At 56.6% G+C, this 57,671-nt stretch carries 42 protein-coding genes (1 of these 42 running past the window's edge); 18 read left to right on the top strand and 24 right to left on the bottom strand.

Features of this window, described 5'->3' with window-relative positions:
• A protein-coding gene (locus HS103_07835; protein ID MBE7512711.1) for a hypothetical protein crosses the window boundary here: on the bottom strand, positions 1-946 show its 5' portion. 833 nt of this gene lie to the left of the window's left edge; the window shows 946 of its 1,779 coding nt (coding positions 1-946); its start codon is at positions 944-946; its stop codon lies off the left edge, out of view.
• A gap of 220 nt (positions 947-1,166) precedes the next feature.
• Between HS103_07835 and HS103_07830 the strand changes: the two genes are divergently transcribed.
• Positions 1,167-2,135, top strand: coding sequence for a YceI family protein (locus HS103_07830; GenBank protein ID MBE7512710.1), 969 nt, complete (start codon positions 1,167-1,169; stop codon positions 2,133-2,135).
• 301 nt (positions 2,136-2,436) lie between these two features.
• On the opposite strand, the gene HS103_07825 is transcribed toward HS103_07830, so the two are convergent.
• The 6 genes from HS103_07825 to HS103_07800 all read right to left on the bottom strand — a co-directional run bounded on the left by HS103_07825 (position 2,437) and on the right by HS103_07800 (position 12,288).
• Positions 2,437-2,994: a GNAT family N-acetyltransferase gene (locus HS103_07825; protein MBE7512709.1), complete on the bottom strand. Its 558-nt coding sequence runs from the start codon at positions 2,992-2,994 to the stop codon at positions 2,437-2,439.
• 10 nt (positions 2,995-3,004) lie between these two features.
• Complete coding sequence (mutS, locus tag HS103_07820; GenBank protein ID MBE7512708.1) at positions 3,005-5,653, bottom strand: DNA mismatch repair protein MutS; 2,649 nt, start codon at positions 5,651-5,653, stop codon at positions 3,005-3,007.
• Entirely contained in the window at positions 5,650-6,342 is a 693-nt protein-coding gene (locus tag HS103_07815; protein ID MBE7512707.1) for a phospholipase, read from the bottom strand. Before HS103_07815 ends, mutS begins: the two co-directional genes overlap by 4 nt.
• Positions 6,343-6,351: 9 nt before the next feature.
• Positions 6,352-7,587, bottom strand: a complete 1,236-nt coding sequence (locus HS103_07810; GenBank protein MBE7512706.1) for an aminopeptidase P family protein — start codon at positions 7,585-7,587, stop codon at positions 6,352-6,354.
• Positions 7,588-7,763: 176 nt separating this feature from the next.
• Positions 7,764-11,135: an MFS transporter gene (locus HS103_07805; protein ID MBE7512705.1), complete on the bottom strand. Its 3,372-nt coding sequence runs from the start codon at positions 11,133-11,135 to the stop codon at positions 7,764-7,766.
• Positions 11,136-11,421: 286 nt separating this feature from the next.
• Positions 11,422-12,288, bottom strand: a complete 867-nt coding sequence (locus HS103_07800) for a UbiA family prenyltransferase (protein MBE7512704.1) — start codon at positions 12,286-12,288, stop codon at positions 11,422-11,424.
• Between the two features lie 92 nt (positions 12,289-12,380).
• On the opposite strand from HS103_07800, the gene HS103_07795 reads away from it, so the two are divergent.
• The gene (locus HS103_07795; GenBank protein ID MBE7512703.1) at positions 12,381-13,529 is read left to right on the top strand and encodes a trypsin-like peptidase domain-containing protein; all 1,149 of its coding nucleotides are present in this window, start codon (positions 12,381-12,383) and stop codon (positions 13,527-13,529) included.
• 166 nt (positions 13,530-13,695) lie between these two features.
• Here the strand turns inward: HS103_07795 and HS103_07790 are convergent, their stop codons facing one another.
• The 3 genes from HS103_07790 to HS103_07780 all read right to left on the bottom strand — a co-directional run bounded on the left by HS103_07790 (position 13,696) and on the right by HS103_07780 (position 19,436).
• Positions 13,696-15,663 (bottom strand): ATP-dependent metallopeptidase FtsH/Yme1/Tma family protein, encoded by a 1,968-nt coding sequence (locus HS103_07790; protein MBE7512702.1) that lies wholly within the window; start codon positions 15,661-15,663, stop codon positions 13,696-13,698.
• Between the two features lie 51 nt (positions 15,664-15,714).
• Positions 15,715-17,031, bottom strand: coding sequence for an anaerobic glycerol-3-phosphate dehydrogenase subunit C (locus HS103_07785; protein MBE7512701.1), 1,317 nt, complete (start codon positions 17,029-17,031; stop codon positions 15,715-15,717).
• Between the two features lie 227 nt (positions 17,032-17,258).
• Complete coding sequence (locus HS103_07780) at positions 17,259-19,436, bottom strand: DUF1926 domain-containing protein (protein MBE7512700.1); 2,178 nt, start codon at positions 19,434-19,436, stop codon at positions 17,259-17,261.
• Between the two features lie 98 nt (positions 19,437-19,534).
• Here HS103_07780 and HS103_07775 point away from each other — a divergent pair, with 98 nt between their 5' ends.
• The 6 genes from HS103_07775 to HS103_07750 all read left to right on the top strand — a co-directional run bounded on the left by HS103_07775 (position 19,535) and on the right by HS103_07750 (position 26,026).
• Positions 19,535-20,437, top strand: a complete 903-nt coding sequence (locus tag HS103_07775; protein ID MBE7512699.1) for a metallophosphoesterase — start codon at positions 19,535-19,537, stop codon at positions 20,435-20,437.
• Positions 20,438-20,630: 193 nt separating this feature from the next.
• Complete coding sequence (locus HS103_07770; GenBank protein MBE7512698.1) at positions 20,631-21,299, top strand: FHA domain-containing protein; 669 nt, start codon at positions 20,631-20,633, stop codon at positions 21,297-21,299.
• A gap of 46 nt (positions 21,300-21,345) precedes the next feature.
• The gene (locus tag HS103_07765) at positions 21,346-23,850 is read left to right on the top strand and encodes a glycosyltransferase family 39 protein (GenBank protein MBE7512697.1); all 2,505 of its coding nucleotides are present in this window, start codon (positions 21,346-21,348) and stop codon (positions 23,848-23,850) included.
• Complete coding sequence (locus tag HS103_07760; protein MBE7512696.1) at positions 23,847-24,701, top strand: alpha/beta hydrolase; 855 nt, start codon at positions 23,847-23,849, stop codon at positions 24,699-24,701. The genes HS103_07765 and HS103_07760 overlap by 4 nt, the downstream gene beginning before the upstream one ends.
• Positions 24,702-24,751: 50 nt before the next feature.
• Entirely contained in the window at positions 24,752-25,516 is a 765-nt protein-coding gene (gene trmD, locus HS103_07755) for a tRNA (guanosine(37)-N1)-methyltransferase TrmD (protein MBE7512695.1), read from the top strand.
• 9 nt (positions 25,517-25,525) lie between these two features.
• On the top strand, positions 25,526-26,026 hold the full coding sequence (locus HS103_07750; protein MBE7512694.1) for a hypothetical protein: 501 nt from the start codon (positions 25,526-25,528) through the stop codon (positions 26,024-26,026).
• A 42-nt stretch (positions 26,027-26,068) separates the two neighbouring features.
• On the opposite strand, the gene cadA is transcribed toward HS103_07750, so the two are convergent.
• The 9 genes from cadA to pruA form a co-directional block, all read right to left on the bottom strand.
• Complete coding sequence (gene cadA / locus HS103_07745) at positions 26,069-28,054, bottom strand: cadmium-translocating P-type ATPase (GenBank protein ID MBE7512693.1); 1,986 nt, start codon at positions 28,052-28,054, stop codon at positions 26,069-26,071.
• Positions 28,055-28,557: 503 nt separating this feature from the next.
• Entirely contained in the window at positions 28,558-30,765 is a 2,208-nt protein-coding gene (locus HS103_07740; GenBank protein ID MBE7512692.1) for a UvrD-helicase domain-containing protein, read from the bottom strand.
• A gap of 148 nt (positions 30,766-30,913) precedes the next feature.
• Entirely contained in the window at positions 30,914-31,225 is a 312-nt protein-coding gene (locus HS103_07735; GenBank protein MBE7512691.1) for an alpha-glucosidase C-terminal domain-containing protein, read from the bottom strand.
• Positions 31,226-31,290: 65 nt separating this feature from the next.
• Positions 31,291-31,752 carry a 2TM domain-containing protein gene (locus HS103_07730; GenBank protein ID MBE7512690.1) on the bottom strand — a complete coding sequence of 154 codons (462 nt, stop codon included), beginning with the start codon at positions 31,750-31,752 and terminating at the stop codon, positions 31,291-31,293.
• 26 nt (positions 31,753-31,778) lie between these two features.
• Positions 31,779-33,257, bottom strand: a complete 1,479-nt coding sequence (locus tag HS103_07725; protein ID MBE7512689.1) for a glycosyltransferase — start codon at positions 33,255-33,257, stop codon at positions 31,779-31,781.
• Between the two features lie 229 nt (positions 33,258-33,486).
• Complete coding sequence (locus HS103_07720) at positions 33,487-33,972, bottom strand: DinB family protein (GenBank protein MBE7512688.1); 486 nt, start codon at positions 33,970-33,972, stop codon at positions 33,487-33,489.
• A 40-nt stretch (positions 33,973-34,012) separates the two neighbouring features.
• The gene (locus HS103_07715) at positions 34,013-35,431 is read right to left on the bottom strand and encodes an FAD-dependent monooxygenase (GenBank protein MBE7512687.1); all 1,419 of its coding nucleotides are present in this window, start codon (positions 35,429-35,431) and stop codon (positions 34,013-34,015) included.
• A 13-nt stretch (positions 35,432-35,444) separates the two neighbouring features.
• Positions 35,445-35,915: a hypothetical protein gene (locus HS103_07710; GenBank protein MBE7512686.1), complete on the bottom strand. Its 471-nt coding sequence runs from the start codon at positions 35,913-35,915 to the stop codon at positions 35,445-35,447.
• A gap of 135 nt (positions 35,916-36,050) precedes the next feature.
• Positions 36,051-37,619, bottom strand: a complete 1,569-nt coding sequence (pruA, locus tag HS103_07705) for an L-glutamate gamma-semialdehyde dehydrogenase (GenBank protein MBE7512685.1) — start codon at positions 37,617-37,619, stop codon at positions 36,051-36,053.
• Between the two features lie 218 nt (positions 37,620-37,837).
• Between pruA and HS103_07700 the strand changes: the two genes are divergently transcribed.
• On the top strand, positions 37,838-39,121 hold the full coding sequence (locus HS103_07700) for a DUF4397 domain-containing protein (protein ID MBE7512684.1): 1,284 nt from the start codon (positions 37,838-37,840) through the stop codon (positions 39,119-39,121).
• A 375-nt stretch (positions 39,122-39,496) separates the two neighbouring features.
• On the opposite strand, the gene HS103_07695 is transcribed toward HS103_07700, so the two are convergent.
• Entirely contained in the window at positions 39,497-40,048 is a 552-nt protein-coding gene (locus tag HS103_07695; GenBank protein MBE7512683.1) for a YceI family protein, read from the bottom strand.
• A gap of 231 nt (positions 40,049-40,279) precedes the next feature.
• Between HS103_07695 and HS103_07690 the strand changes: the two genes are divergently transcribed.
• The 8 genes from HS103_07690 to HS103_07655 all read left to right on the top strand — a co-directional run bounded on the left by HS103_07690 (position 40,280) and on the right by HS103_07655 (position 47,494).
• The gene (locus HS103_07690; GenBank protein MBE7512682.1) at positions 40,280-41,326 is read left to right on the top strand and encodes an undecaprenyl/decaprenyl-phosphate alpha-N-acetylglucosaminyl 1-phosphate transferase; all 1,047 of its coding nucleotides are present in this window, start codon (positions 40,280-40,282) and stop codon (positions 41,324-41,326) included.
• Positions 41,323-42,279: an SDR family oxidoreductase gene (locus HS103_07685; GenBank protein MBE7512681.1), complete on the top strand. Its 957-nt coding sequence runs from the start codon at positions 41,323-41,325 to the stop codon at positions 42,277-42,279. The genes HS103_07690 and HS103_07685 overlap by 4 nt, the downstream gene beginning before the upstream one ends.
• Entirely contained in the window at positions 42,249-43,382 is a 1,134-nt protein-coding gene (locus tag HS103_07680) for a glycosyltransferase (GenBank protein ID MBE7512680.1), read from the top strand. The genes HS103_07685 and HS103_07680 overlap by 31 nt, the downstream gene beginning before the upstream one ends.
• Positions 43,379-44,527, top strand: coding sequence for a glycosyltransferase (locus HS103_07675; protein ID MBE7512679.1), 1,149 nt, complete (start codon positions 43,379-43,381; stop codon positions 44,525-44,527). The genes HS103_07680 and HS103_07675 overlap by 4 nt, the downstream gene beginning before the upstream one ends.
• Positions 44,457-45,653 carry an N-acetylmuramoyl-L-alanine amidase gene (locus tag HS103_07670; protein MBE7512678.1) on the top strand — a complete coding sequence of 399 codons (1,197 nt, stop codon included), beginning with the start codon at positions 44,457-44,459 and terminating at the stop codon, positions 45,651-45,653. Before HS103_07675 ends, HS103_07670 begins: the two co-directional genes overlap by 71 nt.
• Before the next feature lie 274 nt (positions 45,654-45,927).
• Entirely contained in the window at positions 45,928-46,263 is a 336-nt protein-coding gene (locus tag HS103_07665; protein ID MBE7512677.1) for a glutaredoxin family protein, read from the top strand.
• 41 nt (positions 46,264-46,304) lie between these two features.
• Positions 46,305-46,961, top strand: a complete 657-nt coding sequence (locus tag HS103_07660) for a site-2 protease family protein (protein ID MBE7512676.1) — start codon at positions 46,305-46,307, stop codon at positions 46,959-46,961.
• On the top strand, positions 46,961-47,494 hold the full coding sequence (locus HS103_07655; GenBank protein MBE7512675.1) for an HDIG domain-containing protein: 534 nt from the start codon (positions 46,961-46,963) through the stop codon (positions 47,492-47,494). Before HS103_07660 ends, HS103_07655 begins: the two co-directional genes overlap by 1 nt.
• 94 nt (positions 47,495-47,588) lie before the next feature.
• On the opposite strand, the gene HS103_07650 is transcribed toward HS103_07655, so the two are convergent.
• The 3 genes from HS103_07650 to HS103_07640 are packed head-to-tail and all read right to left on the bottom strand — an operon-like array spanning position 47,589 to position 52,693.
• Positions 47,589-48,806, bottom strand: a complete 1,218-nt coding sequence (locus HS103_07650; GenBank protein MBE7512674.1) for a DUF4340 domain-containing protein — start codon at positions 48,804-48,806, stop codon at positions 47,589-47,591.
• Between the two features lie 2 nt (positions 48,807-48,808).
• The gene (locus HS103_07645) at positions 48,809-51,745 is read right to left on the bottom strand and encodes a Gldg family protein (GenBank protein ID MBE7512673.1); all 2,937 of its coding nucleotides are present in this window, start codon (positions 51,743-51,745) and stop codon (positions 48,809-48,811) included.
• A gap of 36 nt (positions 51,746-51,781) precedes the next feature.
• Positions 51,782-52,693 carry an ATP-binding cassette domain-containing protein gene (locus tag HS103_07640; protein ID MBE7512672.1) on the bottom strand — a complete coding sequence of 304 codons (912 nt, stop codon included), beginning with the start codon at positions 52,691-52,693 and terminating at the stop codon, positions 51,782-51,784.
• A 199-nt stretch (positions 52,694-52,892) separates the two neighbouring features.
• Between HS103_07640 and HS103_07635 the strand changes: the two genes are divergently transcribed.
• The gene (locus HS103_07635; protein ID MBE7512671.1) at positions 52,893-55,649 is read left to right on the top strand and encodes an ABC transporter permease; all 2,757 of its coding nucleotides are present in this window, start codon (positions 52,893-52,895) and stop codon (positions 55,647-55,649) included.
• 46 nt (positions 55,650-55,695) lie between these two features.
• Here the strand turns inward: HS103_07635 and HS103_07630 are convergent, their stop codons facing one another.
• Positions 55,696-57,660, bottom strand: coding sequence for an ATP-dependent zinc metalloprotease FtsH (locus HS103_07630; GenBank protein ID MBE7512670.1), 1,965 nt, complete (start codon positions 57,658-57,660; stop codon positions 55,696-55,698).
• Between the last annotated feature and the right edge of the window lie 11 nt (positions 57,661-57,671).

The raw sequence follows: 57,671 nt of genomic DNA, 5'->3' as shown, positions 1-57,671 counted from the left end.
CGAGGCTCATCGTGCTTTGCACCTCTGGGAAAAGTGCTGGCAGGCGGAAGATAGCCCGTTCCTCGCCGCTGAGTGGGGCGGGTTGTGCTGCGCTGATGCGCACAGGGACATTGAAGGTACGCGCCCAAAGGTCTGCTTTTTTCATCGATTGTTCGGCGTTTTCGGCGGCGTTAAGCCCCTCTAACTCAATGGTGACCTCATCAGCGGTGACGGCGATCTCGCTGATCGTGACCGTTTGGGTCATGGAGTGATCGAAGCCATCGCCCACGCGCAAAATCGCCGCCAAGCCAAGGGCATCCCGTCGCAGATCGGGGGGGAGTTCCACGTAGACAGGTTCTGCCTCTGGGCGCACCTTTTTGCGGTGGAAGGAGGTTGTGCAGGCAAGGATACGCCGCTCATCATCGCTAAAGCCCTGAATGGGCTGCGCCATCAGAATATCCCGCCCGCGCAGGTGGTGGTTGGGCTGGTCAATCTCATAAGCAATGTTGTGGACAATAGCCGCTGCCTCTAGGAGAGGACGCAGGCTTCCCGGCAGGCGGTGAATGTTTGCCGTCGCATCAAAAATCTGAAGGGCGCAGGCGGCAACATGGCGGGCATGTGCCATGTCAATGCGGTAGGGGGCGCAGAGCGCCTCAAGGGTGATCGCGGTGTCAGCGATCTCTGGAACAGACGGCGGTTCGGGGTCGGTGGTGGGGGATTGCCCTTCGACGGGTTCATCCTCGGTCAGAAATAAATCGAGTCCCTTGCGTTTGTATTGGCGCAGCACATAATTGATTTGATTCACACTGAGGCGGGAACGTCGTGCGGCATCACCACTGGTTTGCCCATCGTTAAGGGCAAGCAACGCCTGAGCGCGTTGGCGAAGTGTCCCCGTCTCTGTCTCAGCGATCTGCTGCAAGCGTCGTTCGTCGTCAGGAGGCAGCAGCCCGCGATTACCTTTTGCCATGAGTCTCTCCGAAAAAACGGAAAATGAACCGTAAATGAACGAGCGTTTAGGATAGATGAGTATAGCACGCTCCAAGCGGCGGCGGAATATGAGATGAAAAGGCGAGAGATGAAAAAACTCTCACCAAAATTAAGACACTCATCCGCTTCTCTGCTGCTATGATCGTCTCCGAATCCATTTCGGATCAAACCGATGAAATCACGGTGAGGAAATACTCTGTATGAAGAATAAGAATCGCTCGCGCTTGGTGTTGATAGGGGCATTTGCCCTTGCCGCCGCCGCCCTCATTGGCTACCTTATCTTTGATCGGCTCTTTCCGAATAACTATGCCCCTTCAGTGACGGGCGTTCCCACGGAAGCCATCAATTCGATTGACGCCCGCCGCACCGCCCAAGCCCAAACAAAGACGGCTGCTCCCCCTGGGAATAGTTATGCCCCTGTCGGGGAAAACCCTGAAGGGATCGCCCTCATCGCCTATCAAGCGCCCATTTCCCGCTTTGGCAAGCCGCAGCAAGACGCGCCGCTTTATGTCTCTTGCACAGAAGATCGCCTTCGGGCGCGGGAGCGCCCCGCCACCGTTGAGCCGACGGCAGAGGCAACGGCTGCCGCTACGGTAGAGGCTGCTGGAACGCCCGCCGCCCCAGATTTGATTCGGCTGGCGATTGTTGGGTCGGAATCGGAGGCGTGCTACCAAGTGGGAGAGGTCTTCGCCGGAGTGGGTGAGTTCCGCGTGGCGGTGGGCATTACCCGTTCCATTGGTGGGGAGATCGAGATTGATCGCGGCAATGTGGCGAACAGCTTGGTTGGCGACATCGTGATCAACATCAGCGAATTCCGCTCCGACGAAGGGCGGCGCGATGCGGCAATCCAAAGCCGCTGGTTAGAGACAAACCGCTACCCAATCGCCACCTTTGCCAATATTGAGGCTGAAGGCTTGCCAACACGCCCCTATATCGATGGGGAGACGCTGAGCTTCACCCTCACCGGGGAGTTGACCATCCGCGAGGTGGCTGTGCCAACCACCTTTGAGGCGACAGCCGCTCTAACGGGCGATGTACTGGTGGTGCGGGCGGTGAGTGATGTGAAAATGAGCGATTGGAAGTTTGATGCGCCGAACATGGCGGGGTTTGTCACGGTGGATGACGACATGCGAATCGTTTTGAACCTTGTTGCCCGCGTCATCAACTAGGTTCTGTTGACATTGTAACTCACCTTACGCACAGACCCTCACCCCCTCACCCCCTCTTCCGCGTGGCGGGAGAGGGGGAAGGCACTTTTTGAGGGGGAAGCCCCCTCAAACTGCCCCTTTCGACGAATACGGGGTGAACAACCCCAACTGCGTAAGGTGAGTGACTAATTTGTTAAAGAGCTTTAGCACGGGGCTGAAAACAGAGGAAGACGCATTTTTCCCTTCTGGCGCACCCACATGTACATGTGTGCCCCCCGCCCGCACCTCAGGGAGCATCTGCCTGCTGGTTTTTCGTTTGTATTTACCCTTCTGTCCGGCGCTTTGTCACCCACTCCCGATACAAAATACCCATAATGTGAATATCGTAACGCTCTCCATCACGGAAAGCGCTCTCCCGTAAGGTTGCCTCTTGGGTGAACCCAACCTTCTCGTATGCCCTTCGCGCCCGAACATTGTGATCAAACACATACAGCCCCACGCGGTTCAAGTTCAACTCTCGAAAGGCATACCCAACCAGCAGATCAACCGCCTCTGAGCCGAAGCCTTGCCCCCAATAGCCGCGCTCCCCGATCCCCACCCCCATAAAGCAAGAGCGGTTTTTCCACTCAATGAGGAATAGCGAGCAGAACCCAATCAGTCGATCTTCCTCAATCGTGCGGATGCTGAAGAAGGCACTGTTTTGCTCATCCTCCACTCTGGGCAACTGGAAATAATCAGGGTTGCGTGGGCGCATTGGCTCATCATCAAGCAAGCGCATGTACTCTACGTCGTTGCTCCAACGGGCAAAATGCTCCCGATCTTCGGGACGCATTGCCGCCAGCCTGACCAATGTGCCGTGAAATAAATCATCAAAACGCATTTGTTTGCTCCTATCCGCCGCGTGCCATGCGTTGCAACTCGTACAATTTCGTCATTGCCTCCAGCGGACTCATCTCCTCTACACGCAGCGCTTTGACCATTGCCACAAGGGGATGGTCTGTTTCGGGGATGAGCGCCATTTGATTAGGCGAGATGCCCTTTGGTCGCGGCGGCGGCGAAGGGTGAAGGGTGGGCAAGGCGAAATCGCTCCCCCCAGATTCCAAGTCCTTTAAAATCTCACGCGCCCGCGAAACCACTGCTTTGGGCATCCCGGCAAGCTGTGCAACGTGAATCCCGTAGCTGCGATCCGCCCCGCCGGGGACGAGCTTGTGCAAGAATACCACATGATCACCTTCTTCTAGCACGGCAACGTTGTAATTGCGCACACGGGGGAGGATTGCCTCTAACTCCGTGAGTTCATGGTAGTGTGTGGCAAAGAGTGTTTTAGCATTCAGCCGAGGATGGTTGTGGATGAACTCAATGACGGCGCGGGCGATTGCCAGCCCATCATAGGTGCTTGTGCCGCGCCCAATTTCGTCCAAAATGAGCAAGCTGCGGGATGTAGCAGCGGCAAGCAGCGCCGCTGTCTCCGTCATTTCAACCATGAAGGTAGAGCGCCCAGCGTGGATTTCATCTTGCGCCCCGATTCGGGTGAAAATGCGATCCACAATGCCGATCCGCGCCACCCGTGCCGGCACATAACTGCCCACCTGTGCCATAAGGGTGATCACAGCCACCTGCCGAATAGCGGTAGATTTTCCGGCCATGTTCGGACCCGTGATCAGGTGGACGCGCTGTTCGGGGTCAAAATGATGATCGTTGGGGATGTAGGGCGCACCTTCTAAGAGTTTTTCAACGACGGGATGACGCCCATCCTGTATGATTAGCACATCGTCCGTTGTGATCTCTGGGCGAGAGTAGCCTTCTCGAACGGCAACCTCGGCAAGGGCGGCAAAGGCGTCAAGGTGCGCCACCGCCCGCGCTGTCATCAGTAGGGCGGGGGCGGCGCGGGCGATCTCTGCACAAAGGGCGTGAAAAAGTTCCGCCTCCAGCGCGATCATACGTTCTTCGGCGTTCAAGACAAGGGTTTCGTAGTCCTTCAGGTCGGGGGTGATATACCGTTCGGCATTCGTCAGGGTTTGCTTGCGGATATAATCCGCCGGCACGCGCTCGGCGTTGGCGTGGCTGACCTCAATGTAGTAGCCCGTGACCTTGTTGAATCCTACTTTCAGCGATTTAATCCCCGTCCGCTGGCGTTCCTGCCCTTCCAAATCGGCAATCCAATCGCGGGCATGGCGGGTGTTCGCCGTGATTTGATCGAGTTCTGGGCTGTAACCCGGGCGGATTACCCCCACCCGCTCATTCAGAACGTTCGGCGGATTCTCACTGATCGCCGCCTCAATGAGTGCGGCGACGTGCGGCACATGGTCAAGGCGATCCCGGAGGTTATAGAGCGCTGGCGCATCGAAAATAGCTTGCTTTAAGTCTGGAACACATCCCAAACTTCCCTGTAACGCCAAGAGATCGCGGGGGGTGGCGATTTTGCTCAGGATGCGGCTGGTCAGCCGTTCGATATCCGCGATGGGCTTCAATGCCTCGATCACCTCGGCGCGACGGCGACCTTCCTCAAACAAACACGTCACAGCGTCCAAACGGGCATTCAGCCGTCCCACATCCAAGAGAGGCTGAGCAATCCATGTCCGCAGCAAACGCCCGCCCATAGGGGTAGCCGTGCGATCCAAAATCCCTAAGAGCGATCCGCGCACTTTCCCGGTGCGCATCGTTTCGGTCAGTTCAAGGTTGCGGCGTGTGTTGGCATCTAAAACCATGTAACCAGAGGTATCGTAGGCACGCAGCGCCGTGATCGTGGGGAGGCTTGCCTTCATCGTCTCGCCAATGTAGGCAAGGATCGCGCCCGCCGCCCCTACCGCGAGGGGTTTATCGCCCAAGCCAAAGCCGTCCAGCGTGCGGGCGGCAAAGTGGGTGAGAATCGTCTTTTGGGCAAAGGGGAGAAGAAACCGCTGATCGGGTTGTGCGGTGAGGAATGCGCCGGCGGGGAGCGAAACGCCCGCCTCTACCCACACTTTGGGGAGCAGCACTTCGCGAGGCGCTAGACGGGCAAGTTCCTCAAGGACACTAACCGTTGCTTCTTGCCCGCCCCCCGTTTTAGGATCACGTCCGCCGATCTGGGTGGCGGCGAATTCGCCCGTTGTAATGTCACAGTAGGCAATGCCCACCCGCGTCCATGTTTTCCCCTCGGTATCTGCCTCTGGGTAGAGGGCAAGCAGGTAGTTGTTCCGCCGCTGCTCCAACATCTCTGGAGCAACCACCGTACCGGGGGTGATCACGCGAGTCACCTCGCGGCGCACCAGTTTTTTGCCGGGCGGCTCCATTTGGTCGGCAACAACAACATGAAATCCTTTTTCCACCAAGCGGGCAATGTACCCATCTACGGCGTGATGGGGGACACCCGCCATAGGGATTTTGCCGTTCTTGTTCGGGCGGGCGGTGAGCGTCAGATCAAGTTCGCGGGCGATGATCTCGGCATCGCCATCGAATGCCTCATAAAAGTCGCCCAAGCGAAAGAGGAGCAGTTTATCGGGGTACTGCCCCTTAATATCGAGATACTGCTGGCGCATCGGCGTGAGATCGTCACTCATGGTGGTGTGGGGGTATCCTTCCCCTGTGCAGAGGGCAGGGCAAGCCCACCCAAAAGCTGATTCACCATGCTGATTTCATCGTCATTGATCGTATGCCCCATGCGGGGATAGATGCGTTCTGTGACCGCCCCGCCAAGCGCCTTGAACGCCGCCGTACTCTCTTGGACGCGCCATAGGGGGATGTGTGGGTCACTATCGCTGCAACCAAGAAACACAGGAGTTTCCGCCAGCGCCCCAGGGTAACTGAACACCGTCCCCGGTGCGCCAATCAGCCCGCCACTGAGGACGAACAATCCGGCATAACGGTGCGGGTTACGGGCGACGAACTCGGCGGCGAGGCACGCCCCCTGTGAAAAACCGAGAAATCCAATCCGTTCTGCGGGAATCCCCTTTTTCTGAACGCTGGCAACGATATTCCCCACCGTCCGCAAGGCAGAGGTGAGGTGTGGTTCGTTCGTTTCGATGGGCATGATGAAGCGATTCGGATACCATTCCCGCCCTGCCGCAAAGGGGGCAAGGTAAACCAAGAGGGGGGCGGTGATATAGTCTGCCAAACCCAAGATATCCATCGGGTCTGATCCCCGCCCGTGCAGCAAGATCAACGCCCCTTGCGCTGTCTCCCACACAGCATCCCCTTCGGGAAAGGTCATCACGGGTTGATTCTCGTGAATGAGGTCGGATGGTGTCATATATCCCCTTTACCCCTTCAGGGGCAGCACCAAATCATAGCGAAAGGGCGTCAAGTTGTGGATCATACCTGCCTCATCAATATAGACGGTATCTTCGACACGGATACCCCATCCTTTCTCAGGATAGTACAGTCCGGGTTCAATGGTCAGGATATTCCCTGCCTCAACAATGTTCTTTGAGCCTTCCCGCAGCGAGGGCGACTCATGGACATTTAAGCCAATGCCATGCCCTAGACTATGGACGTACCCTTCCATGGTGCCCGGGTGTGACCGTGCTGTTTTGTGTCCCCGCGCCTCGAAAAAATCACAGGTCATCACTTGGTAGGTAGACATGGGTGTTCCCAACTTTAGGGCGGCGGTGCTTTCCCGTAAAATGTGCATCACCTCATCGTAGGCGGTGGTCACTTCCTCTGTTGCCATACCAATGCACCACGTGCGAGTCATGTCATGAAAATAGCCATTTTCTGCCCCGCGAGGGAAGTAATCATAGACAATCGTCCGTCCAACACGGAGAACCTCCGCGTCCTCGCCATGGCTGTGCGGAATGGCGGCATCGCGCCCCTGTGCAAAGATCGCCCCATCGGGATTTTCCAACCCAAGCGCAATCTCTTGCGCTTTCATGAATGCCTTGACCGCCCCAATGGTCAGGGGTTCACCCGCAGCATTTGTCAGCGGCGCATCGTAAACCATCTCCGCCTTGTGTCCGGCGATGAACTCCCACACACGCCGCACAACCTCGTTGGCTAAACTCGCCGTCTCTCGTAGGGCGGCAACCTCCTGTTCGTCCTTCGTCTCGTAGAGTTTGCCAAAAAGCGCCCCGGCATCCCCTCCGGCGACGACCTCAATCCCTAAATCGCTATCGATCAGGTTGAGGATGATTTCGGTGACTGTGTTCACCTCCCCAACGCCGTAAAAGCCAACCCGCCCACTAATGCCCGCCATGCGCAAGAGAGTCTCCCACGATTCGCGGCGATAGGCGCTCATATCACCGAGATGTTTCCGATAAATCTGGGGAAAATTGAAATCGTTGAACGTTTTTACCGTCAGCCCGCTCTTTGCCGCCTCGTCAATCTCCATGGGGTTAACGATGTAAAGCGGCGCTTCACCCCGTTTTTTGATGACCATCCCACCCGCTTTGGCGCGGTTTGTCAGGTATTCGCGCATTGTGTTAGGCGATTCGTCGCCATAAACGATGATTGCATCGAGGGCATATTCGCCCATCCAACGGTCTATATCTGCTTTCATGAACAACCTCCTGATTTTCGTTTGATTAATCACTCACCTTAGGCACAGACCCTCACCCCCTAACCCCCCCTCCCGCGTGGCGGGAGAGGGGGAATGCACTTTTTTGAGGGGGAAGCCCCCTCAAACTGCCCCTTTCGACGAATACGGGGTGAACAAACCCAACTGCGTAAGGTGAGTTAATCAGTTACCAATACAGCGTCAATACGCACCGTGCGCCCGCGTATTGAGCCGCCGAACAAAAGTGGGGCAGGGGCTGCGCTGGAAGGCGGCGTAATAAAGCCATACAACCCACGTGTCAACGCCTCACCAAAGGCTTGTTTGACACGCCCAACCCCCAACGTGCCTGGGATGATGCGCACCGCTGCCGGAGTGCCCCCCAACCTGACAACTAAGAGATTATCTACCGTCAACGTGTAATGAAGCGTCACGGGCAGTAACGCCCCGCTGAGCGTCACGACAGTTCCACCCTCAGGCAGGGGTGTCTCGCTGATTGTTACGGGTATGCCCGCCACACTCGCCACCTGCGCGGTCAGTTGGAGCATCGGCAGCAGACGGCGCACCGCCACCGCTGCGCTTTCCTCGGCGGTATCAAGCAGCGGTGCGATCAGGGTTGCCCCATCGGGCTGAACGGAAAGAATCGTCGTCCCTTCGGCATGGACAAAGACACCCTGCATCGTCCGCACAAAGTTCAGGATTGGGGTGCGAATCAAGGGGTTGCTCAATGCCCCTTGCAAGGTAGCATCGCCGCTTTCGCGGGCGATCATCTCTAAGAACGCGCCAATATCAGCGTCTTTGACCATCTGAGCAAGATTGAGGTGGAAGGCAATCCACGCCCGCGCATCGTCCGAGACAAGGTTTAGCCGCCCAAGTGGGACGGCTGATTTCTGAATCCATGTTAGGTCAAAGGGAAAGTGTGCCGAGGTTGTCAGCATCAGGCGCGTTTCGTTCACCCGCAAAGCAACCCCCACCCGTATTGGATCGGACGCATTGACGGCGAAGATGGGCGGTGAAAGCTGTGTCAGAAGGCGGATCAACGCCGCCACGCGCTCTGAGGGGAGCGCAGTGAACAACACCGGACGCATACTGGCAAGGATCGACTCTGCACGATAAAAGAGCGTGGCGAACCCGTCTGTGGGCAACTCGCCAATCACCTCTTTGTATTGCGACTGTTCGGCAAGCGTTGGCTGTGTCCGTTCGAGCGTCCGCTGAATTGCCCCCGGTGTACCAATCAGGACATAAGCATCGGTCACCGCCACAGATCGCGCTTGCGCCCTCCCCACATTGATCGCCAGCAGGTGAACGTTGGGGCGAAGTTCCACTGGCGGCGATTCACGGAGCGCTTCCGCCAATGCCGCGATGAACTTCACCGCATTGTTGCGATTTGTGGCTTGGAAGGCGAAAAGATAGTCACGGTTGGCGGCGCCGATGGTGTCCGCGCCGCCCGTTTCGCTAGGGGTAGGAAATAAGGCGAACGCCGCTTGCGGTCCAATCCAGCTTAACAGGCTGTTGTTGAAACACCATTGGTAATCGCCCTCTGGAATTCCGGGTGGGCAGAATGGCGCATAATCTCCCTGCTGCCAGCGGCGCGGTTGGAACAGGAATTTCACAATAATATCGGTTGGGGTGTCAGGTGGTTGGTCAGGGAGGGGGGGAGTATCTTGCCCGCCCTCAACGCCAGTAGGGGTTTCTCCATCGGGAGATGACTTTTCGGGAGGGGCGGCGCTGGCGGGGGCGGGGTTTGCCGAGGCAATGATCCCCTCCAGTGTGTTCACCACAGCATCCAGCGGGCGTTTGCTGTTCAACAAAAAGACTTGCTGGATATTCACCCCAATGTAAAGTTCAACATCAGCCGGAAGTTGGCGGGCAACGGGATTCGGCACAACGGCTGGCGCGGCAAGGGTACTTACCGCCGCAATGACCACGACCAGGGCAACCATTCCCACCACTGGGAGCATCCCCGTCAGCAAGACGCCCACCCCATGCACCAAGATATTCCATAATGCCTGAAGTAGGTAGAACAATACCAAGCCAACGGTGCAAACAAGCGCCCCGATCAAGAGGACTTGCATAAGCGCTTCCACCGCCATAGGCGGGACGAGCATTGAACGGGCAACAGGCTGAAAAATGGGGTTGAGAATGGCTGCCCGTTCCCACGCCCATGTTCCCGCATGGCTCAGGGTCAGGGTGGCTGCAAGCGGCGTCCCGATGGTCATCCCCAACAAGCGCATGACGAGGACGATAGAGGACGCCAAGCCTCGCTCAGATTCTTTTGCCTTGTCAATGACGATCAAACTGAGCGGACCCATCGTCAGCCCTAACCCCGCTCCGGCAATCGCCAGAGGGATGGCAATGAGGATTGTCGGGGCGGTGTATGTCCAAAATGTGGTCAGGCAAAACCCGATGATCGTCAAGAGTAAGCCGAGGGCGATAGGGATTGCCGCTCCAACACGATGATAGCGCCGTTCCCCAACGATAACGCCGGCAACCAGGGGAATCGTCAGGGCGGAGAGCATCAATCCGGCTTGCAGCGCCCCACTCAGCAGCCCTTCCCCCTTAAGGAACACAACGCGCAGATTGATCATCAGCGGGACGCCCGCCACAAAGAGGATCAACGACAAGCCGATGATCAGATTCACCACCAGCGCAGCACGCACCCGCCGCCCAAAGATGAATCGCAAGTCGATCAGAGCGCTTTTCAAACGGGCTTGCAACAGGAAAAAAATCACGAACAAAATCGCACTGCTGAGGAGAAAGGGGAGCGACGCCGCTTTTCCAATCGATTCTGCGCCAAGCGTGAGCGTGATCAGGGCGGCGGCAAAAAAGAACGCCCCGCCCCAATCGAAATGGCGCACCCCCCGCAGCGGGATGCTGCTGGTTGTCGATGGGAGGGGCTGTTCGGGGTAACCACGCAAGGCGATCACGGTCAGAATGAGGGCGATCAGTGCGATGCCAGCGTTAATGAGGAACAACCAGCGCCACGAGGGAAGGATTTGCAGCAGCAGCCCGGCGTAGAGATTGCCAATCACCCAGCCCATCGAATCAACAGCGCCGATCAAACTAATCGGGCGGGCGCGGCGCTCTGGGGGAAACAGATCGCCAACCAGCGCCATGCCCACCGAAACACTCGCCCCCGCGCCGATGGCTTGAATGACCCGCCCGATGATCAAGGAAATGAGCGGGAGCATGTCTCGATCTGGGAAAAAGGGGAGTGTGCTGATCACCTGTAGGGGAAAACCGGTCGCTGTTCCCGCCCACAGCGCCCCAATAATGAAGATCACGATGCAAGCGAGGAACACACGACGGCGGGGGAGGACATCGCTCAGGCGTCCCATCACGGCAAGGCTAATCGTATAGGCAAGAAGGTAGGCGGTCACCGTCCAGAGCGCAGCATCTGCCCGTTCTAACCCACGCGGACCCAAAATATCGAGCGTTGCCTGCGGCAAGACGACGACAATCGCCGTCAGATCGATTGACCCGATCAGAATCGGTGTGCAGATCAAAACAAAGGTGAGCCAGAGATTAGGCGGTTTCGCTGTTGGGCGTGGCATACTGATCCTTTAGTGCGATCCTTTGCTGGTTCTGCTTGGAAAATACCCCCAACAATGCCCCTTATATGAGGGAATCATCCCTACAGCATTTTTCAAGGAGATTGCCCCCTTCGTGGTTGACAGCCCCGCTTATCACGATATACTTACTGATGGGCTAGGCGATGGTGATCTAAAGGGTAAACGAACGACGCCCGCCCTTCTTGTAAGAAGGCTGGTTGCAGCCCAACCAGTGAGGGTACTGCAATAATTACTAGAGTATAGCGAAGTTTAGCCCATATGCCGTCCCTCACATGCGGCTTAAGACAACCCATACGCCCGCTGCGTAAAGAAGGGCGATGCCCACCGCCACACGGACGCCCCCTTCGGAGCGCGGTGTTTCCAACGAGCGTGTGAAGCGATGAAGCAAAAGGGGCAATCCAGCAAGGGCAAAGGGGGCAAGGTAAGCCGGAAACATCCCCTGCGAGGCGTGCCAAAGGGCTATCAGCCCGATCCCTACCGTTGCCGCATAGAGGACGCGCCGCGCCCGCGCCCGCCCCACCCAAATGGTGAAGTTTCCCTCGGTGCGCCGATCCACTTCATAATCACGAAGCTGCTGCTCTATTTGCGCTCCTAAAGAGTTTAAGACCAACACCCCAATCATGGCGATGTCCGCGCCAATCACGCCCCGCCCGCAGAGGAGGAGGGTTGCCACATAAGGGAGGGTTTGAACACCCAGGGCATGTGTCAAAAGATCAAGCCCGGGACGCCGCTTGAGGCGAATTGGGGGGGCGGAATATGCCCACCCAATCAGAAGCGCCCCGGCAAAGATAGCCATCCCCTGCTGCCCATAACGAGCGAAAAGCAATCCAATGCCCATGCCAACGACGCCCATCCCGCCCCGCACCCACCACGCCGAAGCCCGCCCGATAAAGGCATTGCGCTGGCGTTTTGCCTCGTCGGCAGCATCAGAGGGGGCATCGAACAAATCGTTAAGGGCAAAGGTGAACCAGGCGGTGGCGGCGATGTTCCCCGCCAAGAGAAGCCCCCCAAGCGAAAACCCCCCACCCAACCAGATACAGACGCTGGATAGGATGAAGGTCACCCCCCATGCATCGGCATGGTTTGTAAAAAGAACAATCAATGGCGCCGGTTGGCGGATAATTATTACGCTCATGGGGAACTTATGCACAATTCATAGCTTTTGAATAGACTCTCTCTATAACCTACAGCATAGGTATTTTCTAGCCTAGAGTAAGGAACACTCTCATGCGACTTTTGAAGCGAACGCTTTTTCCCACTGCTCTGATCATCACCTTGATCACAGGGGTCTTTCTTGGCAGCAGTATTGCCCCACTACGGGTGCAAGGTGAGGACTTCACCGACCAGCAGTCCGATCTTTTGGAACGCCTTTACGATATGGTCAACCCCGGTGTGGTGGCGATTGATGTCAGCGTGCCGGCAGACTTGGCGGGCGATCTCTTGCCCTTTGACCAAGACCCACAAGCCATTCCGCCTGGTCAGTTAATCACCGCACAAGGGGCTGGCTTCGTCTATGATAGCGCCGGGCATCTTGTGACGAACGCGCATGTCGTGGAAAACGCCAAACAGATTTTCGTCACCTTTGCTGACGGTATGACCTTTGCCGCGACGATTGTCGGGATGTCTACGGACGCCGACCTTGCGGTGATCAAGGTTGATGATCCCCGCGCCAAGTTCTTCCCCCTCAGTATAGGAGACTCAGATTTGCTGAAGGTTGGACAGCGGGCGGTGGCAATGGGCAACCCCTTTGGTTTGGCAAATACGATGACGGAGGGAATCATCAGCGCCCTGAATCGTTCCCTGCCGCAGTCACAATTTCGCATCCCCTATATCATCCAGACCGATGCCGCGATCAACCCAGGCAACAGCGGCGGACCGCTTTTGAACATCAAAGGGGAAGTGATCGGCGTGAACACCGCCATTCGTTCCCAAGTACGCCAATCCGCCGGTTTAGGTTTCGCTGTGCCAGCACGCATTGTCAAACAGATCGCTGACGCCCTCATCCAAAATGGCAAGATCGCCATTTCCTATTTGGGGATCACCGGCAGCACCCTGACCACAGACCTCAACGAACTGATCGGGCTGGACATCAACTTTCGGGGGGTTTTGGTCAGCAGCATTATGCGCGGCGGTCCGGCGGATCAGGCAGGGTTGCGGGGCAGTACACGGACAACAGTGGTTGATGGGCAAGACGTTCCGATTGGTGGGGACATTATTACCAAAGTGAATGAGCAAGAGATTCGCGTTTTCGAGGATTTGCTTGGCTATTTGTTCACCCGCACCAAGCCCGGGGATAAGGTAACGCTGACCATCCACCGCAACGGCGAAACAATCCAACTTGAGGCGACGCTCTCAGCCCGTCCGAACCAACCTTAAGCCAAAGGGAAGTGACTAGTACCCCACGATAAAGAGAGGTCGTGGGGTTGTCCCACCCCCCTATCCCTCTGTAAACAGAAAGGGGGAAGAAATTCGTCCCCTTTCTCCGCGTGCGGGGAAAGGGGGTAGGGGGACAGGGTTTTTCTAGAAATACTGGGACAACGTACTACGGATTCGACATGGGCGATGCCTCGTTCAAGGGCATACCACAAATTTCATAGACCCTCGCCTGATCAATCACCTCAACGTCTAACAGTTCCTTCGCCAGCGCATCCAACTTGTCCCGATTATCACGCAGGACATGGCGGGCGTGCTGGTGCGCTTGCTCCACAAGGCGCTTTGTCTCTTTGTCAATGAGCGCAGCGGTGGCATCGCTATACTGCCGAGTCTGAGCAAGGCTGTAGCCTAAGAAGGGCTGGCGATCATTGTCCCCGTAATTGACAGGACCAACTTCCTCATTCATGCCCCATTGAGACACCATGCTGCGGGCAAGATTTGTCGCCTGGCGCAGGTCATTCTCTGCGCCAGTGGTGATCTGATTAAAGACGGTTTCCTCCGCGCTGCGCCCACCCATAATGTAGTAGAGCATCGCCATGAGGTAATCCTTCGAGTAGTTCCGGCGATCATCAGCAGGCATGTATTGGGTGACGCCCAACGCCCGTCCGCGTGGGACAATGGTTACCTTCACCACCGGGTCTGCTTCCGGCGTCATAATCGCCACCAATGCGTGACCCGCCTCGTGATAGGCAACAACCTTTCGCTCATGCTCGTTGGAGAGCGGTGGGCGTGTCGAGCCAAGCATGATCCGATCCAACGCCAGTTGGAAATCGCGCATGGTCACTTTGTCGCGGCGGTTGCGTGCCGCTGAGAGCGCTGCTTCATTGGCAAGGTTTTCCAGATCTGCGCCAGAAAAGCCGATTGTCCCGCCCGCCAACATCGCCAAGTCAACATCCCGTGAGAGCGGAATATCCCGTGTGTGAACCTTCAGGATATCCTCACGCCCTTTGCGATCCGGCAAATCAACCGTTACTTGGCGGTCAAAGCGCCCCGGACGGAGAAGGGCTGGATCAAGCACATCGGGACGGTTCGTCGCCGCCATGACAATGACCGTCTCGCGCTGATCAAAACCATCCATCTCCACAAGAAGCTGGTTCAACGTCTGCTCGCGCTCGTCGTTGCCGCCGCCCAAGCCCGCCCCACGCTGCCGCCCAACGGCGTCAATCTCGTCAATAAAGACGATGCTCGGCGCGGCTGCCTTCGCACGGGTGAACAAATCGCGCACGCGAGACGCCCCCACGCCAACAAACATCTCGACAAATTCCGAGGCAGAAAGGGAGAAAAAGGGCACTTTCGCCTCGCCAGCCACCGCACGGGCAAGGAGTGTCTTTCCCGTTCCGGGGGGACCAACCAACAGCACCCCACGCGGGATACGCGCCCCTAAGCGGATGTATTTATCGGGGTCTTTGAGGAAGTCCACCATCTCGGTGAGTTCTTCCTTCGCCGCATCTTCACCCGCGACATCGACAAAGGTCACTTGGGGGTGTTCCTCGTTGTATTGCCGCGCACGGCTTTGCCCAAAACCAAAAATCCCGTTTTGCTGTGTTCGGGCGCGGCTGAACGTCCAAAAGATGAGCAGCCCAATGAGGATCACTGGCAGCCATTGGACAATAATGTACAGCAGCGTCGAAGGCGATGAATCGTTGGCAATGACCGTGACGCCCTGCTTGTTTAGATCAGGCAAAAGGGCGCTGTCTTGCAAGGGCGGGAGCGTGACGCTGAAGGTAGAAGTCATCACCGAGGTCGTCCCCAAGGCTTCTGGGGAGTTCGGCTCTGGGTAGCGCACCGCCGTTTTGAATTCGCCGCGCACCGTTGTACCGGTAATCGCCACGATTTTGACATTTCCTGTATCCACTTGGTTGCGGAAGAAGGAGTACGCCACTTCCACCGTGTTCCCTCCGAAGGGATCGTTTGGTGAGAGCGCCCGCATCAGCAAGAGAAAGAGCAGCCCACCACCAAAAATGACAATCATCCACATGGGGATGGGCAAACGCGGCGGGGTGGGTTTGTTGTTGTTAGGATTACCGCCCCCATTCGGGTCGCTGCCGTTTTGGGGAGGCTTTTGCATGTTCGACATAGACTTTCCAACTCCGATGATTTGGTCGGGAGAGGCTGCACAACGAGGCGCTCAGTCGGCGCTGATCCCGTATGCCTCAGCGAGAATTTCGATTGGATGGACAACTTTTACCCCGCTTAACTGGGCAATGTGCCAGCGGCAGGTTTCCGTATCGCATATGGCAAGTGGTGCGCCTAATTCCTTGATCCGGTTAAAGAGGGGCGCTCCCACATCCTCTGCAATCTGACGCTTTTCCACTTTGTAAGCATAGGTGCCGGCAACGCCACAACATTCAGCGTCCATCTCAAGGGTATTCATGCCGGGAATCAGATCAAGCAGATCAAGGGCAGGACGTCCCATACCGTGTGCTTTTAACTGACATGGGGCGTGGTAGGGGACGCGCCGTTCGGCTGCCATCGCCCGTAGGTCAGGGGAAAAGTCTCCCACCGGACGAAACGCCGTGTTCAGTTTTCCCTCCCCATGAAGGCGATACAGGAATTCCGACATATCGTAAATGCCACCTGCCAGCGTGCGCGTGTCCTCATCATCCATGCCGAGAACATGCTGGTAATCCCCTTTCAGCGCCATAATGCAACTTGCCGATGTGCCAACAATGGGAATCCCCTGCCGCACATAGCCTGCCAACGCCTCTGTATTCTTTGCAGCGAAGCGCCGCGCTGCGGGAAAATCCCCGTTCGATTGCATCGGCAGCCCGCAGCACGCTTGCTCTGGAACGATCACGCGGAAACCATTTTTCTCCAAAATTTGGACGGCAAGTTTTCCGATGTGCGGCTCGTAGGTGTTTGTGCTGCAACCATGATAATAAACGACGGTAGGCGCGGTGATCGGGGTACTTTTTGCCGCCCGTTCACGCCGCCGCCACCACCCCCGAAAGGTGTACCCCGCCCACTTTGGAAACGCTGCCCGCTGCGAGACGCCTATTGTTTTTTCCAACGCCCAGCGAAAGGGTTTGAAGGTAAACAGCCAGTTCAAAAGCGCGGCAAAGGGCGTCCCTAAAAGCCCCCACCATGCATTACGCCCCAAAATCCAGTTGCGGAACTTCTTCACACCAAAAGGCTGTGCCTCGGCAAGGTGCGCCTTCGCCTGTGTGTTGATCTCCATGACGCGCACCCCATGCGGGCAGACAAGGGTGCAAATGCCGCAGCTTGAACAGTAATCAAGCGAATTATCCACCGAAGGCAGATCGCCATTACGGAAACGCTGTGCTTGGGGACCCACCGTTTTTGGACCCGGAAACAATGGCGTCACAGCAGCAACGGGACACGCTTGTGTGCAGATGTTGCATTTCAGGCAGTGGTCGGCACTGAAGGGCGTTTCCTCTAGATACGGCAGATGGGGCGTATAAGGTTGTTCATGTAATTCGAGCATGGCATCCTCACCGAACAACTATACAGCAAGCGCTGTGAGATGGCTATAAGAACGGTGTTGGAATGCCTGAGAGAATGGGGAGAAAGACAATAAAGAAAAGATGCACCTAGTCCCCTCGCTGGAAACGGCGAGGGGGCATATTTGTCCCCCCTCGCTGCTGATGATGGGTTGCAGAGGGTAAGATTTCTTCACCGCCTGACCTTCCTCGCCCGTAAGGGGTGCAGCTATTACACCCCTGGGCGCGTCGCCGTCTGCTGCACCGTTTGTGTAACATTGACCTCCCAACGTTCGCCCGGGTTCAGGTGAATATGCCACAGGTGCAGAAAGACCGTCCCTTGATAGGTGCTTTCAAATCCTGATTCCGAACACGTGATGGTCTCTAAGGGGAAAGACCATAAAAATGCTGGACGGCTCAATTCTGTGCGCACGGTGAGGTTTTTCAGGTTTGAATCGGTTGTATGGGCGTTCACCCCCTCAAATTCAGAGGGCAAGGCTAAAGAGCGCCGTTCGCCATCCTCGTTGACATGGAGCGCACAGTAGCGAAGATCATGCCCATCGTCAAAGCCAATGACAGTTTCCATGCCAAACCGAAGGAAAATGGGCGATTCACTGCCCTGCGTAATCGTGTATTTCACATAGAGCGTCGGATCGTTGAACTGAATCACAAACGATTTACGAATACGCACCGGGCGGTGTATCTCCCCGATCCAAACATGCCCGTCCCGCTCTAAGGCAACGTACACGGAGGTATCATCGCGCTGGACTTCGGCAAGTTTGTAGGGTTGGTTGACAAAATCCCCTTGTTCGGCATAAGTGGCGCGGGCAAATTCTGAAAATGTGGTTGTTGCGCCGAGGAAATGATCTATGTACCCTGTCCGCCGGTGCCAATCATAGACAAGGCGTTTCTCCAAGCCCGGCTCTTTGGAGCGCACCGCATCCGGTGGCAGCGTGTCTTGATAGTTGGGGGAGTCGGGGGTGATTACTTTGCCCTCAGCGGCGGCTTGCTCCAACACCGAGTGATAGCCTTCTTTGCGGCGCGTCATGACATTGTACAGGTTGTAATGCGCCGGGCGGTAATCAAGCTCAAGGATCGCCCCTCCTTGCGCCGGAGCGCAGATGGCATTCAACCCCTGACTGGTGATGATCAATTCCTCGTGTCCATCCGTATCAAAATCGCGCTGGTCAAGGGCGATCATCAACTCTTCACTCTCTGCCGCTTCTTCTGCGGCAATGATATTGGTGTAGTTCGCCACCCGAATATTGAACAGATAAGCGCCACCATACAGCCCATGCCAATAGGGATCGTTCCCCTGTGATGCCCAAAGCAGTTCCAACGCCCGATCTCGTTTTCGCCCTCGGCGCATAGCGTGAACTTTCTTGCTGACAAGCAGCATCCGCTTGTGAAGGTGGTTGATCTCCTCATACTTCACCATGAAGTTTCGCCACAACCCCCCCCCAAGAAAGCGAATCACCTCTGGGCGGCGTTCCCGTTCCAAGCGGCGGCGGACATCCCCCAAACGGGCGGAGTCATCGGGCAAGAGTGACCAAACGCCCATCTCCATATAGCTTTCGGCGGGGAGGTATGCCCGACCAAGCGGGGCAAATGTCCGTCGATATTCACCTGGGGTGATCGTCCGCAGCCATTCGCGGTTCATCTCGAAGGAGGTGAATAATTCCTCAATGTATTTGCCATCGCCCCAGCAATATTCGTATGTGCCGGGGAACATGCCGAACTTGGCGCTGTCGTCCGCCATCATCGCCAAGCGCGGCGGACGCCCCCCCTCCGGCGTGATCGCGTTTGCCCGCAGCCAATCAAAGAGGGTTTCCACCGGCGCATAGGGAATCGCATAGCGAAGGTAGGTCAAACTAGGAAACACTGCCAACGACGCCCCTTGCTCTTCGGTCATGTAATAGCCAAAGAGATCACGTTCTTTATCAAAGCCGACGCGCTCAAAATGGGTGTCGTCCAAAATAGCGTACTTGATGGCTGCTTGGGCAATTGGGCGGGCAAGATGTGGCTCCCAAATACGTTCTGCCAGCCATAAGCCCTCTGGTGGAGTTCCGAACATATTGAGAAGGGTGGTGTTCAGTTTCTCGATCTGCCCAATTTTGTCTTCATCAGGGATAGCGATTAGAGCAGGTTCATAATACCCCCCGGAGAGAAGTTCAACCTGTCCCCGTGTGACAAGCGCCCGCAGCCGTTCAATCAAATCGTGTTGGTGGTGCTGCACCCAATCAAGCAGCGCCCCGCTGAAGTGCATAGCTACTTTCACATGGCGAAAGCGCTCCAATGCTTCAATCAAAGGCAAATAGCTGACATGGGTGGCATGTTCGGTCACATAGTCGAACTGCCCAATGGGCTGATGGTTATGAAAGACAAGTGAGAGAAAAATCGGCGCAGTCATGACGCCCCCATGCCTTTTGCAGGGTGAGATGAATAGGTGAGGTCAATTATAGCGAGTGCATCTTCGGCTGCCTTGTGTCAGGCGTTACAATCTCCATAATGAACTACCTTTGCCGTTTAATCCTTTTGCTGTTAGTCGTCTTCGTTGTGGGAGGGCTGCCTGTCGCCGCCCAAGACGTCTTGCCGCCCCGTCTGATTGGCGCGGGTGATATTGCCGTTTGTTCTGATGTGGGCGATGAAGCCACCGCCAACCTTGTCGAATCCCTCCTTGATCCCACCCGCGATCTCGTGTTTACGGCGGGGGATAACGTCTATCAAAAGGGAACTCTGGAGGAATTCCAGACCTGCTATCACCCCTCTTGGGGACGGTTCAAACGCTATACGCGCCCCGTCTTGGGCAACCACGAGTATGGGACAAGGGGAGCAGAGGGATATTTTACCTATTTCGGGGAGAAAATCGCCCGCCCTGAAGGGTACAGCTTCTACAGTTTTACACACGGCGAATGGTTGATTCTGATGCTCAACAGCAACATCGACGCCCGTAAGGATGTTTCCATTCAAGGCAAGTGGCTGCGCGAGACGCTCGAAAAAAATCCACGCCGCTGCACAATGGCGATTTGGCACCACCCGCTGCTTGCTTCGGTGGGGGGGACGTATTCAGACCGCCCTCGCGATATTCCAGCCCTTTGGGAGGTTCTTTACGACTATGGGGTCGATGTCATTGTCAATGGGCATGTTCATAATTACGAACGCTTTGCCCCGCTAGACCCAATGGGGACTCTGGATCGGGCGCGGGGGATACGCCAATTCATTGTGGGAACGGGTGGCGCCAGCCGTTCGCGGAACATCCTGAACAAACGAAAACCCTATAGCGAGGCATACGACAAGACTTCCTTAGGCGTCATTGTCTTCACCTTATACGCGGATCGGTATGTATGGGAGTTTGTTCCGGCGGCGGGCTTCACCTACCGAGATCAAGGATCGGCGCGGTGCGTTGATTAACCTCCCCTACGCAGCGGGGTTGTCAACATGCTGTCTAGATGGTTTGAAATGGGATAAAAAGGCGTTTTTTATTGCATACGTGCGGTAGACATTATATACTACCCACATGTAACAGAATCACTTTGCGTCCACATCTGACTACATTGCCTCATCATCTTTTCTTGTTGTAGTGTTGGAAATCGGAGTCGCGGGTATGGCGGACGAAAACGCCCCTAACAAGCAAACAAATCCGTTGGAGCATCCCGACGATAAGCCGACGGTACGGATCAAACTGTCCGATCTACGGGATCGGACAAATCCAGTTTCTACATCGGGAGGGCTGCCCCCTCAAAACGCAGCCGATGAGCCACCCGCGCCCGATCCGGTCAAACCCCGCACACCGGAGATTCATACCTGCCCATCGTGCAACAAAGAATATCGCGTAGGCGAATTGGTCTGTACAAACTGCGGCTTCATTTTCAATGCCGCAGGCAAGACGAACAAAGTGGAAGACACCCTTCCCCAAGAAAAACGCCATTACATAACGGGCGATGCGCTTGCCGAGCGCCCGATCACCTTTGAGATCGAAAACAGCGAAGTACGCCTTCCTCCCCTAGAGAAAATCGTCATTGGGCGTGGTAGTGAACACCCCAATGATCCCTCGCCGGATGTCGATTTGACGCCCTTCAAGGCGGGCGAGTTGGGCGTATCACGGAAACATATCCGTATTCGACGGAATGGGACGCTCCTTTACGTAGCTGATTTGCGCAGCACAAACGGGACGCTTCTGAACGGGCGAAAATTGATCCCTGAAGGGGAGCGCTTACTGCGCAGCGGCGACGAACTACGGTTAGGTCATTTGCGGATCAAGGTCAAGTTTTAGCGTGTTTGCGCTCTAACGCCAGTCGTCCATCCCTTAATCTACGCCCATGATCCCTGACTGGCTGTTTCCTACCCTTGCTCTTGCCCCTGCTGCGTTGTGGGTCTTTTTCGGGGTGGGGTGGCACTGGGTAGGGGTACTCCTTCCCCCAACCGCCGCACGAATGACGCGCATCGGGGCAACCTTAGCCCTTAGCCCCGCCCTGGTCACTGTGGGCATGTTCCTCTTGGGGACGTTCGGGACGTTTAACGCCGCAACCATCCTTCTTATGACGGGCGTGATTGCCCTCACGGGATGGCTGTTTGCCCGCCGCCAACGCTATTCCCTCTCGCTTCTCCCCCACACAGCACCAACACCAGACAAGGCAACCCTCCTCACGTGGGTCTTGGTGGCGGTGACGGCGGTTGCCCTCCTCTTACGATTCTGGAACATCGCCTATTGGAATTTCACCACCTACGATGCCCTGTGGGTCTATGCCTACAATGCGAAGGTCTTTTTTCTTGAAGGGCGCATCCCGCCGACCATTGGCTACTATCCGCAGCACATCCCGTTGGCATATACCGCCATGCAGTTCCTTTGGGGGACGATCAACGATCACGCGGCGCGGGTTGTCCTCCCTTATATTGCACTAGGCAGCGTTATCATGGCATACCTGCTAGGGACGTTCGCGTTTAATTGGCGGGTGGGCTTGCTGGCGGCGGCGCTTTGGGCGCTTTATCCTCATCATGCCGTGTGGAGTCAGTTTGGCGATTTAGAAGTGACGGTCACCTTCTATATGACAGGGACAGCCGCCTTTTTTATTGCCGCTTGGCGAGAGCAAGAGGGACGGTATCGGTGGCGCTATCTCGCCCTTGCCGGAATAACCATGGGGGCAGCGCTGTGGACAAAGCCAACAGCCGCCGCCCTTGTGCAGAGTTTGGCGCTCATCGGGGGAGGGGCGATTCTTCCTATTCTTGCCAATGGTCGGCTGAGGGGAACCTCCCGCAAGCGCCTACCCTTTGAGGCGCTTGCGCCGCTGGTCACCCTTGCTTGTGCTGTTCCTCTCGGCGGGCTGTGGTATGTGCGCAATGTCCTTTATGGACACCCTGCGGTGACGCTCCCCCCGGGTTATTGGCAAGAGGCAGCCCAACGCTCTGGGCAAGAACTGGGTTTCCCGCTGCTCATCGCTACCGTTTTTGTTCTTTGGCGGGTTCTCCGCCCTCCCCGTGATCGCCACTTGATCGCGCTGTTGGCTGGTTATACGGTGTGTGCGGGGGGTATTTTGCTCTCCGCTTTTGGGGGACGGCTGCCCACCTTCGATGAACTGCGCTTGGCGGCGGTGGGGCAGATTGTCACGACGATCACCCCTCGGACGTTTAACCTCTCCGACTATGCGCTGCTCATCCTCGGCAGCGGGTTAATTCTCTGGGGGGCGCTCCCCACATGGCGGGCATGGAGTCCCACCCGACGCGGTATATTCCTGCTTCTCGCTGCCTTTACGCTGCCCTATGGGGTGACATGGTTTTGGTCGTATTCCTATCATTACCGCCTCAGTTTTGCCATCGTTCCCTTGATGATTGTTGTTTTGGCGGCGGGGATAGAGCGAATTGCGGCATCAATTCCCCTCAATCGGGTGCGTCGCATCGCCTTGTCGGTGGTTATCGTCGCCACATCCCTCCCCGGTTGGTATGGCGTCCTCAGCGGGCTTGAACCCGCGCTTAGCCATACCCTCCCCACTGATGAAGCAAAGATTGCCGCCGGCAACCGCGCCCTGATGGGCTTGGTCAATTTCCTCCGCGAGGAACGACAACGGTTAGGTAGACCGCTGCGCGTGATAGCACCGGGGGAACTTCGCCTGAATTTCTTCTTCCCCGGCGATGACATTCGCGGGGATGTTTATCCCACACACTTAGATGAGATTGCCGATAGTGATATCTTTGTCGATAGCTCGGTGGGGCAAAAACTGTATTTCTTTCAAGGGACGCTGTTCAACCAGATTTTGGCGTCGCTCACCCGTGAACCCTTCATGGTACGCCTTTACACTGTAGACGACGGAAACTTCCGATTTTCTGCCTATCGCATCAACAATGCCGCACGCTTCGAGCCTTTTGAGGGGCGAACCAATGCCGCTGTGGGGGATGTTGCCATCCTGTTGCAAACAGACCTCAGTACCCTTCAGCAGTTCCCCGGCGAAAACCTGTACATCACAAATTGGTGGCGGGCGGTGCGCCCCGCCGATGGTGATTACAGCGTTTTCATTCACCTCTATGATGCTGCCGCCGGGCGGTTGGTTGCGGCATGGGGCGGACAGCCCGTTGAAGGGGCGTTCACCGTTTGGCAGGGCGTGGAGGGTGCGCATTTCAGTGTCCCCTATCCAACACGCTTGTGGCAGGCAGGCGAACTAATTAAGGATGAATGGAAGGTGCGCATTCCCCTTGATGCTTCGCCAGGGCGCTACGAACTGCGTGTTGGGCTGTTTGAACCAACCAGCGGAAAACGCCTCCCCGTAGAGGGCGTTGAAGACACAACCGATTATGTTCTCATCCATGTTTTCGAGGTTTTAAAACGCCCATGAGCGCACTCCCTCCGCCCATCCATGCCTTTGGCGGCTCTGGCACGCCCGTCATCCACATGGCAATTGCCAATGGCTTCCCGTCCCAAACCTATACTCCCTTGCTGCGCCCATTGACCGCAGCACACCGCGTGATCGGAACGCTCCCCCGTGCGCTGTGGACACCTTCCCCGCCCCTCAAGACTGCCCAAACATGGGATGTTATGGCGGAGGATATTCTTGCCTGTTTGCGTGCTGAAGCCCTGAGCGACGTGATCGCCATTGGTCATTCGATGGGCGGTGTTGCCTCCATGTTGGCGGTGTTAAAAGAACCGCAGCGCTTCCGGGCATTGGTACTTCTTGATCCAACCTTTCTTCCACCGCGCTTGCTGCGCCCGCTGCGTGTTGTTCGCGCCTTAGGCTTGATTCAACTTATGCCGCCCGCAAAAAAGGCACTTCAGCGGCGGCGGGATTTCAGCAGTCAGGAGGCATTCTACGAGTACCTTCGCACGCGGAAGATTTTTAGCGATTGGACGCCAGAGGCGCTCCATGCCTATGCGCATTACGGATCACGCCCGAAAGAGGACGGACCGGGGGTGACACTCACATGGACGCCCGAATGGGAGGCGCAGTATTTCTTCGGAATATTTGGGCAAACATGGCGCACCGTCCCCAAACTGCGCGGACGTTTGCCTACCTTGATTGTGCGCGGGACGGCGAGCGACACGTTTTTTCCCGATGCGGCAGCATTAACCCGCCAAGCACTCCCAGAGGCGCACTTTGTCGAGTTACAGGGAAAGGGGCATTTGTTCCCCCAGACCCACCCAGAGGAAACAGCGGCACTCATTCAAGCGTGGTTGGAGGGCTACAAGTAGGCGTAAAAACGATACGCGGATTCCTAGCCAGCTATGCTATAGTCTCCCTTATGGCGACACCACTTCGTATTGATGTTCTGACCCTTTTTCCGGCAATGTTCGAGGGTCCGCTCACGGAGAGCATTCTCAAACGGGCGCAAGCGGCGAACCTTCTCGATGTGCGCCTGCATAACATCCGCGATTACACCACAGATAAACACCATGTCACCGACGAACCCCCCTATGGCGGCGGCGGGGGGATGGTCATGCGTGTTGATCCGATTGTTCACGCTGTAGAACACATTCTTGATGGGGCGGCGGGGGTTCCGGTCATTCTGACCACGCCCAAAGGGCGCGTCTTTAACCAAGCGCTGGCGGCAGAACTGGCACAGTATCCGCGCCTTGTGATTCTCTGTGGGCGGTACGAAGGGGTTGATGAGCGCGTTCGAGACCTGGTGATTACCGATGAGATCAGCATTGGCGATTTCGTCTTGACCGGAGGGGAACTTCCCGCCATGATCATGATCGATGCCCTTGCGCGGCATATTCCCGGAGTTTTGGGCGATGCCAACGCCGCCGCTCAAGACTCCCATGCAACGGGGTTGTTAGAATATGCTCACTACACCCGCCCAGTGGACTTTCGTGGGCTAACCGTTCCGGCGGTTTTACAGGGCGGTGATCATCGGGCAATTATGGCATGGCGGCGGGCGGATGCGCTCCGGCGGACGTGGGAGCAGCGCCCCGATATGTTGTTGCGGGCAAAGTTAAGCGAGAAGGAGCGTTACGCCCTTGCCGACCTTGCTTTGCAGTGGGTACGGACGCGGGGGAAAGGATGATCAATCAGTATGAATAGTGATTTGGTGAAGGCACAGATTGCCGAAGATATGGGGCTTGCCCCCGCCGACATCGCTCGTCTTTACGACCTTGACGAAGGGCGGCTAGATCGTCACCTTGCCACATTGGGGGCAGATGCCTCCAGCGCTGTTCAACGCATCCTTGCTGATGTGGACGCTGCTCGAATACGCCACCGTTACTACACCGCCAGCCCTGAGCATGGTGAGGCATTGCAAGCGATCCTGAAAAAATACCCCTTTCACAGCCTTGTCAGCCAGCCTACAGCGGCGGGGGGGGTGGGGTGGCGGCTAGGCAGTGATGATGCCCAATATGTTGCCTATCGCGCCGCCGATATTGTCCAGATCGATTTTGATTGGGGGGATGTGCTGCGCCCACGACTCCATCGGGTGATCCTCTATCGGGGGGAGAGTGCGCCGGCAATCACCCCCCCGTTTCGGGATCATCTCGTTGAGATCACGCTTTATTTGCTGGAATTGACCGGTGTCTTGTGATCGCTGTGCGGTACGGCTTGAAATCAGGCGGCACGCTTACACTCAGCTTTGCCGCCTTATGCTCAGCAATTTCAGCGAATTCAGGACGACGATCAGCGTGCTGCCCTCATGCCCAATGACACCAAGCGGAAGCGGCAAATTGAAGCCCAACGTCCCAATGACCAAAACGACAATCACCCCTAAGGCAAAGCTGATGTTCTGGATCATCACGCGGCGCGTCCGGTGGCTGAGCGCTATAACATCGGCAATCCCGTTCAGATCGTCCGCCATGAGGACGACATCCGCCGTCTCTAAGGCAACGTCCGTCCCCGCTGCGCCCATCGCCATGCCAATCGTTGCCGCAGCCAGCGCCGGAGCATCATTCACCCCATCCCCAATCATCGCCACCTTGCCATATTGCCCTTGAAGCTCACGAATAATCGTCAGCTTTTCGCCCGGCAAGAGATCAGCGCGAACGTCATCCACCCCCACCTGGGTGGCGATCTCGGCGGCGGCACGGGCGTTATCCCCGGTCAACATGACGATCCGCTTGATTCCCTCGCGGCGCAAACGGGCAATCACTGCCTTCGCGTTTGGGCGCGGCTCATCGGCAACGGCAATCACCCCTAGCCAACCAGCCTTCTCGTGGTGGGCAATCACTACCGTTTTTCCGGCTGCCTCAAAACGTTCGCGAAGGGCGGCAATCTCTGGCGGGACAGTTAGCCTGCTCTCTGCCATCAGGCGCATTGTGCCAACGCGCACCAACACACCATCAATCAGCCCGGAAACCCCGCGTCCCAAGATCGCCTCAAATGCGGTTGGTTCGGGGAGGGTGATTCCATCTATTTTTGCCTGTGTCAAGATCGCTAGGGCAATGGGATGCTCAGACCGTGCTTCGAGGGCGGCGGTCAGCGCCAGAAGGCTGTGGCGATCTGTCTCCCCAAAGGGCACTACGTCCGTCACCACAGGGCGTCCGGCTGTAATCGTCCCCGTCTTATCAAAAGCAACCACCTTCAAGGTTGCCATCATCTCAAGGTAGGCGCCGCCTTTGAACAACACCCCTCGGCGGGCGGCATGGGCAATCGCCGCGAGAATCGCGGCGGGCGTGCTAATGATCAGCGCACAGGGTGAAAGCGCCGTCAGCAGCACCATCGCTCGGTAAAAATTCCCGCTGAAGGCTACACCCAACACCAACGGCGGAAGGATAATGTAGAGCGCAACAACGAGGATCACGATCTTGGCATAGGTTTGCTCGAAAGCTGCCATAAATCGCTGCGTTGGGGCGCGTTGATCTTGGGCTTCCTCCACCATCTTAATGATTCGGGCAAGCGTGGTATCCGATACGGTGCGCGTCGTCCGCACTTCCAACCCGCCAGCGCCATTCACCGTGCCGGCAAATACCGTGTCGCCTAGCCCTTTCGTCACGGGCATCGATTCCCCGGTGATCGAGGCTTGATCAACGGCACTCATTCCTTCGATCACCTCACCATCGACAGGCAGGCGTTCGCCAGGGCGAATCACGACAATTTCACCAATCTGAAGGGATTCCACTGGGGCAACAACGATCTCCCCATCGCGCCGCACGGAGGCTTCATTCGGGCGCAGTTTCATCAGGGCGCGTATGGCGTTGCGGCTGCGTTCCATCGCATAGTGCTGCAACACATTGCTCAATAAGAACAGAAAGAGTAACAGCGCCCCTTCCTGTGCCTGATTGACAAGTGCTGCCCCAAATGCCGCCAAGATCATCAGGACATCAACGTTGATCTGCCTCTTGCGCAGGCTTGCCCATCCCTCTACCAACCCCATATAGCCACCATTGACATAGGCGACCAGTAAAGCAATCCCCACAAGGGTGGGCGACGCCCCCACCCAGCCCAAGACGATACTCCCGCCCAACCCGAGGGCGGTAAGAATAACCATGATCACTTCACGTTTGGCGAAAAACCCCTGCTCCTCATGGAGGGGAACGCGCTTCGGTTCACAGCAGCTTACAACCTCAGATGAGGTCGTGCTAATGACTTCATGTTTTGTTTCGAGTGTGTGAATCATCCGATCCTCCTTAGAATGATTCTACAGCCATTTTCGTTAGAGTGTCGTAACTAAGACATAGTATCGTTTGTCACAATCTTATTTTGAGACTTGGTTTCAATGCCTCAGCGGGTATTACAAGGCGTGTCCGCAGCTAGACTGTGTTGACGGTTTTGGGTCAGAACCCCTATCCCCCCCGGTTACTGCGCAGCAATCGCCTTTTCCCGTAGACAGGGAAAGGGGGAAAGACGAACGGCGTCTTTTGCCTTTTAAGCCCCGAGGGGTGGTTACTTCTAGCCCACTGCTTTAGCGGCGGGCGCACACGGACACCCCAGGGGTCGCCCTTACAGGGGCGCAGGGCTGAAGCTCACGCGCTAGGCATGATCACCCCGTTGGGGCTTAAAACGGAAGGCACGGTACGGCTTTTTGATTTCCAAGCCCCGAAGGGGTGGTTACTTCTAGCCCGCTGCTTTAGCGGCGGGCGCACAACAGACCTTAGTTACCGGACAGGCATTACAGTGCTTTTATTCCTCCAAAAGCGTCAGCGGGGCGACGGAGGCGGCGAGGCGCTTAATCCCCACGCGATCAAACTTCACCGTAATTTCTTCCTCCTCGCCGCGAACAACGCTCCCTAAAATCGTCCCATCGCCAAAGCGTTCATGGCGCACCCGCTGCCCTGATTTATAGAAGGATTGGACATTCGATTGCGGGCGCGGCGTTGGCGGGCGGTGGACAGGTGCGGGGGAGGGCGTCCACAGTTCAGCGCGACGGCGTTCTACCTCACGAGCGGCACTCCCGGGCAGGGGCGATCCAGTGACGAGGCGTTCTGGCAAATCTGCCAAAAACCGCGAAGGAATGGCAAACTCCCCCGGCGACCCACCATATCCGGCACGGCGGCGCTTCCATGTCAGGTGGAGGTGTTCCTCGGCACGGGTGATGCCCACATAGAGAAGGCGGCGTTCTTCGGACAGTTTTTCAGGATCGTCGGAACTATTTTGGTGGGGCAAGACACCATCTTCCAACCCCACAATGAAAACGATGGGAAATTCTAACCCTTTGGCGCTGTGCAACGTCAGCAAGACGACCCCTTCGGCATCCTCGTCGTAATTATCGACATCGGCAACAAGGGAGACATCCTGCAAATATTGGGAGAGCGTGATCTCGCCTGCTTCTTTCGTCGCGTTGTAAAGCTCTTGGACGTTTTGGGCGCGGTCTTTCCCTTCTTCCGAGCCATCGTTGATCGAATCGATGTAGTGCGTCGTTTCCAGAATATCCCGCACCAGATCGCTGACGCTGGTTGTCGCCACCATGCTGCGCCAACGTTCAATCATCTCCGTGAATTCGCCAAGCAGTTTCTTTGCCTTGCTGTTAAACGGCGAATCAGCGGCATGGGGAAGCGCTAAGAGCGCGGCATAGACGCTCATCCCCCGCGCCCCCGCATACCCTTCCAACTGGCTGATCGTTGTCGCCCCAATCCCCCGACGGGGGATATTGATAATCCGCTTCAGGCTGATCGAATCATCGGGATTCACAATCAGACGGAGGTAAGCAAGGACATCTTTGACTTCCTTACGCCCATAAAACCGCACGCCCCCAATCAGCCGGTAGGGAAGTTTGAGACGGCGGAACGATTCTTCAAGGGTGCGGGATTGCGCGTTCGTGCGGTACATAATGGCGCAATCCCGCAGGGGGTGACCCATCCGTTGGTATTCGCGGATCGTCCATGCCACATAATCCGCCTCGTCACGGTCATCGCTGAGTTGTTTCGCCATGATTGGACGGCTGTCGGTGCGCGGGGTGGTCAGGTTTTTCTTGATGCGGTTCGGGTTGCGGTCAATGATCGCCATCGCCGCATCAAGGATCGCCTGATGCGAGCGGTAATTTTCCTCCAAAAGAATCACCCGCACATGGGGATGATCGGCTTGAAAGCGCGTCACATTCCGATAGTCTGCCCCGCGAAAAGCATAGATGCTCTGGTCGGGGTCGCCCACACAAAAAAGGCTATTTTGGGGTTCGGTATCCCCCTCCAAAAGCCTCAGTAAAGCATATTGTGCGGCGTTTGTATCCTGAAATTCATCGACAAGGATATGTTTATACAGGGATCGATAATCCGCAATCACAGCCGGCGCTCGTCGAAAGAGAAACACCGTCAGCATGAGAAGATCGTCGAAGTCCAGCGCGTTGGACGCCCGCAGAATCTCATCGTAGCGACGGTAGAGCTTAGCGACAAGGCGATCCCCCTGACTGGTGTCTGGATAGGTATCGGGCGTGATCAGTTCGTTTTTTGCTGCAGAGACGGCGCTTAGAATGCTGCGTGGTTTGAATTTATCCGAGTCGAGATTGAGGTCTTCAATTGCCACCTTCATCGTGGCAAGTTGATCCTCGGTGTCATAAATTAAAAAGTCGGGGCGCAGGGCAATATGGGCTGCCTCGCGGCGCAAGATGCGGGCGCACAGGGCGTGAAATGTCCCAACGGCAAGCCCGCGCATCGTTCGCCCTAAAATCTTTTCGATGCGCACGCGCATTTCCCCGGCGGCTTTATTCGTAAACGTCACTGCCATGATTTCTTCGGGGTAAACGCCCATCTCGGTGATCAGATAGGCAACCCGCCGTGTCAGGACGCGAGTTTTGCCGCTGCCGGGTCCGGCAACAACCAGGGTTGCCCCCGCCGGTGTGGAGACAGCGGCACGTTGGGCATCGTTCAGCCCATCCAAAATAGCATTTGTGGACAAGAGGACTCTCCGTTGTCGTTCGTGGGAAAGATTATAGACGGAAGGGGCATAAGGATCGATCTGAAAGGGGAAGTTCGCTACTTTTCCCTTATTCGCCAACCGATTTTTTCTTTGTACTAGAATTACCTTGTTTGAAGGCAAGTGATCTTTAGGGGTATTGCAACCAGACCATCCCATAAGCGTTCAGGGTGATCGTCCCTGGACGGAGGCTTTCACCACTGAGCGGGTCGGTGTACACCCCACGCGGGTTGATGGGCGGCAAGTAGCGTCCATCAAGGGTCACTTCCGCCTCGGTAACATTTGCTAAGATGAGGATTACTTCGCCGCCATGCGTGCGCTCAAGGGCAATCACCCCCGCCTGAGCTGCATCAAGCCACACCGCCATACGCGCCGGAAAATGCGCCTCTAAACGAGCGTTAAAGGTGCGCCAAGTAGGGTCTTTCGGAAAGAGCGCTGGCAAGCGCGGACGAAGGCAGTCAAGAGAGCGAGCGGCGCGTCATCGGTGATCGTAGGGTATGGTGAACTCTAGCGTTCTGAGCGTTGTGTTCGGGCTGGTACAGCGTTGTCGTCATCGACTGGATCGCGCTCATCATCGTAGACAAGCTCGCCATCTTCACCGAGGCGGGCGCGACGTTTTGATTTTTGAAATTCAGCGGGGGCTAAGCCAAGACGGGCGCGTTCGCGCTCAATCTCACGCTGGATAGCATCCTCACGGCGGTTTACCAGCCTATCGCTTGTTTTGAAATAGGTATCCAAACCATGGCTGAGGAGACCAATGCCCCAGGCAATCATAACTAACAGCGGGTAGGGAAAGCGAAATTCGTTAATGTCGAACATGGTGAAGGGATCGACAAGGTTGAAAAGGTAAACCACCCACAGAACCAGGTTGATGGCAATGTAGATGGCGAAATGGATGAAGAACTCTTGGCGCTGTTTCATCCGCTTTTCCACCCGCCGGCGGATGGCTTCATGGTCAATATCGCTCATGGCACGTCCTTTTTGCTTTTAGTACGTTACGCTACTGCCAAACGTTTCGCCCGAAACGCCGCTCGAATGTCGGGTAGGATCGTCCAACCAGCCACCCACCAACTGCCCAAGCACGAGACGAATCCATACAGCGTCACAAAGTTATGCCCATGAATCAGCCCCAAAATTGCGGCAAGAAGGGCAAAAAAGCCCCAAACAATATCAAGGGCAATCCCGGGATCGGCGCGGACATGGTACTTGCTTTGCCATACGGTCTCCTTTTTATCGCCAAATTTCGGCGTGCGAAGGAATTCGCCATGCTGTCCAAGAAGGGCTTTTATGACCGCCCGCAGGGTGTTCATCGCCATGCCCGCGCCAATAATTTGGCAAAGCACCACCCCCACAACGGCGTTCAGGGTAGAACGTCTGGCAAGGATTTGGCTGGTGATGAAAAAAAGCGGCGGGGCAAGGGTGATCGGACCCAAGAAATCAAGGCTGTTGGGGGGAATGACAAAGCCCGGGATCAGCCGCCCCAGAAGAAGCAGAAACGGGTAGGAGATGAGCAAGAACGCCATGAGCGGCGTCACCAACGGACCCAAGAGGTGGATCGTCGCCTCAATCTTGGCGAGCAGCGGATAGCCGCTCCGCCAAATATCGGGAAGAAGCATTCGCGCTACTTCAATGCTGCCTCGCTGCCAGCGGGCTTGTTGGCGACGGAAGCCGGTCATCGTCGGTGGTAGTTCTGCCGGGGCGGTAACATCTTGGCGATACAACCCGTGCCAGCCGTGCAGCCATGCGCGGTACGTCAGATCGAGGTCTTCCGTTAGGGTGCTGTCTCGCCACCCACCAGCATCTATGATTGCCGTGCGCCGCCAAACCCCCGCCGTCCCATTAAACCCGAAGGCAAACCCCCCCCGTGAGCGGGCGTACTGCTCTATCATGAAATGGCTGTCAAGGGCAACCCCTTGTAGGCGCGTTAGCCATGAGGCGGTTAGGTTGAGATGCTCCCACCGCGATTGGATGAAGGCGGCGTGGGGGTCATGCTGAAGAAAGGGTATTGTCTCCCGCAGGAAATTCGCATGAGGAAGAAAATCGGCGTCAAAAATGGCAATGTATTCACCCCTGGCGGTGGGGAATGCCTTTGCCAACGCCCCCGCTTTGTACCCGCTGCGATCTACCCGATGGCAATGCTCAATGTCTAGCCCCTGCGCTTGCCAATAGCCGACCCGTGCCGCCACAATGTCCCGCGTTTCGTCGGTGGAATCGTCCAAGATTTGAATTTGGAGGCAATCCAAAGGGTAATCTAGGTGGGCAACCGCATCAATAACCCGTTCACTGACGTGCTGCTCGTTATAGAGCGGGACTTGTACGGTGACAAACGGCGTCACCTCTGAGGGGGTAGCATCTAGACGCTTTCGCCGCCAGAAGGTGATCAGAATCAAGATATAGAGGTTCGCGCCGTAGATGACCAACAACGCGAACACAGGAAAATAGATGACAACGAGAAGAATCGTCAGCAGCCACATAAACGCAGCACGCCCTTACTGTCTATAGTCGCCCCCCCTTATGATGCGTTGCTATACGGCATAGCACCAGTTAGGGCGATGTCTGATAAGACCACATAAGTTCAAAGGGATGATTCTCACGTGATGATAACGATCCTCAAACGGCTTGTGAAAATTGCCCCGAACACAAATGCGTGATTATAACAAGGCTCAAGGCTTGCGTACAGCATCTACTTCAGGTAGCCCATATCTAGCCCGTGAAAAACAGAAAATCAAGATTTCCTGGTGAATGTCCTTTACGGGTCAGCAAAGCAGCAATCTCTGAGTGATGCTGCATCCCATGAATGATAAGATGCTGAAGGATACGTGCTAGATCATAGGTTGCCTCGCCACGTGGCGAAGTGAGGGTTATTTTTCCCTCAATGTGCGCCACGCTCAATCCGTTCAGGTAGGAGTCCCACGCCGCTTGTTCACGGGCATACCCCTCGCGGAGCGCGGCAAGATCGGGGTATAGTTCGGGTGTCAGCGGCTCTTGGCGCGATCCTGTCTCTAATGCCCGCCGCCAGCCCTCATCGGCACGGAGAATGTGAAACAAGATGCTGTGGATCGAGCCATGCCCGTAACCAGCATCTTCACGGTATTCGGCGTCGGGGAGCTTTGCCGCGAAGTCCATCAGGTGACGAACGGTATGCCAGTGATAAGCAAACTGGGTTTGAAAGGTTGTTTTAGCGAACATACCAAGCCTTTATTCTGCCCTTATTCTTTAGTGCGGATTTCTAGCCTTGAACAGCACCAACCGGACGAATGGGAATGGCGTTTTGCTCAGTAGCACTCGCCTTTTTTCCTCTAACCATATGCCCCAAAACACGCAGCACCAAGCGAGGGGAAAGCAAGCCAGTGGGAGGACGGGTAAGGTTCGAGGTCTCGATGAATGCTAAGGAGAGTTGTTCGTCGTTGGGCATTGCCCGATTCACCTGATTGATATACCGCTGGACGAGGCGAGAAAAAGCGTTTGGCTTCGGACCTTCGGTCTCTGGATAGCGCATGTCCTCCCCTGTCGCCATCAGCCAGGGGTTGCGCACTGCCCCCGCCAGCGCTTTTTGAAAGCTGCCCGCCAACCCCTTCAACGATCCGCTCCTCATCTTGTGCGCGGTGATCAATTCACCGAGGCGCAGCGCTTCCAGCGCGGCAACAGTCATCCCCTGTCCATAGAGTGGATTAAAGCCACACACCGCATCGCCAATGACGAGGAAGTTTTCTGGGCGGCGGGTCATTTTTTCGTAATGGCGCAGCCGGTTTCCATCATAGCGGTAGCCATAGATGGGAGAAATGGGTTTGGCGTCTTTGATCGCCTCATAGAAGGCGGGTGTGGCAACCGTCTTGGCATACGCCAAAAAGCCCGCCTCGTCCGTTGGGGGATAATCGCGATTCAGCCCGCCAAGCGTTGCCACCCACTGTCCGCCTTCCACCTCGAAGATGCCTGCCCCGCGCTTCAAGCCTTGTTCGGGGCGGGCGTTGATGAACAGAACTTTCCAATCGTGTTTCCCAGCCGGCGCTTCATACCAGCGCGTAGCATAGCCAATGTAGGCATAGACGGTGGACACTGACGGCGCATCATAGCCGAGGGCGGTCAACCACTCCGGGGCTTTGGAATTCCGTCCGCTGGCGTCCACAACCATATCGCCCATGATTGGGTAATGCCCCGCCTCGCTTTTATCGCGCCGCGATTGGACATTCACGCCCACTACCGTCCCCTTATCCTCGCTGGCGATGAGGTCAAGCACGTCTGTTTCGGGCAGGAATTCAACGTTTCGGCGCAGCGCCAGTCGCTTGCGGATGAGGTGTTCTAAGGCAATGCGCGAGATGAGGTTTGTTTGGTAGCCGGTGGCAAAGCGCTTGACCCACCCCCCGGGCGTCAGAAATGCCGTATCCGTTCCCCACTCAATGCGCGGAGCGCCGATCTCTTTGAAATCCTCGGCAAGTCCGGGGAACATATCTTCCATAATGCGCTGCCCACGCGCAAGAAGGGCATGAACGTGCCGTGCTTGCGGGACGCCATTCCGAAACTCAGCGGTATCAGGGAACGAATCGCGTTCGATCACGATGACGCGGGCGAAGTGATCGCTGAGAACACGCGCCGTGAACAGACCCGCCATACTCCCACCAATGACAACTGCCTGAGAAGCTGCCTGCATAGTCACTACCTTCCTAATCCCACCGTCCGGTTACTTCCACAAACAAGCGCCCCTCATCACAACGAGGGCAGGTGATCCATGTTTCATCGCTTTTGCCAGCTAAGCCCGTCCCTTCCAGAATCAACACCCTCACCGCTGTGCTTCCGCAGTTTGTGCAGCTTGTCTCAGCGAGAGGGACATTTTCATCAAAGGTATCCAGTGCTTGCCGGAAAAACGGGAGCATATCCCGCGCTTGAAGATCGCCAATGACCGCATCGGCTTCCATCTGGGTGAGGGCGTACCGCGCCGTTTTCAAAGCATCGAGCGTCTCCTCGGCTGTGTTTGGGATCAGCAGCGAAACGACCTCGTGGCACGTTTGACAGACCCCTAACACATAGTGATTACGGAGCAAGGAGGTATCAATCCCACTCCCCCCCTCGTGGAGTACATCCTCAATATGGTAGTTGCACACTGGGCAAGGATGAATCGTCAGCAATCGTCCCATACGTCTCGATGCCTCATTCCTCAACGGCACCCACCCAACACACATCCTGTGGGGGCCCTAAACTGCCTCGGAATCCCATCCCCTTTGCAGTGTATAGAACACTATACGAAGAAAAGGGGATGAGGTATCAATGCTCTACAATTTCTCGGCAATTGATTTTGCCTGTGTGAACAGCAGCAGGTAATCCGGTCCGCCCGCCTTGCTATCCGTCCCTGACATATTGAACCCGCCGAAGGGATTCACCCCAACCAGCGCACCGGTGCATTTCCGGTTGAAATACAAATTCCCTACGTGGTATTCGCGCCGCGCCCGTTCAAGCCGTTCGCGGTTTTGGCTGTAGACTGCGCCTGTCAAGCCGAATTCGGTGCTGTTGGCAACTGCCAGCGCCTCATCAAAATCTGCCACTGGAATCAGCGCCAAGACGGGACCAAAAATTTCCTCCTGTGCAATGCGGGCATCGCCGGGGACATCGCCAAAGATGGTAGGCTCAATGAAGTACCCATCATCCGGCGTTTCTTTCACCTTTCCGCCACACAGAAGTGTTCCCTCCTGTGCGCCGATCTCGATGTACTTCATGATCTTCTTAAACGCCCGCTCGTCAGAGACCGGTCCTTGGTGAACGTCTGCGCCTTTATCGGGAGCGTCTTGCCGAAGTTTTTTCGTCCGCTCAACAACACGCTTGGCAACCGTTTCATAGACGCTCTTAACGATGATCGCCCGCGAACCAGCAGAGCATTTTTGCCCCTGAAAGCCGAAGGCGCTGGCAACAATGCCTTCCGCCGCAGCGTTCAAGTCAGCCGTTTCATCAACAATCACCGCATCTTTCCCGCCCATCTCCAAGATCGTCCGTTTTAGCCAAAGCTGCCCCGGATGAACTCGTGCGGCGCGTTCAAAAATACGCATCCCGACCTCTTTGCTGCCGGTGAAGGCAATGAAGCGCGTCTTAGGATGATCGACCATCGTATCCCCGATCTCTGCACCGGGACCGGGAACAAAGTTCAAGACGCCGGGCGGTAAGCCCTGTTTCCAGAACAGTTCGCATAATTTGTAGGCAATGATCGGTGTGATTCCGGCGGGCTTGAGAACAACACTGTTCCCAGAGACAATAGCCGCGCTGGTCATCCCCGCCATGATTGCATTGGGGAAGTTCCATGGAGGGATCACCGCACAAACACCCAACCCAATGTACTGTAATGCCAACTGTTCACCCGGCGCTTGGACAAGCTGTTCGCTGGCAGTGGTCAGGCGGATGGCTTGGCGGGCGTAATAGTCCATGAAATCAATCGCCTCGGCGGTGTCGGCATCGGCTTCCGCCCAACTTTTGCCAATCTCAAAGACCATCCACGCGCTGAATTCATGCTTCCGTTTGCGCATCTCAGCCGCAGCCCGGAGCAAATAGCGGGCGCGTTCGTGGGCATCCACATGCTGCCACTTCAAAAACGCTTCATGAGCGATCTCAATAGCACGGGCGGCATCGGCTTTCGTCGCTTCCGCCATAACCCCGACGACTTCCTTCGGGCGGGCGGGATTGATCGAAGGAAGGGTGTCCTTCGTCTCAATCCGCTCGTCACCAATGACGAGGGGATAATGCGTCCCAAGCTGGGAGCGGACGAGTTCCAGCGCCTCGCGGAAGGCGGTGCGGTTGCTCTCTACGGAAAAATCTGTAAGGGGTTCGTTCGTAAAGGGAGGGAGGGCAGACGACATCCAGTGTTCTCCTGTGGCGTAAGGTGTACGCGCAAAATAATGGCGATCTTTACGCTGATCAGTATAGCGCGGCAGGAGAATTTTTTCAGGGTGAAAGGGGGAAAGCCTTGCCATAACTAGGCTAGTGGGGATAGCACGCCGAGTTGAGATCAGTTGCCCATTGACCCAGAATCCCTACAATTGTAAGTATATGTTCCGATTGCAAAGGAGGTTTCGTCGTGATCACTCATTTTCCACCTCGCCGCACGTTAGTGACCCTCATCCTTATCTTGGCGCTCACCTTTATTGGTGCTGCCCAAACGCCGGCTCGTGCTGCCGGAGCGGGACGGGTGCGCGTAGTTCATGCCTCGGCACAAGCGCCGCGTGTTGATGTGTATATTGACGGGTCGCTTTTTTTCGACAGTATGGCATATGGCACATATTCAAACTATGTGAACGCCGACGAGGGGGAGTATCAGGTTGATATTCGCCTTGATGATGACCCAGAGACGGCGAAACCCCTTTTTAGCGCAACAGTCACCATCGCTGCCGATTCAGTGAATACCGTCGTAGCTCAAGGCGTGCCGGGGCAGAATTTTGGGGTGGGCATGTACCAGACCACAGAAACACCCCCTACCGGTAAGGCGCTGATCCAATTGGTGAACACCATTGACGAAAATACCCCTGTTGATCTCACCGCTGGCGGATCACCGGTCACAAAGGGCGTCGAATTTGGCACACTGCGAAGCCTTCCGGCAGATGAGGGTGTCTATGCCTTAGCCGTCAATGCCAAAGGCGAAACCCTTTACGATTTCGGGACGATTGGGATCGTCAAAGAGATGATCTACACCTATATCCTGGTGGCAGATAAGAACGGCGCGTCGTTGGTGCGCATCGTGGATGGTGTTCTCTTTGCCGGGGCGATCAATGCCTCCCCGAATACGCCGCCCATCGATATCTATCTAAACGGGGAACTCCAGTTCGAGAATGTTGAATTCAAGAATTTCAGCGATCTGTATAGCATTGCTGGCAAGCGCTATAGTGTGGCGCTGCGCGAACATGGCGCTGCCGCTGATAGCAAACCGATTTATGAAACGTTCATCGCCGTTCCCGGTGGGGTTGCCGCCAACTTCGTGATCATGGGCAAGCTCGATGGGCGAACGGAAGAAGATCGCTTACGGATCAATGCCTATTGGGGCGATCCGATTGTCCCCGCTGGGCGTTCTGGGCTAAATGTGATCCATGCCTTGCCCAAAGGGAATAAAATCGTCGTTTTGGAGAGTGGCAATACCGTTATTGATCCCCTTGCCTACGAGGATATTGGCTCGGCATCTGGTCCAGCGCAAAAGTACAACATTCAGGTGGTCGATGCCGACAACACTTCAAATGTCCTGATTGACCTCCCGGGTTATGAATTGAAGGATGGCAAACTCCATTGGGTGATTGCCCTTCCCGGTGAAAATGGCGGGGTGGATGTCTTGCGTTTCTTTGCCAATCCCTTCACCACCCTGCGCGGCGACTAAGCGCCTATCCGTAAATTCGGCTGTGAGGTATGAGCTTCTTGGCAAACGTCTGTTGGCTTCTCCGCTTCGCAAAAGGCGTTTTCCCCCTCGTCGCCTCTTTGCGGGGTGGGGGAGGGAGCTAGTCGTCGATCCAGAAGGCAACCATAGAAAGAGACAGCCCTCATCCCCTTTAACCCCCTTCTGCCTGTGGGAGAAGGGGGAATCATGTCTTTGAGGGGGCTTCCCCCTCACCCCTTGACTCCCAGAATGTCTTGCCTTTCCCTGTGTACGGGGTGGGGTTAGGGTTTTCAAGCCCCGAAGGGGCGGTTGCTTTCAGCCCGCTGCTTTAGCGGCGGGCGACCACACGGGATCGCCCGTCCCGTCCCGCCCCAATCCTTACGCCGTCGCTAGTGCCTCTTGGGTGATGGGCATGACCTCGACATCGAGTTCAATGGTGATCTCTTTGCCCACCAACCAACCGCCCGTTTCCAAGGCCACATTCCATGTCAGCCCGTAGTCCTCACGGTTGATTTTCGTCTTTCCAGTGAAGCCAAGCCGCTTATCACCCCCAAAGGGATTGATTGTCTCACCGAGGAATTCGGCATCGAGGACGACGGGGAGAGTCTTTGCCCGAATGGTCAACTCCCCATGAATCTTTGCTGAGTCTTTTCCTGTCGGTTCAACCCGCGTGCTTTTGAAGGTGATCACAGGGTAGTTTGCCACATCGAAAAAGTCAGGGCTGCGCAAATGCCCGTCGCGCTGGTCGCTGCCGGTGTTGATGCTATTAGCGTGAATCTGCGCCTCAACACGGCTGTTGGCGGGATTTTCCGCATCAAATTCAAGCGTTCCGGTGACATCCTCGAACTGTCCGCGTACATTCGTGATCATCATGTGGCGGACGCTGAAATTGGCACGGGTGTGACCGCTCTCAAAGGTATAGGTTGCCATGATTGGACTGCTCCTCTGTATTGTATGGGTGCTTCTGTTCACCAAAGTGGACTGTAGTCCGTTTACGGTAAGACAGATGAGGCAACCTTCCCCTTCCCTTACCGAAGAAAGATGAGTGTCAGATGAGAAGCGGACTATCGTCCGCTTTTGATATCAAAGACACCGCACCTTCACGCCAGGCTTGTGCCGCGCTATACTTACCCACTAAGTATGTCTGTCTGAGGATTGCCCGTGCCTGATTACATGCCTATCTTTGCGGTGGGAATCGCTGCCTCTGTGGGGTTGACGCCGCTGACACGGCGGCTTGCCCTGCGTATTGGGATGGTTGATAAACCGAACGCTCGCAAAGTCCACCGCAAGCCGATTCCACTGATGGGTGGGCTGGCGATCTACCTCGCCTTTTTGATCACGTTGGTCGTTTTTATCCCGCTCCCCAAACATCTGATGGAATTAGGGGCGATCTTACTAGGGGCGACCTTCCTCGCCGTCGTCGGCTTCTGGGATGACCGCTATGAACTGAAACCAAGCCAGAAATACCTTGCCTCGGCGGTAGCTGCGTTCGGCGTCATGGCGGCGGGGATTCGGGTCGATCTGTTTGGGATATGGTTTTTGGATATTCCCCTCACCCTGTTGTGGTTTGTAGGGATCATCAATGCGGTCAACCTAATGGACAACATGGATGGCTTGGCGGCGGGTGTCAGCGCCATTGCCGCCTTTTTCTTATTCATTTTGGCGTCTTCGCAAGGGCAAGAGTTGGTCAGCACGCTTTCGGCGGCGCTGTGCGGGGCGCTGCTTGGCTTCCTTGTCTATAATTTCAACCCGGCACGCACCTTCATGGGCGATATGGGCGCTCTGGTAATCGGCTTTCTTCTCGCCGTTTTGGGGATCAAACTCCGCTTTCAAACGCAAGTGACCCTTGCCTCGTGGATGATTCCCGTCCTTGTGTTGGGGATGCCCATTTTCGATACGACTCTGGTCACTTTCACCCGCCTGCGAGAGGGACGTTCTCCGGCGCAAGGGGGGAAAGATCACACCAGCCATCGTCTTGTGGCAATGGGGTTGCATCCCCGCGTGGCGGTGATCACCATCTATGTGGCGGGCGCTCTTTTGGGCTGTGGAGCATTGATCATCAGCCAGGTACCCTTAGAACCTGCCCTGATTGTTGGAGCGGGAATCGTGATCGCGGCGGGGGGGTGTTTCCTCATTTTGGAATACGTCCGCGTTCAGCAGCGGCGAAAGGAATTCGCGGCGCAACATCATGAGAAGGGGGGCGTGTGACTGTTTACCTGATCACGGGTGGGGCGGGGTTCATTGGCTCGCACCTTGCCGAAACGCTGCTTCGGCGGGGGGAGCGCGTGCGCATCCTCGATAACTTCAGCACGGGCAAGCGCGATCATTTGGCACTGCTGCGGGAGATTGGGGGCGATCTGACCATTCACGAGGGGAGCATCACCGATGCGGCGCTGGTGCGCGAGGTGATGGCGGGCGTTGATTACGTCCTTCATCAGGCAGCGCTCCCTTCCGTTCCCCGTTCTGTGGCGGACCCGCTCGAAACGCATGAGGTGTGCGCCACTGGTACCTTGAATATCCTGATTGCCGCACGGGATGCCGGCGTCAAGCGGCTTATCTATGCCTCGTCTTCTGCGGTGTACGGCGATCTCCCGGGCGACTACAAGATGGAGACGATGCTTCCTCAGACGCTCTCCCCTTACGCGGCGGCAAAACTGGCGGGCGAATACTATTGTCGGACGTTCACCGCCGTCTATGGCTTAGAAACCGTCGCCTTACGCTATTTCAATGTCTTTGGCGAACGGCAAGACCCCGATTCCCCGTATGCGGCGGTGATCCCGCTTTTTATCCGCGCTATGCTGCGTGGCGAACGCCCGACGATCTATGGGGATGGGACACAAACCCGCGATTTTGTTCATGTTGCTGATATTGTGGCGGGCAACCTGCGAGCGTGCCATGCCGAGCCAAGCGCGGCGGGCGCGGCGTATAACCTTGCTGGCGGATCACCGATCAGCCTGCTTGATCTGATTGCCCACCTGAACGGCTTGTTGGGGACGGCGATCACGCCTATTTTTGCCGCAGAGCGCCCCGGCGACATCAAACATTCCTGTGCTGATATTCGCCGTGCCGGGGATCGGCTTGGCTATGAACCACAGGTTGGGTTGGCAGAGGGGTTAGGACGGACATTGGCATGGTTTCAGCAGCGGCTGACACTGGCATGATTCTCCATATTGCGAAAATGACCGGGGTTGCTGGCACGGAAAACCACCTTCTGACGCTTCTTCCAGCGCTCAGGCAGGCGGGGGTTGACCCGCACTTGGTGATCCTTGTTGAGCCAGATAAGCCAATGGATGCTTATGTGGAGGAGATGACCGGGCGCGGCGTCCCTACCATCCAGCGCGTGATTCAGAAGGATGTTGATTTCCCGCTGATCCGTGATTTGACGGCGTTGATCCGTGATATACAGCCGAGTGCTGTTCACACCCATCTGATTCACGCCGATTGGCACGGGGTGATTGCGGCACGGCGGGCGAAGGTGAAACGGATTTATTGGTCGGGGCATAACGACGATCCATTCCGTCGCCGTCTGGCGATACGCCTGATTCAGGCGTACCTTTGGCAGCGGGTGACGGCGGGCATTGCCATTAGCGAAGCGGTGCGGCAGTTTATGGTGAAGGTTGAGTTTGCCCCGCCACGCAAAACACACACGATTCACTATGGCTTTGATCCCACCGATGAATCCCCCCGTATACGGGGAATTTTCCGCCGCGAATTGGGAATTCCCCCGGAAGCGTTCGTCTTTGGTTCGGTCTGCCGTCTGATTGAACAAAAGGGGCTTGACCATGCGGTTACTGCCTTTGGATCGCTGGTCGGGGAAAACCCACTCGCCCATTATGTAATCATAGGCGATGGGATACTCCGCGATGAACTGCAAACGCAGATCGACACCCTCGGTTTAAGGGAGCGTGTTCACCTTGCGGGCTGGCGGGCGAACGCCGCCGCACTGATGCCCGCCTTCGATGCCTTTGTAATGCCCTCGCGGTGGGAAGGATTCGGGCTAGTTCTGTTGGAGGCGATGGCGGCGCGGCTGCCTATCCTTGCCTCGCGGGTGAGCGCCTTGCCAGAGATCGTCGCCCCCGGAGAGACGGGCTACCTTGTTCCGCCGGGCGATTTTCAGGTGATCCGCACGGGGATGTTGGCACTTCTCCGTGACCCAGAGGCGGCACGGCTGATGGGCGAGGCAGGTAGGCAGCGCCTGGAGGCGCACTTCAGTGTGGCGGAGATGGTCGAAAAGACGCTCAAGGTCTACAATCTCGCGCCATGACAAAAGTCCTCAACGTCATTTCCCGTCTGAATATTGGCGGGATAGCCCCTTACCTAATCCCTCTCACCACTCATTTACGTTCTCTTGGCTTCGACGCGCAGCTTGTTGCCGGAAATGTCGGCAAAAACGAAGGGGATATGGCGTATCTCACGGCGAAAGCGGGAATCGAGGTGATCAGCGTGCCGCGTTTAGGGCGGGATATTTCCCCGCTGCGCGATCTGGCAACTGTGCGTGATTTGTTCCGCCTGTTTCGGCGGGAGCGCCCCGATATTGTTCATACCCACACGGCAAAGGCAGGGTTCGCCGGACGTGTAGCGGCAAAGATGGCGGGTGTCCCCTACATTTTCCATACCTATCATGGGCATGTTTTCAGTGGCTATTTCAGCCCGCGCAAAACAGCATTTTACAAGGCGCTGGATCGCTTCACGGCGGCGCTTTCCACACACGTGATCACCGTTGCCAACTACCTCCGCCGCGACCTCACCGAGGTGCATCATATTGCCGCGCCGCACAAGGTGAGCGTCCTCATCCCGGGCTATGAATTGGGTGATCTGTATGCCCTACAGCGCGGATTATCTGCCTTTCGAGATGCCCATGCGATCCCTCTTGATGCGCCATTGGTGGGCATTGTCGGAAGGCTTGTGCCGATCAAAAACCACGATCTCTTTCTTCAGGCGGCGGTAAAGGTAAGCGCGGGGATGCCCAATACCGTTTTTGCTATTGTTGGGGATGGCGAACGCCGCGCCGAGATCGAAGCGCAGGTGGATGCGTTTGGACTAAGGGAACACGTCCGGTTCACGGGCTGGCAGACAGACCTCCCCCCCATCTACAGCGACTTGGACTGCCTAGTCTTATGTTCCCACAACGAGGGCTTGCCGAGTTCAATCATTGAGGCGTTGGTGACGGGCGTTCCCGTCGTGGCAACTGCGGTTGGAGGCGTTGTTGACCTTCTTGCCAAAGGGCGCGGGGAGCTTATTCCCGCTGGCGATGCTCAGGCATTGGCGGCGGGGGTGATTGATGCCCTCCGCAATCCAACGGTGAAGGATGGGGCTGTTACACGGCGGGGGAGCGCCTTTGCCCTCTATGACATGCGCCCAAGTGCGGAACGTGTGGCAGCATTTTACCGGGAGTGGCTTGGAAAGTGAGTTAAACTACCCGCTAACCGAGAACAAGAGCAACCTACCTGTGACTGAGCAGCCCACCCCTTCCCCCGAACTGACGAACATTCCAGAGGTGATTCCAGAGCGGCATATCGCCCCGGAGTTTCCCGAAGGGGCACCCTCGCCAGCGGAACAACCCCCAAAGAGGGGCAAAGCCCGCCCCGCCATCGAACAACCTACCTTTATGGAGCGGACGAGAGCCGCCCCCGCGGGCAAGGCACGGCGCGAGGAAAAACGCCCACCAAAGGGCGAACCTCCCGTTCAGCACACAGGGGCGATCCGCCAGTTGGTGCGCGGACGCAAAGCATCTGCCGGACGGGTGAAAGCGCCGGTGACGCCCACCGCCCCAAAGGTGGGAAACTTCCCCCTTGTCACCGCCGTGAGCGCTTTGCGTTCGTTTGTCGTCGCCTTCGCCGCGGCGGTCATTATCGCCACGATTTTCATGTGGTGGACATCGCCAGACTTTCTGCCCACGCAAGCACGGCGCGAACTTGCCCCCATCCAAGCCACAGCACAGCGTGTTGTTAGCCAGCCGACGGCACTTCCTACACCGCAGTGGTTCAACCGCATTGGCATCGTCGCCGGACACAGTGGCCCAAACCGTTTGGGCAACCCTGACCCCGGCGCCGTTTGCGCCGATGGCTTCAACGAACTGACCGTGACGACAGGCACTGCCGAACGCTTGGCGGCAATGCTGCGCGGCAAGGGCTTTACGGTGGATATTTTAGGCGAGTTTGATACCCGCCGAATGGGGTATGAAGCCGCCGCTTATATCTCGCTGCACGCCGATTCCTGTGGCGATTTTGGCTACGGCGGGTTCAAATCAACCTATCCGGGCAGCCGCCAGACCAGCCGCGAGGCAGACGAACGCTTGAATGAATGTGTCCGCCAAAACTATGCTGCCGTCACCGGCTTAGAGTTCCAGCCCGGAAATATCACCGCGAACATGTTGGAATACCATCATTGGAAAGAGATCGCCCCTACAACGCCAGCGATCATCCTCGAATTAGGGTTTCTGAGCTATGATCGAAGTCTGCTGCAAAACCAACAAGACAAGGTGGCATTGGGGATTATGAATGGCTTGATTTGCTTTCTGACACCCATTAGTTAGTAGTTCATCAGGAAGGTCGCCATAGAATGAGATAACCCTCATCCTCCTACCCCCCTTCTTCCGCAAGGAGGAGGGGGAATCACGTCTTTGAGGGGGTTTCCCCCTCACCCCCTCGCCCGGAGAATTTCTCTCCTTTACCTGTCTACAGGGAAAGGGGGCAGGGGGATAAGGGTTCTTTTAGAATTTTCTTGACGGACTATTCGCTGCCATATCGATAGGTCATCATGAAAGCCATGCAATCTGAGCGAAAGGGAAAAAATAGGGAAACCCCCGTATGAGCCGACCTTATGAACTCGTCATGTACAGCCGAACAACGCCCTGCGCCTATGTGACCATTGCACGAGGCGTTTTGACTAAACGCGGCGTCCCCTACCGCGAACTGTTCATCGATGAACAGGACACCTATCGCCAGCGCGTTTTGGATTGGACGGGGTTTCTATCTGTGCCAACGCTCATCGTTGTTGAGCCAGGGGGGGAACTCCCTGTCGAACCGCCCACCCTGCTTCCCAAGGGGGCTTCCCCACGCGGGGTAAATCGTGGGTCGATGATTACCGAGGCAACCGAACCCGAACTTGTAGCATGGTTGACTCAACATGGCTTATTGCCTTAAAGCCCTAGCGAACGCAACCACTGAGCGCAGGAGTAGATGACGTGATTTTTTCTGGCGATCAATTCAATCTGGCGCGGCTTTTATCTGCTGCGATTGTCGTCCTAATCGCAATGGCTGTCCATGAATATGCCCACAATTATGTTGCGGATCGGATGGGCGACCCCACCCCCCGCCAAATGGGGCGGCTGACGCTAAACCCTTTTGTCCATATTGATTGGTTTGGGTACGCCATGTGGGTGATCGTTGGCTTTGGGGCGCTTGGCTATGCCATTATTCGCCCCGAACGGATGCGCAACCCGCGTTGGGGCTACCTTCTCGCGGTGGCAGCGGGACCCTTCGCTAACTTGCTGTTAGCGGCATTCGCCGCCCTGCTTTACCGCTTCAATGTGTGGGAGTATCAACCGATTTTTGGGCGGCGGGACATCATCCCCAATTTTGATCAGTTTATGACGGTGTGGTTCAACCTGAACATGCTCTTGTTCCTGTTCAACCTGATCCCGCTCTTTCCGCTGGATGGTTGGCGCGTGTTGTTGATGCTCTTGCCGCCAAAGGAATCACGCCAACTTCAGCGCTACGAGCGCGAGAGTTATTACGTCCTCATTGGACTCATCTTGTTATCCTTCATTGGGCTGCCCATTTTAGGTTACGCGATCAATCCGCCCTTCCAATTTATGGCGCGTCTTTTGCTAGGGTTGTGATGGGTGCTTGGAACGCCGAACGTCGCCGCTGGCGGCAAGGGATTCGGGCGCTTTCCGCCGGACTGCGCCCTGTGGAGGATACCCTTGCCCAAACTCACCTTCCGCCGCCGCTCTATACGCTCTATCGAGAGCTGCGGCGGGGGGAGCGCCAGCACAGCCTAAACGTGCTGCGTTCACTGCAAACTAGCGGCGAGGCACATCCCGCCTTACTCCAAGCGGCACTCTTGCATGATGTGGGCAAAAGCCGCACCCCTTTTTACCTTTGGGAGCGCGTCATTGTTGTCTTGGCGAACAAGGCATTTCCGGTGGCAGCACACCGTTGGGGAACGTACCATACCCCCACTGGCTGGCGGCGCCCATTCGTGATCAATGTGCAGCACGCCCAATGGGGGGCGGATATGGTGCGCGAGGCGGGCGGCGATCCGCTGTTAGTTGCCCTGATCGCGGCGCACCCTGAACCAGGAGCGTTTCGGGATGATCTAGAGGGGGCGACGCTCTTGGCGGCGCTGCAAAAAGCAGACGATACGAATTGATCCCCACATAGGATGGGTCTGGGAGGCTGTGCCTTCCAGACCATGTTTCCCTCTCGCCCAACGCGAGAAGGCTAGGCGCTGCCCTTCTGGTTATCTATTGATTAGGTGTTGCCGTTGGGGTGGGCGTCGCCGTAAGCGAGGGTTGGGTTGTGCTGGTGATCGTCGCTGTCGCTGTGACCGTTGGCGTCGCCGTTGCCTCAGAGGTGGCTGTTACTGCCGGCGTCGCTGAGGGGATCGCTGTTGCCGTCGGTGTGGGCGTCGGCGTGGGCGGAAGAATCAGCGAGTCACGAGTCAGGTTGGTGAAGGTTTCCGTGGTGGCTGCGGCAAGGATCACATAGTGATCGGACTCGGATGACTTCACATAGTAGCCCGTTCCCGCCTCTGTTTTCGCCCCAATCGTCAGCGTATATGTTTTTTCCTCTACGGTGGCGTTCACCGAGGATGCATTGGGCGTCAAGGGAAGCGGCACATCCACCCCAACAGGCGTTGCACTTGGGTCGGGGGTGGGGGTGATTTCCTTCCGTGTTTGGATGGTGATCACCGCCAACGGCGCGTCCATTCCGTAGACTGCCTCGTTTGTCGTCCCTAGCGGGTCATCCAAGCGGATGGTTGCCACGCGGCTGAGGATCGCCTCGATTTGCGCCGTGTTGAACACCTCTCCGGCGTTCAATCCGGCAAACGTCCACGCCTCGCCCGCTTTGTCAAAGGTGAATGTCCCATTCCCGTTCGTCACGGTGATCGTCGCCACCTCTGGTTGGGGGATGGCAAGATACACGGCGTTCACCCACTGTGCCGCACGGGTCGAAATTTCCCATGTATTCAAACCGCCCACAAGGTAGACATTATCACGCCCGCCGCGCCGGACGTGGGTACTGTTTGCCCCACTGGACGTGCCGAGGTAGAGCCGCTGTGTCTCGCCTTGCCGCGTCGTGATCTCAATGAGGCGCTCATAGTCTTCATCTGCCACCTTCAGCCGCGCATGATTCGCCTTGTTCTGGGCGATCAGACGGCTGGTGTCTAACCCTTTCATGGCGTTCAGAAGGGATTCAACGCGGAACGCTTCCACCGGATAGTTTCCGGCATTGGGGAGCGACCAAGCGCCTTCAGAGTCCTTCAGCATCGTTACCGCCGCACCCGCACCATCCTTCACCGTGATTCCCGTCACATCATCGGGGATTAGGTTGGGAAGAATAGCGGCGGTGTTTGTGGGCGGTGCGCCCGCCCCTGCCCCTGAAGCAAAGAGGGCGATCACGGCAACCAGTTGGAAGATCGCCAGCCCGATGAGCAGCGTGTTTGTGCGTGTCAGTTTCATGGCTAGTTTTCTCCCTCAGTCTGGGCATTTTCGGCAGGTGGCTCAGGGGTTGGTGGTGGGGCGGCGGCACGCTCTGGAATGCCCGGAAGGGGCATCGGTTTTTCCGTCCGACGGCGCACTTGCCAGAGGAATCCTAAACCAACAAGGGCAACCACGGCAAAGAGGTAGTTAAAGCCCTCCCAACGCCCTTGTTCCCCTTCGGCAAGGGGGCGCAGCAGGCGCGACGCCGATCCCCGCGCCCGGATGCTGGAGAGCGCCGTATCTTCGACAAACCAATCCGCCAGATTCTGGACGAGTTGAATGTTGTTCGCGGCGCGGTTATCCCCCAAGCGGTTTTGCAGGGAGAGAACGTTATCGTTGAATGTCTCGGCACTGCCAATGACGACGATGCGAGCATTCGCGGGCGATTGTTCAATCAACCCCACCGGCGCGGCTGGGGGGGTTGCCGCCGGATTCGTCGGATCGGTGGACTCGGTGAAGGGCGAGGGTTTGCCTTTGAAATAGCTGGTGAACGTCCCCGTCACCGAAACGGCGAGGATTTGTTTTCCCTGTGTCGCCCCAATGGGAAAGCCCGTTTCTGGGTAGAACTGGAAGTCCGGCTGCGTGTTGCTATCCGAGGTTGTCCACGATTCCGCGCTGGAGGTGAACAGAGTCACGACGGTGCGTCCGGCGTTTTTCTCTGGGTCCAGCGTGATCGGTGATCCCCAATTGATCGTCACCGAAGGGAGGTTACGAAGGGCGGGGTTGTCCCGATCCATCGCGTCGGGGCGAACATCGACAAAGTGCGGATAGGCAAGTGCCTGAATTTCCTGCACAGCGATGCCACCGACATTGCGTGTCACCGGGACAGGGAACGGTGCATTTTGGCTATCCAGCACCAGCGTTGGTTCAAGGGTGATGCCATACTCCGCCAACATCGTTTGCAGACCGGAATTGACCTTCACCAAACCGATCCCGCCTTGCTGCGTCGTCGTGATTTGGTAGTTCCCTCCGGCGATGAAGATGGATCCACCGCGCATGAGGAACTGATCCACCGCATAGCGATCCATATCGGTGAGCGCTTGCGGGGCAAAGATAAAGAGGGCATTCACATCGTTGGGGACTTGCCCGCTGATCAGGTCTACTTGGCGAATTTCGTAGTTCTTGCCCAGCGCGGCAAGCGATTGTTGGAACACTTGCAACTGCTGCCCACCGCCGCCGCCGAAAGGATTCGCCGCCGGATCAGGGGGTGTCCACACGCCAATCACCTTCAAAAAGCCCGGAGCAAGCCGTTTCAGGGCAGATTCGACACTCGTCCGCGTCTCATTCTCGCTGAAGCCGCCGGAGGGGAAAATGACTTGCGTTTTATCGCCAACCTTCAAGACCATGTGCAGATAAAACGTCTGGGTGGCAAGGAAATCCGCCGCGACGGGTTGAATCTGGTATTGGTCAAAGAGTTGGCGAGGGGTGACGCCCGCATCGGGGGCAGACATATTTACGACGCGGTAGGTGAAATTTTTCCCGGCGCGGGTTTTTAGGCTTTCTGCCACGGCTTGAATCGTCTCTGGGGCAGCCTTCAACGATTCTGGCAGCGTGTCTGGCGTCACATAAACCGTCAGTTCGGCGGGGGCGCTTAAGGATGCCAACACCGCATCAATGTTCTGAAAGCCATAGGCAACGCGCTGGATACTGCTGGTGAGGTCGTATTCCAAATTGCGCAAGCGGACATCCAACGCCCCGCCAACCTCGTTCACCTCGATCATATCAAGCAGATTGAGCGTCACATTTTGGTCGCCATAGCGGAGCAAAATATCAAAGTAGGCGTTCACCAGCGATGTACCGCCGCGTTCCTGAACTTGCAGGGGCGTCGGGCGAATACCATAGGTTTGGTTCGCCTCTGCCTCAAGGTCAGGGTTCGAGATCGGGTCGAGGAATTCCACCCGAACGCGCCCGCCGCTTGCCGACTCATATTCCTTCATCATGTCGCGGATACGGGGGATCAGCGGGGAGAGCAGCGGGTGATTGCGTTGGCTGAAGTAGCCGCGCAGCAAGAGCGGCTCGCTCAGGTTGCCCAACACCTCCCGCGTGACGCTGGAAAGGGTGTATTCCCCATTTTGGGTCAAATCGGCACGGACAGCGCCCGCACGGAACATCACCACATTGAACAGAATCAGGTTGACGGCGATGAGGACAACCCCCACACGGCGGTTCTCGCGGTAACTGCGCAGGGCTGCCCCTTTGCTCCACCGCTTACTATCCAAACTCAGGCTGTTCAGAATCAGAAACAGGGCGGTGAGCGAGAGGTAGTAGATCACATCGCGGGCGTCAATCACGCCCCGTTCGATGCTCTCAAAGCGGCTGCCTGTGCCAATTGCCCGCAGCGCTTCGGCTGTCCCCGTGCTGACCAAGCCCGTCAGGGTGGGCGATCCGATCAAATAGAATGCCCCACCGACGATCACCGTCAAAATGAGGGCGACGATCTGGTTATCCGTTTGGGAGGAAAGGAACAACCCTACCGCCGCATATGCCGCCGCCAGCAGCATTGCCGCAAGGTAGCCGCCGATGACCGGACCCCAATCAAGGTTGCCAAGCGAGGCCGTGGTAAGCGGGATGGTCAGCGTGAGCGCTAACGCCACCGCCACCAACGCCATAACCGCCAGAAATTTTCCCACCACCAATGCCGAAAGTTTGATCGGCATCGTCAGGAGCATATCGAGCGTGCCGGTTTGTTGTTCTTCGCTCCATTGGCGCATGGTCAGCGCGGCAATGAGGAAGATCAAGAGGACGGGCATTGCCTGAAACAGAGGGCGAACATCAGCGATCCCTCGTGAGAAGAATCCGCCCACCCAGAAAAAGGTGTAATGGGTCACCAAGAGAAAGACGCCGATGAAGATCAGCGCCATAGGTGAGCCGAAATAGCTATCCAGTTCTTTGCGTGCGATTGCTAACGCTTGTTTCATCGTTTGGTATCCGTTGTGACTATCCTCAACAGGGTATTACGCGCTGGTGGCGAGGCGATTGAAGACCGTCTCTAGGGTAAGGGTATCCCGCCGCAGTTCACGCAGGGGCAGGTTATGCGCCCGTGCGACAGCGTAAACATGCGGGGCAATATCCGCGTCGCTGGTCAGCCGGTAGGCAGGGAATCCCTCACGGGTGGTGAAGGATTCAACGGCAGACACCCCCGCGATCTGACGGAGCGCTGGCTCTGCCTCTGCTTGTTCAGAGAGGACAAGAATTGTGTTGTTCGTCGTCTCTAGGTCGTCCAAGCGGGCGTCGGCACGAACTTCCCCGTTGATGATGATGATCACGCGGTCACAAAGCGCCTCTACCTCAGAGAGAATATGGGAGGAAAACAGGACGGTACTTTGCCGCGCTAGGCTTTTGATCAGCCCGCGAATTTCGACAATTTGGGTGGGGTCAAGCCCAACAGTGGGTTCATCCAAAATGAGCAGGCGCGGCTTATGGAGGATCGCCTGCGCCAGACCGACACGCTGCCGCAGCCCTTTGCTCAACTGCCCAATCCGCCGCGTGCGGTAATCCGTCAGCCCGGTGGCAAGAATGGCATCCCCAATGAGTTGGGGCTGCTCTGCGTCGGGAAGTTGGCGCAAATCTGCCATGAGTTTGAGGTACATCTGAACAGAGAGGTTTGGGTAAAGCGGCGTGTTTTCGGAGAGGTAGCCAAGCCGTGCTTGGACAGCGATTCCCTCTGTCAGCACGTCCAACCCATCAATGGCAACCGTGCCATCATCCGGGTGCAAACAGCCGGTCAGGATTTTGATCGTGGTGGACTTCCCCGCCCCGTTGGGTCCGAGCAAGCCCACGATCTCCCCTGCCCCGACGTGGAAACTGACGCCGCGTAGCGCTTGAATCGCGCCGTAGGCTTTCGTCACATGGTCAACGGTGATCATAGGTGGTGAACATTCGTCCTTTTTAATCAGCGGTGCTTTTGCTGAGGCACGAATCGTTAACCATAGCGGAGAGAGAGGCACTTGGCAAGGGCTATTTAGGGAGGGTTAAGGTAGCCCTTTACGGGAAGGCGTTCGTTAGCCAAGAGCGCAACTGATGCGATATGCTTTCCGTATAGAACCCCAAAGGACAGCCCTACTCATGTTTCGACGCTTACGCTTCGCCTTCACCTATGCGGCTCGCAATCTGGTGCGCAACCGCCAGCGAACCCTGTTCGCCCTGATGAGCATTGCCGCCGGGGTTGCTACCGTCGTCGCCCTTCGGGCGCTTGGGTTGATGCTCACCGATGCGCTCACCGCCAATGCTCAGAGCTTTTTACGCGGGGATATTCGGCTGAACACACGAGGGAACGAGGTTCGCATCACGCTTTTGGGTGGGCAGCGCGACCCCGCCTTTAGCCCAGAGGTGATCCGCCAAATGGATCGGTGGGCAGCACAGCATAGCGTCGAGATCACTTATACCCTCAGCAGCGAACTGCTTCAACTATCGGTCATGGATGCCGAGGGGAATGGCGGGCGTCCCGCCTTTGCGATGGGGACGTTTCTCGATCCGACAAAATACCCCTTTTACGATGTGATTCGTCCTGATGCGCCCGCCGGAGCGAGCTTAGATTCCCTTCTTGCCGCACCAAATACGCTGGTTATTGGGCAGCGCTTGGCGTCGCAGTTGGGGGCAAAGGTGGGGGACCAGGTGCGTCTTAGCCTGAACGATGCGCTTCATACCATCACCGGCATTTTGCCCGACTCGGCGGAAAGCCTTTTCAACAACCCCAACACCTTTTTCTTCAGTTTTATCTTCATCAACCGATCCCACATGGCGGCTTATGAGACTCAGCCGGGTTGGGCAGATTATGCCTACCTGAAAGTCCCCGCCGGGACGAATATTTCTCGCTTTGCCGCCCAAATGCGGCAGGACATCCCCGCCGCCGCCAATCGGCGCAATTGGAACATCGTCACCGCCGAGGAGGTCTTGCGCAACAATGCTCTTGCCGCCGATCTGATCTCGCGCTTTGTCTTGCTGTGCAGCCTTGTTGGGCTGGTTATTGGTGGGGTGGGCATCATCAACACGATGCTTGTCTCAGTAAACCGCCGTTCAGGGGAGATCGCCACGCTCAAAACACTGGGCTTGAAGGGGCGAGGCGTCACTCTGATCTTTTTTGTTGAGGCACTTCTGTTAGGTGTGGTTGGGAGTTTTCTGGGCGTGATCATCGGGAATCTTCTCAGTATCCTCGCCCGCGATTTTGGTCAGCAGGCGGTGGGCGTCCCTCTCCCCTGGCGATTTTACCTTGATCCAGTACTGATGGGCATGGTGTTGGGGGTCACGATTACCCTCTTTTTCAGCATCCTCCCCACGCTCATGGCGGGGGGTATTCGCCCTGCCTATGTGCTGCGTCAGGGGACGATTCCCATGGCGCGGGCGGGGTGTTTGCCCTCACTGCTTAGTGTGGTAATCCTCATCGTCGGCTTGGGGGCGCTTGTCGATGCCATTCTTGGCGCCGATTTACGCGCCATGTTCTGGCGTGGGGGCAATTTCGCCGCGGATACCATTGGGGGAGGAGGGCGCTCACGCTCGTTTCTGGAAACGCTGCAACGCTCCTTGAGTATCGGCGTCTTTGGGACGTTCATCATTTTTCTGATCCTCGGCATTGTCGTTGCCATTATGTGGCTGTTTGTCTGGCTGCTTGGCAAGCTGCCGAGTTTGCGCAACCCCAATATGCGGATTGCCCTGCGCGGCTTAACGCAGCACCGCATACGCACGGCGCTCAGCCTAACCGCCCTTGTCATCGGCATGACAGCGCTCAGCGGGACACTCATTATGGCGCGGAGCATTACTGTGCTGCTCTATACCAGTCTGAGTGATCCGATTGGGGGCAACGTGGTGATCCTCCCCTTGCTGCCCATCGAGGGCATTGTGAACACCCGTCTAGAGAGCTTGGCGGGCGTGAATGGCTATCGAAATATTCGCTTTCCGGCATCCGTTCGCCTTGCCGCGATCAACGGCAATACCAATTGGGAAAACACCCTCGTTCCGAACGAGGACGATCCGCAAACCTTTGAAGCGTTCTTTGCTGCGCTTGGGTGGGAACTGCCCATCGGGGTACGTGTCTATGGCAGCCCCAAACGGAGCGGCTTGGTGGAGGGGCGCTACCTGATGCCCGAAGATGCCGGTAAGGATGTTATTGTCGTCCCTTATTCCCCCTCGCTGGATGTTTTGGGGGTGAAGGTTGGCTCTACCTTCACCTATCGCATAGAAGGGGTTCGGCGCGACTTCACCATTGTAGGGATTCTGCAACCCACCGCTGCGGACAGCCTGATCCCCTTCAGTTTAGGCGATAGTGCCGTACAAATGCCGCTGGAATCGATGCCCAAAGCGCTCCCCTTTGATCTGATTGTTGCCGATGTCCAGCCGGATAAAGTGAACGATGTTCTCGCCGGTGCAGTGCTGCCAGGGGTTTTTGTCTTTGACGTGGGGATTTTCGATTCGATCATCAGCCGTATTTTGAATTCGATGGCGGCGATTCCGCTTCTGGTTGCCTTGCTCTCGCTTTTTGCAGCGGCAGCGCTCATCGCCAGCACAGTTTCCCTCGCCACGATGGAGCGCCGTCGGCAGATTGGGATTTTGAAAGCGGTGGGGGTCAAGCGCCAGCAGGCATTGGGGCAACTTTTGATCGAAAATGGAATCGTTGGGGCGGCGGGTGGTATCATCAGCCTCTTGCCAACGCTGCTGATCTTAGCCGTTGTCCCCACACTGACAAACGGACTGGTGCGTTTGCCTGTCCCATGGGAATTGATCGCGCTCATGTTTCTGACGGCGGTGGCGGTCACCTTAGGGGCAACTCTGCTCACTGCCTGGGGCGCATCGAGCGAACACCCCTTACGTGTTCTGCGCTACGAGTAGATCGTTTTGAGACTGTCGGGGCGACCCCCTGTAGTCGCCCGCCTGCTCACGCCGGGCTTGGCGCTGCCCCCAATTTCGGCGGCTTCTCGTCACGCCCTTCTTTAAGGTTTTGCGGATCGCGCCCGGTGTAGGGTTTCGGAGTGATCTCTGGGCGTTTGCGGCGGGCTGTCGCCGTATCGCCCATTAGTTCAAGGAAGGCATCATAATCAATCGTCTCCACCTCCAAAAGGCGTTGGGCGACGATCTCCAGTTTTTCCCGATGGTCGCTCAGGAGCGTCAGGGCGCGGCGGTACGCCTCATCGACAATGAGTTTCACTTCCTCGTCAATGATTTGGGCAACCTGTTCGCTGTAATCGCGCTGTTCCGAAATTTCACGTCCGAGGAAGATCATTTCCTCTTTCTGCCCAAAAATCATCGGACCCAAGCGCTCGCTCATCCCGAAACGGGTGACCATCGCCCGTGCATAGCGGGTGACGGTGGCAAGATCGCTGCCGTTTCCCCCGCCCGCACCAGTGGTAATCTCCCCAAAAACGGTTTCCTCCGCCGCCCGCCCGCCAAGCGCCTGCACAATGGCATCCTTGATCCGCGAGCGGCTTTCGGGCCCAAAATCATCTTCGGGCATCGAGAGTACCGATCCACCCGACATGCCGCGTGGGACAATCGTGATTTTGCGCACCGGATCGCAGTTCGGCAGCAAATGTCCGGCAACGGCGTGACCCGCCTCGTGGTAGGCAACCAGCCGCCGCTGTTCTTCGGTAATCACCCGACTTTTGCGTTCAGGACCCAAAATGACGCGGTAAATTGCCTCCTCACAATCGCGCATGGCGACGGATTTCTTGTTCTTCCGGGCGGCAAGGATTGCCGCCTCATTGACAAGGTTTTCGAGGTCAGCACCAACAAAACCCGGCGTCGTTCGCGCAAGGACATTCAGATCAACGTCGGACGCCAGCGGTTTCCCCCGTGTGTGGACGCGCAGGATCGCTTCGCGCCCTTTCATATCGGGGCGATCTAGGATTACGCGGCGGTCAAAGCGTCCGGGGCGCATGAGGGCGGGGTCAAGAATATCTGGGCGGTTTGTGGCGGCGACGACGATTACGTTTGTGTCCGTATCGAAGCCGTCCATCTCCACCAAAATTTGGTTTAACGTCTGCTCGCGCTCATCGTGGCTGCCGCCCAAGCCCGCCCCGCGATGCCGCCCTACGGCGTCAATTTCATCGACAAACACAATACAGGGGCTGTGGCGCTTTGCCTGATCAAAGAGATCGCGGACGCGAGAGGCACCCACCCCCACAAACATCTCAACGAACTCTGAGCCGCTGATGCTGAAAAACGGTACACCCGCTTCGCCAGCTACCGCTTTGGCAAGGAGTGTCTTGCCCGTGCCCGGGCTGCCACTCAACAGAACGCCTTTGGGGATGCGTGCGCCAAGCTGGATAAATTTTTCTGGCTCTCTGAGAAACTCCACAACCTCACGGAGTTCTTCCTTTGCTTCGTCTGCTCCGGCAACATCATCAAAGGTGATGGTGGGACGATCTCCAGTGAACAGGCGAGCGCGGCTTTTCCCAAAGGACATCGCTTGGTTATTCGATCCCTGTGCCTGCCGCAGCATGAAGAAGAAAAAGCCTGCGATCAGCAAAAAGGGCAAAATGGACATGACGATTTGGAAAAAGGGAAGGAGATCGCTTGGCGCAGAAACGAATAGCGGGAGTGTTTCTAGCTCCGGTTGGGCAACCCCTAAGGTCTTCAACTGCTCCACAAGGGAGGAGCCGCTCTCTTTTCGGCTGAGAGCGATGGTCTGATTGGCATAGGTGACGCGCACGCTGTTTTCACTCACCTCAATGGCGGTGATGCGCGGTGTACCATTCCGTATCTGAAGTGCCAACTCGCTTAATTTCAGTTCTGTCGTCGGTTGGCTGCTGCTGCGCAAGCTTAAGAACAAAAAGATCACGGCAACCGCAATAACACTGTAGAGAATGAAATTACGGAAACGCGGGTTGTTCACCGAATTCATAAAGTCCGTTC

This window comes from Anaerolineales bacterium (assembly GCA_015075625.1).
Taxonomy (GTDB): Bacteria; Chloroflexota; Anaerolineae; order Aggregatilineales; family UBA2796; genus UBA2796.
Note: the sequence above shows the minus strand (reverse complement) of the source record. Positions and strands in the feature narration are given on the sequence as shown.

Bases quoted from the DNA above. Each gene is read 5' to 3' on its own strand.
- HS103_07630 (MBE7512670.1), bottom strand. From the start codon at position 57,660: ATGAATTCGGTGAACAACCCGCGTTTCCGTAATTTCATTCTCTACAGT.
- HS103_07805 (MBE7512705.1), bottom strand. From the start codon at position 11,135: ATGCCACGCCCAACAGCGAAACCGCCTAATCTCTGGCTCACCTTTGTT.
- HS103_07790 (MBE7512702.1), bottom strand. From the start codon at position 15,663: ATGTCGAACATGCAAAAGCCTCCCCAAAACGGCAGCGACCCGAATGGG.
- HS103_07800 (MBE7512704.1), bottom strand. From the start codon at position 12,288: ATGAGCGTAATAATTATCCGCCAACCGGCGCCATTGATTGTTCTTTTT.
- HS103_07750 (MBE7512694.1), top strand. From the start codon at position 25,526: ATGAATAGTGATTTGGTGAAGGCACAGATTGCCGAAGATATGGGGCTT.
- HS103_07710 (MBE7512686.1), bottom strand. From the start codon at position 35,915: ATGGGACGATTGCTGACGATTCATCCTTGCCCAGTGTGCAACTACCAT.
- HS103_07825 (MBE7512709.1), bottom strand. From the start codon at position 2,994: ATGCGTTTTGATGATTTATTTCACGGCACATTGGTCAGGCTGGCGGCA.
- HS103_07715 (MBE7512687.1), bottom strand. From the start codon at position 35,431: ATGCAGGCAGCTTCTCAGGCAGTTGTCATTGGTGGGAGTATGGCGGGT.
- HS103_07650 (MBE7512674.1), bottom strand. From the start codon at position 48,806: ATGAAACTGACACGCACAAACACGCTGCTCATCGGGCTGGCGATCTTC.
- HS103_07830 (MBE7512710.1), top strand. From the start codon at position 1,167: ATGAAGAATAAGAATCGCTCGCGCTTGGTGTTGATAGGGGCATTTGCC.
- HS103_07635 (MBE7512671.1), top strand. From the start codon at position 52,893: ATGTTTCGACGCTTACGCTTCGCCTTCACCTATGCGGCTCGCAATCTG.
- HS103_07780 (MBE7512700.1), bottom strand. From the start codon at position 19,436: ATGACTGCGCCGATTTTTCTCTCACTTGTCTTTCATAACCATCAGCCC.
- HS103_07775 (MBE7512699.1), top strand. From the start codon at position 19,535: ATGAACTACCTTTGCCGTTTAATCCTTTTGCTGTTAGTCGTCTTCGTT.
- HS103_07665 (MBE7512677.1), top strand. From the start codon at position 45,928: ATGAGCCGACCTTATGAACTCGTCATGTACAGCCGAACAACGCCCTGC.
- HS103_07680 (MBE7512680.1), top strand. From the start codon at position 42,249: ATGGTTTCAGCAGCGGCTGACACTGGCATGATTCTCCATATTGCGAAA.
- HS103_07770 (MBE7512698.1), top strand. From the start codon at position 20,631: ATGGCGGACGAAAACGCCCCTAACAAGCAAACAAATCCGTTGGAGCAT.
- HS103_07655 (MBE7512675.1), top strand. From the start codon at position 46,961: ATGGGTGCTTGGAACGCCGAACGTCGCCGCTGGCGGCAAGGGATTCGG.
- HS103_07730 (MBE7512690.1), bottom strand. From the start codon at position 31,752: ATGAGCGATATTGACCATGAAGCCATCCGCCGGCGGGTGGAAAAGCGG.
- HS103_07795 (MBE7512703.1), top strand. From the start codon at position 12,381: ATGCGACTTTTGAAGCGAACGCTTTTTCCCACTGCTCTGATCATCACC.
- HS103_07760 (MBE7512696.1), top strand. From the start codon at position 23,847: ATGAGCGCACTCCCTCCGCCCATCCATGCCTTTGGCGGCTCTGGCACG.
- HS103_07725 (MBE7512689.1), bottom strand. From the start codon at position 33,257: ATGTGGCTGCTGACGATTCTTCTCGTTGTCATCTATTTTCCTGTGTTC.
- HS103_07815 (MBE7512707.1), bottom strand. From the start codon at position 6,342: ATGACACCATCCGACCTCATTCACGAGAATCAACCCGTGATGACCTTT.
- HS103_07785 (MBE7512701.1), bottom strand. From the start codon at position 17,031: ATGCTCGAATTACATGAACAACCTTATACGCCCCATCTGCCGTATCTA.
- HS103_07765 (MBE7512697.1), top strand. From the start codon at position 21,346: ATGATCCCTGACTGGCTGTTTCCTACCCTTGCTCTTGCCCCTGCTGCG.
- HS103_07675 (MBE7512679.1), top strand. From the start codon at position 43,379: ATGACAAAAGTCCTCAACGTCATTTCCCGTCTGAATATTGGCGGGATA.
- HS103_07695 (MBE7512683.1), bottom strand. From the start codon at position 40,048: ATGGCAACCTATACCTTTGAGAGCGGTCACACCCGTGCCAATTTCAGC.
- HS103_07640 (MBE7512672.1), bottom strand. From the start codon at position 52,693: ATGATCACCGTTGACCATGTGACGAAAGCCTACGGCGCGATTCAAGCG.
- cadA (MBE7512693.1), bottom strand. From the start codon at position 28,054: ATGATTCACACACTCGAAACAAAACATGAAGTCATTAGCACGACCTCA.
- HS103_07645 (MBE7512673.1), bottom strand. From the start codon at position 51,745: ATGAAACAAGCGTTAGCAATCGCACGCAAAGAACTGGATAGCTATTTC.
- trmD (MBE7512695.1), top strand. From the start codon at position 24,752: ATGGCGACACCACTTCGTATTGATGTTCTGACCCTTTTTCCGGCAATG.
- HS103_07720 (MBE7512688.1), bottom strand. From the start codon at position 33,972: ATGTTCGCTAAAACAACCTTTCAAACCCAGTTTGCTTATCACTGGCAT.
- HS103_07810 (MBE7512706.1), bottom strand. From the start codon at position 7,587: ATGAAAGCAGATATAGACCGTTGGATGGGCGAATATGCCCTCGATGCA.
- mutS (MBE7512708.1), bottom strand. From the start codon at position 5,653: ATGAGTGACGATCTCACGCCGATGCGCCAGCAGTATCTCGATATTAAG.
- pruA (MBE7512685.1), bottom strand. From the start codon at position 37,619: ATGTCGTCTGCCCTCCCTCCCTTTACGAACGAACCCCTTACAGATTTT.